Here is a 57671-nt window from a genome sequence, read left to right on the forward strand (position 1 = left end):
GGAAGGAATTTGATGTAATACGATTTATAACTAAAAATTTCGCATATTCATCGTTTCTTTTTCCTTTCTACTTCGTTTAAAAAATAAACCGTAGCTATAGCTATGCTTGATTTTTTTGCCTTGCATAAAGAAAAAATAATTCAATGAATTTATACGAATTTTTTAATCACAAATCGTATAAGTACTAGATTTATAACCTTATTTAATCTTTTTCAAAAAATCATCTTTGTAGGTCTTACCGATTGGAATTGCCTTATCGCTTATAAAAACCTGATTTCCATATATTTTTTTGATTTTGTCAATATTTATGATATACGAACGGTGTACTTGAATAAATCTAAAATTTTGCAATTTTTCATTCCAGTTGCGTAAACTATCCAAAATCAAAATATTCTTTTCTTCAGTGACCACATTAACGTAATCCACTTCAGCTTTTAAAAACAAAACATCATCGGCATTAATCTTGTACAAGGTTTTATCCGAATACAGAAATAGGTTTTTGTCAACTTCTTTATTTTGATGAATAGCATCATTTCGCACTCTTGTAACAGCTTTAAAAAAACGTTCGTAAGAAAAGGGCTTTAACAGATAATCAACGACCGCTTCTTCAAATGCTTCAATAGCATAGTTTGGAAATGCAGTAGTTACGATAACTTTTGGTGGGTTTGATATAGTTTTTAAAAATGAAAGTCCGTTTAATTCGGGCAATTGAATATCCAAAAACAAAACATCGATTTTTTGTAATTCTGCAATGGGTATGTTCAATCCTGTTTCATAAATACCGATACATTCGAGAAATGGTGTTTTTTTGATATAGTTTTTGAGCACTTTTTGTGCCGATTTCTCATCTTCCAAAATTAAACACTTAATCATAATTGTATGGTTAGCGAAACTTTGAATGTTTCGTCTTTTTTATTGATTTCCATTTTATACCTATCCGAGAACAATAATTGGAGCCTTTTTTTGGTATTTTCAAGCCCTATACCGCTTTCTTTCCAATCGGTGTCCAATTCGTTTCCTGAATTCTCCTTAAACGAATTTTCTACATAAAAAGTGAGTTTCCCATCTTTCAATCGTGTTTTCAAAATAATCAAATGCCCTTCGCCCGTTAACATACTACTATACTTAAAGGCATTTTCTACCAATGAAATAAATAGCAAAGGCGGAATTTTTTGTTCATAATCATCAATATCTTCCGACCAATCGACTAAAATTTTGTTGGATAACCGTTCTTCCTGTAAATTAATATAATCCTTTATATGGGTTATTTCCTTTTTTAAAGGGACATTGTTTTTTTGTCCTTCGGTCAGAATGTACCTAAAACTGTCGGAAAGTTTTAAAATTAAATCAGGTGTTTTATTATCCTTTTCCAAAGCACTCGCATAAATCGTATTCAGGGTATTGAACAAAAAGTGCGGATTTATCTGTCCTTTCAATACTCGCAATTCCGCTTCCTGATTTTTTACGGCGGCAATATCCAATTCTTGTTGTTTTTGATATAATTGTTTCAGAGAGTAAACGGCAAAAAATAAAATGGTCAAAGAAGTATAACTGATTACATTGGTTAATATTCCAGCCCAATAATTATGATAATCGCCTGAATGAAAAAAACCATCGAAGTAAAATTCGATATAGGCAAGTGCTATGAAGAATACCACAATAAAAGGTGCAATTTTCTTTTTGTTCTTCAACGAAAAAAACCAAAAATACATTACGTAAACAGGAATCATATTGAAAACCAAACCAACTAATTCGTGAATTAAACCCATTGAATAGCCACCTTCCCTGCCTAAATTTTCAATATAGGGATACAACAAAACAAGACACCAAAAAATTACGTGCATCAATGGTTCAAGTCTTATTATTTTTTGAAATGTCAGTTTCACTATTCTATTCTTTTTTGTTCGTTTTCCAAGCCTTGATTTCTATTTCTTGATTTTAAATTTTGGTTTCCAAAATTATAGGATAAGTTTATGCTTACTCTTCGGCTGTCCCTTCTTCCGTTTCCGAAATAGGTCAGACCGTCAAATTCTGCAACGCCTTCAAAATTGTTTGTATAAAAAATATCTGTTGCAACTAAACGAACGTTCAAATTTTCATTTAAAAATTTCCGTTGTAACCCCACGTCTATACTCCAAATAGGTTTCATTTTAAAATTGCCACCAAAGATATTTGGTCCATTATAATACCCTGAAATTTCGGCATTAAAGCCATTGCCCAATTTAAAGGAATTCTGTGAATAAATTTTATATGAAAAAACCTGTAGGTCGATTATGGCATCATCACCAAAATTTGCCTGATTGTCGATGTATGAAGAACTAAAATTAAAGTATGTTTTCAGCCAACTACTTACCTTTAACGATATGTTGGAATTAAATCCAAAAACCGTTTGGCTACCGAGATTTTCAAAAGTACTGAAAGTTGCTCTTGGGTCGTTTTCGTCTGGACCGACCAAACGCGTTATTTTATCCTTTGTTCTACTATAAAATATCTTGAAATTATAATTTGATGTATGCGAATATCCTATTTCAAAGTTATTCACGATTTCAGGACGCAAGAACGGATTCCCTTTTTCAAAGGACAATTGTGTGATTTGGTCTGTAAACGGATTCAGTAAAAAATAATTCGGTCTATTGATTCTACGACCGTAATTAAAGGAATAGTTGTTGTTTGTACTTGCTTGCCAAGTCAGTCCTACACTTGGAAACCAGTTTAAATAATCAAGTTTAACTGGCGGTTCATCCAATTCGGTAACAAAAGCCTGCAAATTGCCTTTGGCGTTGGTTTTTTCGACCCTTAAGCCTAACGAAAGATTCCATTTTTCAGAAAACGATTTTGAATAATTCAGATAATTGGCGAAGACGTTTTCAGCATAATTAAACAATCGGGAACGGTTGTTATTTCGTTGAAAGAAATCGTCTATTCCATCAAAAAACAGATATTTGTTTTCCGTAATTATTTTACTCGTTTTTGAGCCAATACCCAGAGTTCCTTCCCAAAATTTATACTCAAAATCAACTTTAAATGTAAAAATATCTATTTCAGTAGGTGCATCTATTTGGCTGATTTCTTCCAATAACAATTCATTTTCGCTATCAAAATATTCGTTAGGTTGAAACCGTTCCGATTCATTACGATATTTACCATAATCTAAATCTATATTCAATCGCTTTCCGTTTTTGTTTTCAAATAAATAATTGAGATTGTAGGTCTGACGTGCATTTTTTGCATTTGATGTTCCGTTAACCACCAAAAGGCTATCTATTTGATTTGGAGTATTTTGGTTTGAAATTTGTGTTTTAGACGGTGTGTTTCGGTCGTTTGCTCCTTGGTTTCCATTAATTAATATTCCAAGCGTGTGATTCTGTGCTAAAAAGAAATCCATTCCCAATCGAAAATTAAAGTCCTGAGAATTGCTTTTAAAATTGTTGGTTTCGAGTAAACGTAGTACATTTTGATAATTGTCAAAACTACTCTCGTTGAAACTATTATTTTCAGATATGCCAACCGTTGTAAAAACATTCAATTTCTTGTTGCGACAATTTCCGCTTGCATTGACATTATAATTTGCATATTGACCTTGACCATAAGTAGTTTTTAGCGTACCATTTATACCGAGATTTTTATCTTTTTTCAATCGAATATCAATAATACCTGCATTACCTTCGGCATCGTAACTAACATCAGGATTTGTAATAATTTCAAGTCTGTCAATCTGTTCGGAAGATATATTTTGCAAATAATTACTCAAATTATCGCCTGTCAAGGGCAGTCGTTTACCATCTATATAGACCAAAACCCCTGTACGCCCGAGAACACTAATATTGTTGTTGTTATCAATGGTAGCAACAGGTGCTTTTCGCAATAGCGAAATAACATCAAAACCGACACTATTCACGGTATTTTCAACATTGAATATCATACGATCTGGTTTGACGGAAATTACCGGTCTAGTAGCAGTTAAGGTAACTTCGTCCAATGTTTCCAAAGACGGTTTTAGGGTGTTTGTTCCCAAATCCAGTTTTTGATCCGCTTTTAATTCTATACTACTTGTTTTTAAATTGCCGTAACCGAGCGAAGAAAATTGTAAAAAATAAAAGCCTTTAGGTATTCCGTTTAGTTGATAAAGCCCTATTTCTGTTGTAATTCCAGCCTTTACCAAACTACTGTCCACCATTGAATATAAAATCACATTGGCGAATGGAATTGGGAGTTGTTTCTCATCTTGCAGATAACCGCTGACCATTGCGGACTGTGCCATTGCATATCCACAAAATAGAAATAATAGTAATTGTACTAGGATTCTCATAACAACTTCATTTTGAACTAAGGCAAAGCTGCCAAACAATTTTGCATTAAAAAACTTTAATCTGTTAACGGATTTTGTAGCTCTGCGAAAGAAAAGGGTTTTAAAAACAGCACATCGGACTTCATACTCGGGCGGAATGGATTCAGGACTTGCTTACTCGGATAGGTCGCAACAGAAGATAACATGGTATAAGAAAACATAAGGATTTTGGGATAAATCGTAAGGTCTGTATGTATTTACAAAGTCGCCAAATATAAAATTTACAACTATGGTTTTTATTTTATATTTTGATAGTTGTAGTCCTTCGGCGGGTGTTTACTATTAAAAAAAGAGCTTTTTTAATGAAATAGTTTTATTTTTTTCAGTAGAATTGGGGACTTCTGGTCTCGGTTTTAGTTAAAAAAAATTATAACAATACAGTTGTTAAAATGTTATTGAACTCATCTTGAGTACTGTTTTGACCTACAAAAGCTAAACTTTTCGGTTGAAAACCAATACTCAAGATGGGATCACTAGATACGTCCATTACGTTCTTACTCTAGGAAAGTAACTTTTGCAATTTTACCATTTTCTACTTCGTAGATCGCAACGGCATAATAGTGTTTGCCATTGATGGTTAAAAATTCTTCATCAATTACTTTATTGCCTGTCACAATTCTGTTTTTAATTTTGCAATTAAGATCAGGAGTTTTTTCAAAAAAGGAGGCGTATCCATTTCTCATATTTTCTTTTCCCTGATATTGCAATTGATTAGGGTATTTAAAAACTTTTATTGTATCGGCATAGGTGTCCAAAAAAGCATCAATATTTCGTGCATTATAGGCATCTAATTGTTTTTGTACAATATGCTCTGGCGAAACATCAGATACAAGTGCTAGCAGTGTTCCGGTTTGATTAGTTGCCATTCTGCTAATATTAGCAATTTCTTTATCAAGAAAAGAGTAGAAAAGACTCCACTTTTTATCTGTTTTGGGATTAAATTTAAAGATGTTATTTCCTTTGCCCATAAGAATAGTTCCATCAATTAACCAACACATATCTTCGGATTCTGGAATAGTATTAATAATTTTTTGGATCTCTCCTGTTACCGGATTTAGAGATTTGATCTCCCATTGTTCATTTTCTTTGCTGATATAGCTAATAAGATGAGAATTGGGGATTTTGTGTAGTGATCTTCCTATTGTATTCTGAAAAGTCTTATTAGTGTGTTCTTTTATATTCGAAACCACTAATGATAACCCTTCATTTTCAAGAACAGAGGAAACCAGTATGTCTTTATTAAACCAGGTTTGATATCCTACAACAAGATCTTTGATGAGAACGCTTGATTTTCCGGTTTTATATTCATACTTATAGACTAATTGCTTACCAGATGTATCCAGTCGAATAGCTGATATTGATTTTTGGTCAGGAATTTTAAGGGGAGAGTATTCACTTCCTCCAGGAGTTTGAGATATCCACGTTACTTGAGTATCCTTGATACTGTACCGAGCAATATCAGTTTGTTTATTTCTGGTAGAAGAAAACAAAATAATACTGTCCTTATAAAAAGAAGGTTGACTATCATAGCCTTTATTATTAGAAATATTTTTTTGATTCGTTAATTCCGAAACACCTTCTTTTGTAGAGATATCAAATAGATAAATTTCGGTATCAGACTGAGAAAGAGATATAAAAGAATTGAGTAGAATGAGAAAAGTAACACTTTTTTGCATGTTTTTAGTTCCTAAAATACACTGAAATAGTAAGTAATACCAAATCAATCATAAAAATAAACTAATATACGGGTTCATTTTCTCTTTTTCGTCATTGTAAAAAGCTTCTGTAGCTCAGGCTATGCAGGAATTTTATAGCTATACAAGATAAAAAATAAGCGTTGGATTTTCAACTTTTTTTATAATCAATCGGGTATAATTTCTTAGTTGTTTGTTGGGAGTAGTGGTTTATTGTTTTCTGGAGGCATATAATCCAACAATAGGACCGATGCCTAAAAATATATATAAATAGGTAGGTTCTATTAGTTCTATTAAAAAAGATAATAATTGAATACTCACTATGGTAATTGCAAAACCAATACTATTAATAATAGTGAGTCCTGTGCCCCTTAATTGTGCAGGAGCTGCGGCAGCTGCAAGGGTAGAGAATTGTGGTGAATCTGAAATGACGACCATTCCCCATAAGCATAGAGCTGTTAAAAATAAATCTATTGAAAGTTCAAATAGCAAAGGAGAACAGATACAAAAAATACCAGAGAGAATTAATGAGTATCTTGCTACCTTTCTGCTACCAATTCTCAAGGAAATATACCCACCAAGTATACATGAAATAAAACCGACAGCAATCACAATAAAAGACCAAAATGAAACCGGAATTGTCAGTTGTTTATGGTGGACATAGGTTTTGAGAATCAAAGGAACAAATCCCCAGAAGGTATATAGCTCCCACATATGTCCAAAATATCCCAATGCCGCTTTTCTAAAACTAATAATACTAAATAATTCTGTGATTACTCCTAATTGTAACTTAGATACGGATTTTCTATAGGGACCATTGGGGACAAAAAAATATATTAATAGTCCGCCTATTAATGCAAGAAGCGAAGTAGCCTGTATCACAATATAATAATCGCCATTCCACGATAACGATTTTAGTAAGTGCGGTAAAGCTGTACCAAGAACAAGAGCACCTACAAGGTATCCCAGCGCTTTGCCTAAACCTTCTTTATAATAATCCGATGCAATTTTCATCCCAACAGGGTATATCCCTGCCAGAAAAAAACCAGTTCCAAAACGAGCGGTCAATAAATTAAACACCGTAATATTTGGTATTAATAATACAATATTAGAAAGCGCTCCTAATATGGCACATACCATAAATATCTTAGAAGGGGAGAATCTATCGGATAATGTGAGTAACGCAAAGGTAAGTGTACCAATAATAAATCCAAGCTGAACCGAGGATAGTAAGTATCCTAAAATATTGAATTTTACACTAAACTGAGCTGCCAGATCATCAATAACAGCATTTCCTGCAAACCAGAGAGAGGTACAGAAAAATTGGGCAATAATAATGACAGGAAGAATGTAAAATTTTGGTTTCAAATAGTATTTTATTACAATTTAAGAGAATTCTTTTAATAATTGGTGTACTTGATGGGTATCTTCTACATAATATTTAGCAATCGTTTTTTTAAGTCCTACTTTTACAGTGTAAGATGAAGAAGGTAATTCTTTAAACATAAATTCATCAGTCCAGTCGTCTCCAATTGCAAATATAAAATCATATTCTTTGCCTGTGAGCATTTTACAAGCTGATTTCCCTTTGTCGATACCGCTGACTTTTATCTCTAAAACTTTATCGCCCTCTAATATTTCCAGGTTATGATTGGCAATTAAATGCTGAATTGTAGTTTTAAGCTCCATAGCTCTTAATTTTCCTAAATCCGGATCTACATTTCTAAAATGCCAGGCAAGAGAATAATTTTTTTCTTCGATTAGCGAACCTGGGGTTCTATCCGTAAAAGATTCCAGAACAGGTGCTATAGAACCAAACCAGTCATTATTGACACGTTCTAATAATTCCCACTCTTTATTGCTTTCTTTTAGCCAGGCACCATGCTCTGTGATTAATGTATACTCTTTATGACTAAACCATTTATCAAAAGTAGCTTTATCTCTTCCTGTAATGAGAATGAGCTTCGTATTAGGGGTTGCATGTATTTTATCTAAAATGTCAAATATTTTTTGGGTTGGTTTAGCATCTTCCGGTATTTTTTCAAAAGGCGCTAATGTTCCGTCATAGTCTAAGTATAATATTCTATTGGTAGCTTTAGAAAAACGAGATAGTATTTCTTCTTTAACAGAACTCGTCAATTTCTTTAAAGAATATTTTTTTAAAGTAGTTTTGGTCATTTCTAATGATTCCATAAAATCATTTGCCCATTTTTCTACATCATATCTTTTAAGACGCTTTTGTAAAGCACTATTTCTTTTAATCTGTTCTTCTTCGGGCATTTCTAGAGCAAACTTCAAAGTGTCTGCAATCTCTTCAAAATTATTTGGGTTTATAATTAGTGCCTCACTCATTTCTTTGGATGCCCCGGTCATCTCACTAAGAATTAATACTCCCTTCATATCCACCCTGGAGGCGATGTATTCTTTTGCTACTAAATTCATCCCATCTCTAATGGGTGTTAAGAGTGCTACTTCACTAGAAGTATATAAATCTATTAAATTTTCAAAAGGCATAGATCTATAGAAATACCATATAGGAGTCCAGCTTATTTCAGCAAACTTTCCATTAATCCTGCCAACTAGCTGGTCAATTTCGTTTTTTAATATTTGATATTGAGGCACATCTGATCTGGAGGGTACCGCGAGCATGACTAATCTTGCTTTTCCTTTGAACTGAGGATATTTGTCTAAAAAATATTCAAAAGCTCTAAGGCGATTAGCAATTCCTTTTGTATAGTCCAGTCGATCTATTGATAATATTAGTTTCGTTTGTTTACTATCCTGTAAATGTTTATCAATTTCCTGTTGTATTTCTGTTTTATCACCTTTTTCTTTCTGATCATGAATTTTGGCTGCATTATGAAATTTATCATAATCAATACCCATAGGAAAAGAATCTACTTTTATGATCCGATTATCTAATTGTACATTGTTAAAATTGATTTCATATCCTAGAATTCTCTGAACGGAGCTTAAAAAATGCCTTTCATAATCATAGGTGTGAAAACCAATAAGATTGGCGCCAAGCATCCCTTTTAATAATTCTTGTCTACACGGAATGGTTCTGAAAACCTCATAAGAAGGAAATGGGATATGTAAAAAGAATCCAATAGTTACATTTGGTTTTTGTTTACGAATCATTTCCGGAAGCAATAATAATTGATAATCATGAATCCATATCGTATCACCTTCTTCCAGATTTTCTAAAACAATATTCGCAAATTTTTGATTTACTGATTGATATGTTTCCCAATTTTCTTTATCAAATTCTGTATATTCCATAAAATAATGGAATAATGGCCAGAGGGTATTATTACTAAAACCATAATAAAACCCTTCTATTTCTAACTCTGACAAAGGGACTCCCAGGCATTGGTGCTTTTTTAAAGATTCGCTTACAAGATTTTGATTTTCAGTGTTTAAGGATTCTTCAGTAAGACCACTCCAACCTACCCAAATACTATCGCTTCCAGAGTGTACAGATTTCATGCCCGTTGCTAACCCTCCAACGCTTGGTGTTGCAGTAATAGAATCGTTATTAATTTCTAATTGTAATGGTAATCGATTTGAGATTATGATAGTTTTACTCATAAAGTGTGGTTAAAGTTGTTTGGCTAATGATGAATTGTTAAATTAGAAAAAAAATAAAGATACGTCTATTTAAAAGAATTTTAGAAGTCTATGAATAATTTAGATTATGGGATTATTGGAAACTGTAAAAGCGCAGCGTTAATTTCAAAAAACGGAGCTATTGACTGGTGTTGTTTGCCAAATTTTGATTCCTCTTCGGTCTTTGCAAAGATATTGGATGAAAAAAAAGGAGGAACTTTTGAGATTATAGTTTCTGAAGACTATAAAATTTCTCAGAAATATATTCATAAAACCAATATTCTGGTTACCGAATTTACAAACGGAACCGATAGTTTTGAGAGTATTGATTTTATGCCGAGATATCAAAAGGAAAATGGTTCTTATCATACTCCGGCAGATATTATACGATATATAAAGTTGATTTCGGGGACTCCTGTTTTTAAGGTTAATTATCAACCAAAACTAGAGTATGCTAAAGGAGAAACTCATTCTAAAAAAGCAAACAGATCTATAAAAAGTATTACAAACGATGAAAATTATGATACATTATATCTGTATTCTGATGTAGACTTAGACAAAATATTAAGAACAGAAGAGATTACATTAACAGAACACGCTTATTTTTTAATTAGTTATCATGAGAAAATTGTCGAACAATCATTAGAATTATGTTATTTAAAACTTCAAAGGACCCGCGTGTATTGGTTGAACTGGAGCGAGAAAACGACTTCTTATGCGGTATATAACGATCAAATTCTTAGGAGCGCGCTAGTATTAAAGCTATTGAGCTACGAGAAGTCAGGAGCCGTACTGGCAGCAGCCACCACTTCATTACCAGAAACAATAGGCGAAGTACGTAATTGGGATTATAGATTTTGCTGGATTCGTGATGCATCCATGGTAATTAAGGTAATTTCTGATCTCGGCCATAGGCAAGTTGCACAAAGCTTTCTTCAGTTTATCATTGATATTATACCGGATAAAGATGAGAAGATCCAGATTATGTATGGTATTAATGGTGAGAAAGAACTAACAGAGAAGACATTAGATCATCTTAGTGGATACAAAAATTCAAGTCCCGTAAGAACAGGTAATGCTGCGTATCATCAAAAACAAAACGATATTTATGGGATTCTGATGAATGTCATCTATCAGCAGTTTGTACAATTTGATTGTACAGAGGATGAAAGTGAAAGTTTATGGACAATTAGTAAAAGTATTGTACATATTGTCAATATAAACTGGGAGAAACCGGATAAGGGTATATGGGAGTTTAGAACTGAAGAAAGACATTTTACATTTTCTAAATTACTATGCTGGGTAGCCGTAGATCGTGCTATAAAAATAGGAGAGATCATCGATAAGACTAATAAAAACGAACGATGGATTGAGCTGAGAGATCGTATCTATAATGATATTTATGAAAATGCCTGGAACGAAGAAGTACAAGCATATACTCAATCTTATGGATCTGGTGATTTGGATGCCTCTACATTATTAATGGAATCCTATGGTTTCATTCACGCAAAAGACCCACGATTTATCAGTACGGTTAAGGCTACAGAAAAAGAATTGTGTAATGACGGTTTGATGTACAGATATAAAAATAAAGACGATTTTGGACTACCTTCTTCTTCTTTTACTATTTGTAGTTTTTGGTTCATTAACAGTTTACACAAAATAGGAGAAACTGAAAAAGCAAAATTACTGTTTGATCAGTTACTATCATATAGTAATCATTTAGGATTGTTTAGTGAAGATATTGATTTTAAGACAAAGAGGTTGCTTGGTAATTTTCCGCAGGCATATTCTCACTTGGCGCTTATAGAAACTGCTGTGAATTTTTCTGAAAGTATAAGAGATGAGGAAGAGCTTATAGAGACTGTTTTGTAAGTATTTGTTGAATGATTGATACCATCTTTTATGTGAAATTATGTATTAAGCACGATTTTTTTTTGCTAATCCTTCAAAGTTGATGTTTATTTCTATGACTTGTTTTCTGGACATACTTATTTGGTAAAAAGAGTATATGGTGCTTAAGACATGGGTTCGAAAGAATACTGAAATTATATTATATTCGCACGAGAAATAAAATTCATAGAAAGAAGGGCTATCGATGCTTTTTATTCTGAGGTGTGGGACAAAAAAAGTAATTTTGACAGGTAATTTCATCTAAGAAATGGGATTAATAACCTGAGTTCAATTATTAATATAGAAGATTAAAAACCGTCAATTCGAAACATCCAATAAAAATTTTATCCAGAGTTTAAACTGACGCGTAAAAGAATATGTCAATAGCTGTGCTTTTGAGGAAGGGAAAGCGATCGAAAATAGGTTTTAAGCCTAAAACACTTGTTTTTTGACACAAAAATCAGATCAGAATCTCACTCTACCTGATGCGCGTGGAATTAATAGAAATTCAGGTAATAGTACCTTTTTAGATTGTATATACTAAAGTTTTTTTGAGTTGTTCCTTTAAAAGAATTAATGTATGCTAATTAAAATAGCATATTGCTTTTGGTATTGATTTTATTGTTTTTTGTTAAGAGATATTAATCAATATAGTTTAGTGAGTTACATTAAATTTTTATTTAATGCTAAAAATATTAGCATTAAATAAAATATGTAGTATATTTGCATATAAATAATGTAAAATGTTGTAATGTGCGCATTACAAGCTAATAAATATAGATAAATATGAGTTTGTTTAAAAGGTTATTTACCATAGGAAAGGCAGAGGCAAATGCAGTAGCAGATAAGTTAGAAGATCCTATAAAAATGACGGAGCAAGGTATCAGGGATATGAAAAAGGATCTGGAAGATAGTTTAAAAGCACTAGCAGAAGTTAAGGCTTTAGAAATTAGATCTAAAAATGAAATCACAAAGGAAACTCAAATAGCTTTGGATTATGAAAAAAAGGCAGTGCTATTACTTCAAAAAGCAGCAAATGGGCAAATAGCTTCTGATGAAGCGGATCGTTTAGCAAGCCAGGCATTACAAAAGAAATCAGCATCAGAAGAACAGGTAGAAAGAATATCAAAAGAACAATTACTGTTTAGTCAAAATGTAACTAAGCTAGAGCATACTGTCAAAGAATTGAAGAATAATATTAATTCCTGGGAGAACGAATTAAAAACGTTGAAAGCCAGAGTTAAAGTAGCATCTGCTACTAAAAATTTAAATAAACAAATTTCAGCAATCGATTCTTCTAATACCATTTCTCTATTAGAAAAAATGAAAGAAAAAGTAGCTGAAGAAGAAGCATTGTCTGAGGCTTATGGAACGATCGCCAATACTGGGAAATCTATAGATGATGAGATAAATGATGTGTTAAAAGATGGTACAGAAAGTAAAGTATCGGATAGTTTGGCAGCATTAAAAGCAAAAATAAACACAAATAAAAAAGATACTTAATCAGCTAAAGTTAAACCTGTCTATAACAGATTTATAAGTTATCTTGTGAATCATTACAGTTGCTAATGCTTAAAAAAAATAGCTCACTACATTTAATGAATGGACTAGGATTGCACATACTTATGGAGTTTCACGAATGTTCTATTGATATTCTTGATAAATTAGACACCTTAGAAGAGACAATGAATGAAGCTGCAATGGTTGCGGGAGCAACGATAATAAAATCAATATTTCATCAATTTGCGCCTCAGGGGGTAACAGGTGTTGTGGTTATTGCCGAAAGTCATTTAGCAATACATACTTGGCCAGAACATGGGTATGCTGCAGTAGATTTTTTTACTTGTAATGCTGAAATGAATTATCAAATGTCTTATCAACTCATTGCCGAAGCGTTAAGATCTAACAAACATAGTTATAAAAGTATAGAACGAGGTTTGATAACTAACAGTAGAAAGCAACTAAATGAATTATAATAGATTTAAGAAAAGAACCTATGAAATTCTGGAAAAAGGAGAGATAAATGATACATGGAGCAGGAGAGTAGACCTGTTTATTGTTTATTTAATCTTTATAAATGTTCTTGCAGTTGTTCTGGAGTCTATTCATTCATTAAAAGAAGAATATAAGTTCATTTTTGATTTTATAGAATTATTTTCTATTTGTGTTTTTAGCATAGAATACATTTTTAGAATATGGTCCATTACAGAGAATGAAAAATATTCAAAACCAATACTAGGAAGATTAAAATATTTGTTCTCTTTTTTTAGTGTAATTGATTTATTAGCAGTGCTACCAGCTTATATTCCTTTGTTTGTAGGTGTAGATGCCAGAATAATCAGAGGGGTTAGATTAATTAGGTTGTTTAGAATTTTAAAATTGTCAAGATATAATAGAGCTTTTAGCCATATTCGTTATGTAATCTTGGCTAAAAAAGAAGAATTGGTGATTTCGCTTTTTGCAGTGTTAACATTGCTGGTTATTTCATCAAGTCTCATGTATTTTGTCGAGAATGAAGCACAGCCAGATGCTTTTTCGAGTATACCGGCAACTATGTGGTGGGGAGTAGCGACCCTTACAACAGTAGGATATGGTGATGTATATCCTATTACGGGCTTAGGAAAATTTATGGCAGGGATTATGGCGATTTTAGGAGTGGGCTTATTTGCATTACCAGCGGGTATTTTGGCAAATGGATTTGGAGGCACATTAGAAAAAAGAAATCAAAAAATGACGTGCAAACATTGTGGTAAAGATATAAATTAATTGATATGGGAATATTTGATTTTTTCAAAAAAGACAAAAAAGAGAGTGTAGTTGATTTCACAGTAAACACCCTCAAAAAAGGATACATACTTGATTATTTTTTAAAGACTTGGGAAGTAAAAAGTGTTTATCTTTATGATTGGGGGAATAATTCATTCGCGAGAGAGTATTTTCTGGATTCGGGAGATGAAACCCTTTACCTCTATGTAGAAGAGGATGATGAATCAATATGCTCTATTTGGGAAAAAATTGATATACTGGATATTCAGCCTAACTTGATAGAAGTAATAACATCTACTGATGAAGCCCCAAAAACTATTAACTATAATACGGTTGATTTTATAAGGATTGATGCTAGTATGGGGCATTGTAATGAAGAAGGAGCAGATGATGAATATGAAGAACTTGTAAGCTGGACGTATCAAAATAGAGAAACCAAAGAATTGATTTCTATAAATAGAGTTGGTGAAGAAGAGTTTGAAGTATCTCAAGGTAATTATGTTAAAGAATTTGAATTTTCAAATATTCTTCCAAGATAAAAATAGAGAAATGTGCATATCAAATTTTGTAAAAATAACAGTGATAGGATTTTTTGTTTTTGGCTTTGCTACAAGTTGTGGAACAAAAAAATTTAAAAAAAGCCCATTAGACAATTATATTGTAGAGAATAGCCAGGAAAAACAGTTCTCCGTAATTCTAGAAGATATGGATGTCAGTGGTACTTTTTTTAATACGTACCAACATAAATATAGAGTTATTAAGCATAAAGAAGATGATACGCCCTATGAACAAGTTTCGGATTGGATTGAAGTAGATGAAAAGTTTTTTGCAAGGCACGAAGATAATTTGGGGATGGTAATTTTAGAAAAAAAAGACCAGGGAAAGATTTCTAAAGTTGCAGCACCACCTGGATATGGATATGTGGGTGATAGTAGATATGGTGAATGGAGAACTCATAATGGCAGTACTTTTTGGGGATTCTACGGGCGATATATGTTTATGAGTCAGATGTTTGGTATGATTAATAGACCTGTTTATAGAAATGACTACGATACCTATCGGGGTGGTGGATACTACGGGTCAAGAAATTACTACGGTCCCAAAAAAGGAAGTGGTTCACTTTATGGCACAAATTCACAGCAAACCAGAAAAGAAAAGCCTAATTTCTTTAGACGGAGAGCTGCTAATACAGGTTGGTCGTCATCAAGAAACAGATCGGGGAGTAGATCAAGAAGTACAGGTTTCGGTAAATGATTTTTTATAATACATTATTAATTCTATAAAGATATGCAGTTTAATTTTTTGGAAACTCTAGATAACCTGATTACAGCATTAATCTATTTAGTCATAAGTTTTGCCTTGTTCTTTATTGGTAAAAAAATATACCAACTGTTTCATAGAGATATTAATATGGATCAGGAATTGGTAGAAAAAGATAATTTGGCGTTTTCATTTGCAAATGTTGGCTACTACATTGGATTGGTGATTATAATATCTGCCGTATATTCTGGTGAAGGGATTGGTCATATTGTAGATGACCTAATAGAAGTTGGTATATATGGCTTGCTGTCCATTATTTTGTTGAATGTATCAATTTTGATTTCAGACAAATTAGTATTAAGAAAGTTTTCGATTAAAAAGGAAATTGTAGAGGATCAAAATGTCGGTGTTGGTATTCTGGAAGGAGCTATATGTATTGCAAATAGTTTAGTGATATATGGCGTAATTGTAGAAAATCACGATAATTTTTTGGAAATACTGATACTTTGGGTGATTTCACAGTTTGTTTTGGCATTAGTAAGTGTTGTGTATAATAAGATAACATCATATGATATCCATGAGCATATTAAAAATGATAATGTGGCTGTAGGTATAGGTTTTTCTGGAGCTATAATTGCTGTTGCTAATCTTATACGCTTTGGAGCGCAAATGGAAGCTGATAGTTGGATTATTGTTGGAGAAAACTTACTATTAGAAACGGGGATAGGTTTATTATTACTGCCCTTGGCTAGATTTTTAACCGATAAAATACTGCTTCCCAAAAGAAATCTTACTGACGAAATTATAAATCAAGAAAAACCCAACAATGGAGCTGCAATTATTGAAGCTTTTTCATATATAGGTGGATCAATACTTATCTGTCTGAGTTTTACATAAGATTCCTTCTCTTTTTTAAAACATTATGTTAAAAACAAATAAGAGTTTTTGGCTTAAAATTGCCATTTTTGCGACAGGTATTTCTGGGTTGACCTCAGAATTTATATTGTCTACACTGGCATCTTATTTTATCGGAAACGTAATAGTACAATGGACTATTACATTATCTATAATGCTATTTGCCATGGGTATTGGTAGTCGCATGAGTCGATTGGTAACTAAACGGATACTACTTACATTTCTGCTTATAGAATTTTCATTATCTGTTCTGATTAGCTTTTCTCCATTATTGGTATATGCCATAGCTGCAAAAACAGCATTTATACACATCATTATTTACGGACTGGCATTATTAGTAGGTTTTTGTATTGGATTCGAAATCCCGTTGGCAACAAGACTCAATGAAACTTATGAATCACTACATAAAAATATATCGAATATTATGTCCTGGGATTATATAGGAAGTCTAATAGGCGGTTTGTTATTTGCATTTTGGGGGCTGCCAGAATTAGGAATTACGAATACCGCGTTTATTTTTGGAACCTTGAATTTTGTAGTCGCTATACTCTTATTCTGGCATTATAAAAGTATATTGAGTACAGAAAAAAAATGGGTAACGATAAGTATATTAGCACTTACAGCAATACTTAGTATTGGATTTATTGCATCAGAAGATATAATTTTGTACGGAGAACAATCCAGGTATAAAGATAAGATAGTATATCAGAAACAATCCAAATATCAGCACATTACGGTCACGCAATGGAAAGAGCATTATTGGTTATACATTAACGGAAATCAACAGTTAAGTACTTTTGATGAGTTTTTATACCATGAACCCATGGTACATCCAATTATGGCACTAACTCCAGAACATAAAAATATCCTGATTATAGGTGGGGGAGATGGTTTTAATGTAAAAGAATTGTTGAAGTATAAAGAGGTACGTACGATTACAGTTGTAGATTTAGATCCAGCGATGACACAGCTGGGAAAGGAGTTTGAAGGGATCGTGAAATATAATAAATCATCATTACATGACCCTAAAGTAACCATTATTAATGATGACGGATTTACTTTCTTAGAAAAAAATGACACCTATTATGACGTTATTATAGTAGACTTACCCGATGCTAAAACTATTGAAATTAATAAGCTCTATTCTTTGGAGTTTTATCATTTAGTTCATCGTGCATTGCGACCTAATGGTCATATTATTACACAGGCAGGGAGTCCTTATTATGCAACAAAAGCATTTTATTGTATTGATAAAACCATGAAAACAGCTGGTTTTACAACTTTACAGATGCACAATCAGGTTTTAACCTTAGGAGAGTGGGGATGGATTTTGGGGAGTAAAAAGTATACCAAAGAACGAATGATAGAAAAGTTACAGCAATCCTCTTTTAAAAACCTTAATAACAAGTGGCTTAATAAAGAAGCGATAGATTTAATCACCTCTTTTGGGAAACCTCTTATAGATACTTCTAAGGTTGAAATTAATACAATTAATTCGCCCATGCTTTATAAATACTATCTGGATGGTAATTGGGATATGTATTAAAAACGTTTGGATTTACAAGTTCGAAACCATTCTTGAAGCTTGTATTCCAGAATCCAGTGCATCAAATAAGAGAGGTAAACGCCCAGTGTCTGCTCCGGCAAAAGCCATACCATCCATTAATAAATTTCGAGATTTAGTCAAATAGCCGGGCTTAGGAATTGGCATAGCATGTCCTAATAATTTAATATATACTTCTTTTACAGCAATAGTAATATCCTTTTTGTAGTATGTAGATATTTTTTGTAGCGTTTGCTGAACTATACCGTCATAAGATGTTTCGAGATTTTGGATACTGTAATGATGCATATCCGGAAAACAGTAATATGCAGTAAGAACACGTGGATGCTCTTTACTTTGGATTTTAGAATCAGTAAAACCTAAAAATGTTGTGTCCTTTGATATAAAATCATTTTGCCATTTGCTATTTGGTAATTCAATAGTATCATTAAGGACCACATTAATAATTACCCACGGCGTATAAGAAATATCGTTAAACTGCTCAAATGATGTAGGGTTGGTATACTGTAAAGCATGCTTTTGACCAGAGTAAATTAAGGTATTAGCGATTACTTTTTTTCTTAGCATATTTTTGATATCTACTATATCTACATGCCATTTTTTATTTTCTTTTTTTAGCCCAAAAACCAGATGATTACATTGTATATTACCAGAAGGAATATGGTTCTTCATTTTATCAATAAAATAGTAATTTCCTTCTGTAGGCGAAAACAAGGATATGTTTTTGTTCGTATAATATGGCCTACACATATAATAATGAATACCAGCCAACGCAGAAATTTGTTTGGTAGTACCTCCGTAATCATCCATCATTTGATAGTCGATAGCGTTTATAAATGTACTATCAACAGGTAAATATTTATTGAGATATTCATAAAATGTAGTATGATCGAGATAATAGAGGTCTGAGGGTATTAAAGTGCTTGGTAGAAGAAGCTTACCATTAAAACTGTGAATTAAATCAAAAAAGTTCTTTCGGAGTTCTGAATTTAACAAAACAGAAGATTTCATTTCTCCATGTACATAACAAGATTCTTCCTGATGAGGGGCTACAAGGTGTTGTTGATCTACAAAATCCCATAAATTAGTATGCGTATTGAATTGTATTATATCGAGCCTTTCTAGTAGTTGTAAACCTTCTTGTCCATAATTATGTAAATATGTATGTTCATAATGAGCTCCCTGGGAATAAAGAACATTGTCAATAGATATAGCACTCGATGTGCCTCCTAACTGTGAATTTAATTCACAAACTATAAAATCATTTGACTGTAAAGAGCAAGCAGCGGCCAATCCGGATATTCCTCCTCCCACAACGAGAGTCTCTGTTGTTACTTTAGCCGTTACAGGTAGTTGAATTGCAGACTTAACAAGATGTCCTGTTGTACGATTAGAATCAATATGGATAGGGAAATTAAGTTTGGGAGTAACTTTTTTAGTTGATTTTTCACAAGCAGCTATTGTAATTAGTCCTCCACTAAGGTATAAAAATTGACGTCTATCCATAGTTATATACTATAAAAATTTGGCCCATGTACCATCCAGATAATACTTATAAAGTACAGGATTACGCACCGTATTAACTTCTACACTATCTATTTTAATTAAATCCCTGCCAAAAGAGGTCATCAAATTCATGGATTCATTCGTAATCCATTCTACATCGAGATCATCAAAATTCATATTCAAAAGCCTTTCTTTGAGCTTGTTTTTAGTTTCTTGCTTGGATCCGATCACCCATCCCCATTCTCCAAATGAGTATACGTGATTGCGAATAGGGAGTACATTAAACCCCGAATCACCTATAGTTTTTTCGATAGATCGAAATGCTTTGGTGGTGTAGTAAGGGCTAACGGCCTGTGTTATGATATGCCCAAAAGGACGAAGTCTACGATGGCAAAGTCGATAAAATTCTTTGGTATATACCCTATTCAAATCTATACTTTTGGGGTCTGGAAAATCCAGAATCATTACGTCATAGAATGCAGTAGTGTTTTCTAAAAACTGAAATGCATCTTGATTCACTACCCTTACTTTTGGGTCATAATAAGCACTATCATTCATGGTTGTGAAAATCTCATTTGTTTTTCCGATTTTTGTCATTTCGGGATCAATATCGACCAATGTAATTTGTTCTACATTCTTATATTTTAAAACCTCCCTGATAGCACAACCATCCCCAGCTCCAAGAATTAGTACATTGCGGGGATCTTTTGTTAATTTCATGACAGGATGAACTAAAGGTTCATGGTATAAAAATTCATCAAATGTGCAGAGTTGTTTACTCGAATTTAAGTATAACCAATAATGCTCTTTCCATTGCGTAATCGTAATTTTTTGATAACGTGTTTGTTTAGAAAACACCACTTTGTCATTATATCTTTTTTGTTCGCCATACAACACAATTTCATCTGCATTGTAGCTTAAAAATAGAATAATACATAATATAACCGGAATGGTAATAGTAAAAGGTAATCTATAAGAAATATCAATATAATTTTTGAGACGTATAAAGAGCGCAATAGCTACCAGAAAATTGACACCTCCAAGGATAAAAGGTGTGTGGGTTAAACCCAAAAAAGGTAACCCGATAAATACAAAAAACAAACCACCAATGAGGCTGCCATAATAGTCATTTTCCATAACACCGGCAATATTAGTTCTTAGCTCTTCATTTTCTTCATTGATACGGGTTACTAATGGAATCTCCATACCAATTAATAACCCAATAGAAATACTAAAACTATATATAACGACACCTATATTTTCTGTCATTCCCATTAAAAAATACGTAGCGAGTGCTGCGGTAGAGGTGAGTATGGATAATAAAAACTCTGCGATTAGAAATTTTTCCAAAATTTTGGTAGTAAAGAATGTGCTTAATCTACTTCCTACTCCCATAGAAAATAACATAATAGACAGTATCATCGTCCACTGAAATACAGAATCTCCAAGGAAATAAGTAGCCAAAGTAGATAGAATATACTCTGCTACAATTCCGGAGAGCCCAGTAGCAAATAGTGCTAGTTTAAGAATTCTAGACTTTTTTTGTAACAATGGATATGATATAATTAGGGTTTACAATGAGATGTGTATAATATTTTCAAAATTACATAGAAAAAAATGAAAGAAAGAATATAAAATTTAAAAGATATTCTAGTAGTAACCTTATTAAATGTTTAGTTTTGAGTAAAACCCCGAAGTAGTAATCTCATAACAGTAGGTGTATTAAAAAATTATGACAAATAAAATATTCGGAGCACATTATTTTCATACAAAAAATCAGGATATATTTGAAAGTGATCTAAATCAACTTTATTTTTTTACTTCTTATATAGGAGGTCAGGAAATAGAAGTAGCAAAAGGAGATTGTGTTTATTATTTTGATAATCAATTAAAAGAGGTAAAAGTACAAAAAGGGCCTTGCATAATAAACTCAAAATATCTGGCAACCGTAATTCGGGGGTATATGCATCCCAATGCTAGTTTTTCTCTGGATGGAGTTACCACACTACCTTATGTTAATGGATGTTCTACAAAACAATTATTTCCTCCCATTAGATTAGGCGATCCCACATTACAATACCTTAAGATGCCTCCTTTTAGCAAAGAACAAGAGCATCATATCCATTCAACCTTTCGGGTTGTTCTTATCTTAGCAGGTGTAGGAAAAAGTATTGTAGGGATAGAAAACAGAAATGTAGTAACAGATTTAGAGCCTGGTGCTGTATGTATACTAGAGCCAATGTGTCCTCATCATTTCGAAACAAATACTGAAAACCCATTGATAGCAGTACCTTTACATATTTATTCTTCAGTAGGTGCATTAGAAAAAAACCATCCAATGTTTAATGGAACTGTAATGATATAACTAATGGAAAATGAAAAAATAGATAAAATCATTAATGATTTTTTAAAAGAATTCAATCAGATGTGTACAACAACCAGAAGAGATTTTTTAATACGAGAAAGAATCGTTACCTACGAGCATGGTTCTTCGGTTAAGAGGTATGATATAACACATCAAGTGAGAAGAAGAAATAATGAATGGCTTATAGAGGGGGTGAGCAGTATTTTTTGGATTTTTAAAAAACGATTTCCATTATTAAAAATCAGCAGGAAAAACGATCGTATTAGTTTTAAGGGCTTGTTTACAGCTGCTTTTTCTGATTTTGATGTGTCACTTATAGAGAGTAAACTAAAAGAATACATGGAAATATGTAAAAAACAACCTAAAGATGTCTTTGTCAAATCCTGATAGTCAATTGTATTATTTATCCAAAAAACAATTGTTTAATACGCACTTATGGAAAAAAAAGGCAAATCCCATATATTTAAAAAGTTGTGAGTTTTTTGGGGCACTATTGATAGATCGAACAGAGACTATTGATGCCGGAATTGATTTTAAAATTATTGATCAGATCCCCAATGAAACAAATACGGATTTATCCTTTAGTAAAATATGCGATATTAGAGCAGCTGGGATTACTAGTTCTGCAAAGGGTAAGTTAAAAGTGCTATGGTCTGGAGGGATAGACTCTACGGTTGCATTGATTTCTTTAATCAAGGATTTGACAGCTACCGATGATATCGATCGGCTAAATGTATTATTATCAAAAGAATCGATTATTGAATATCCAGGTTTTTTTAAAGATGTAATAAAAGATAAACTGAATTATGAAATTATTCAAACCTGTATCATAGCTCATATTTCTGCAGATGAAGTCATTATTTCGGGAGAACATGGAGACCAGCTTTTCGGAAGTGATAAGCTTAAATATTCGATTATTACGGGAGATGCTTATAGTCCATATACTGAAATCCTAGATTTTATTATAACCAGAAAACTAGGAACATATAAGTATACAAATAGAATTATTGATTTTATAGAGCCGCAGCTTAAGAAATCTCCAATCGAAATAATAACATTGTTTGATTATTTATGGTGGTTGAATTTTTCATTAAAATGGCAAACTGTTTCTATGAGATTAGTTCATGGGATCAATCGTAATCATTATGATTTAGAGTCAACAGTATTTCATTTTTTCAAAAGTGAAAATTTTCAAAAATGGTCGATGAGTAACCATAAGTATAAAATAAAAAAGGAATGGAATTCATATAAATATGTTGCCAAAGAATATATTTATCAGTTTCATCCAGACGATTTTTATTTAATCAAAAAAGAAAAAGAACAATCACTAAAAGAAGTACTTGTAAATAGTGACACAAAATTGGGATTTATGAAGCGTTTTAATATGGTAAAATCAAGTTTTTCATTTCAAAAATAAAATATATGGATCTGGAGTATCTTATATGCATATCAATTTGTACACTAAATAATTTTTAAAACACTCTTAATACGATTTACGAATAAAAATTTCGCATCTAATGACATTCTTTTTCTACTATATTTTCTTCATAAAATGAAACAATAGCTATGGCTATTCTTTAATTTGATTCATCAATCTAGCGAAAAATCCTTGCCATTATTTTTACGAAATTCTCACCCGTAAATCGTATAACAAATTATTTATGATAATTTTGTTGAAGGTTGTAAGTCAAAGTATTATACGATTTGTGATTAAAAAATTCGTATAAATTCATTGAATTATTTTTTCTTTATGCAAGGCAAAAAAATCAAGCATAGCTATAGCTACGGTTTATTTTTTAAACGAAGTAGAAAGGAAAAAGAAACGATGAATATGCGAAATTTTTAGTTATAAATCGTATTACTCAAGATGAGTTCGTTGTGTAAAATAAAAAAAACAAAGACAGTCTCTTTGTTTTTTTTAGAAAATTATTGATTTTTAGCATAGATTGTTTTAATCGATAATCGAGATTTAAATGCTCCAGGCTTGCCTCGAAATCGAAATGTTTTTTTTCAATAAATGCATCACGGGCTTGTTCCGAGGGAGTTTACTTATTCTGTTAAAACGATTGTCCCAAAAATGTCGGCATTAATCCATCCTTGATTTTTATCGTCTCCCGGTACAAAAACGGATCCCATAAAGTTTTCCCTTTCCTTACTCGTGTCATTATCATTGTATGCTATTGCAAAACCTAATTTTTGATCTCTAGCGAGTATCACGGCGTCATTAGTTTTGCCCTCTTCATAGGTGTCATCATATACAATAAGTTCAAACTCCCAGACAGATACATTTCCGGTTGTAGTGCGTCTTGTTGTTACATGATCATTATAAAGCACAGGTTTTTCCTGAGCATCAAGGTCTATAACATTACCATCTAATGCTACGTGATATGCAAAGGCATTATTATTAAACTGATGAATACCACCAGAATTATCTGCATCAATAAAAATTTCTACACAATCATCATCCCACCATAGTTTAGTTGGGCTTTTATATTGATCTAATAGTATATTATCTTTAATTTCTACTAGAATGTAGATAGCTTCAGGAGTCCAGGCTATTTTATATCTTCCAAAAAAGTCATCCACAGAAGGATATTCTCCAATCCATGCCTGATCCATTGGATACCATTTCCGTTCATCCCATACGGGGTCATCTGTTTTTCCATCAAGGTTAGGAACAATATTGGCTATTTTTACCTCTCTAATTTGGTGATCTTTTTTTTGTCTTATAGGAGCTTTGATTGTTTCTTTTACATTTATAGGTATGTTAGCCAACATAGGTTGTTTTTTGTTTTTACACGAAATAGTGAGTACAACCAAAAGCAGAATGATATTTTTTTTCACAGAGTAAATTTTATATGAATATTTTATGTAGCGACCGAAAGATATTAAAAACAAACTTTTTATTAGTATTAATGAGGGAAAGTTAAGGTTTTGTATAGCAAAAATTGATTTATTAACCTTTTAATGCTAAAAAGAAACGGTCATTACCAAAAGATAAAGACCGTTTTTAATTGAATTTTAGCATAGGTATTGAACTCATATTGAGTAATATTTTCAACCGAAAAGTTTGACTTTTGTACCATAATGAAGTAGTTTTTTTTCAGCATAGCCATACGGCTAAAAAAAAACAAAATTAACGTGCAAAATGTAAATTTTCTAGGTCAAAGCATTACTCAAGATGAGTCCATTAAGGATAATACCTTAAAAGAATGATTATTGTTTAATAACTTTTAACCTATCTAGTTTATCACCGTTTAATTTTATAGTGTAAAAGTATATTCCTCGTTGTTCCATATCAGTGCCGTTTATATCAATAGTATGATTTCCTGCCTGTATATTTTTATGATACACAGTTTTGGTTTGTCCGAGAATATTAGAGATGTACACCTCTAGAATTCCTTTTTCTGCGATATTAATAGACAAAGTACCTTTGGTAGTAATAGGGTTTGGCCAAATAGTAATTTTACTTTTTTCTGTAGATACATTTTCTTTGTCCAAAGCATCTGCAGTCTCCAAGGCTCTAATGGATGGGCATCCTGTTGGACAATTATTAGTCCACGTTCCTGTTCTTTTACTATTTTGATTTCCTGTAACTCTGAACCATCCATTAGTTCCTCTACTAAGATCTATTGTCTGTTGTCCGTTTCCGTTATTAAAAACAACCCCTATATTGTTAGAAGATACTCCACTTGGCATTGTAAAGGCTTTTCTGCACCAGGAAGTTCCGCTAATGGTATTCATTTGCATTCCTGGCCAATCAGGAGTCCCAGAAAGTTTTTGATTTGTAGATTTATTGAATAAGTATATATTTGTCCTGTTACCCCATCCTGCTCCTGGTTTTAGAAAATTAAGTATTACTTCTGATGTAGAAGAACCATTACAGTTACTCGGGCAATTATCAGACCAGGTGTTTCCCCTATACCAACCATTAGTACTTCTGGTTAGATTTCCTGTTTGATTACTACCATCATTAAATATGATTCTGAGATTATCCCCAGAAACTCCCTCTGGTGGTGTAATCGTGTATGAATACCAGTTAGTTCCAGAAATATTAGTCATAGGAGCACCTGGCCATTCGTTGGTGCCAGGTACTGTTGCATTGGTACCGGTATCAAAAACATATGCTTGTATATTAGAGCTCCATCCATCAGGTTTGAAAAAGTTTACAGTATATGGGGGAACTGTTGTTCCGTTTCCAGTTGTTCCACCTTTAGTCCATACTGCATATCCATTACCAGAAGTTCTCAATGTCCACCCATTTCCGTTAGGAGACCAACTGCCATTTCCTATTTTCATGGCTAATGTTCCTGATTTACCATCAATATATGCTGCATAGAGGTCTCCTCTGGCCTCAGCAATATTAATCGTAGAACCGGCATGTACTCTTACACTTTTTCTTATAGAGATCAATGTCTTTATGGCATTGCGAACGCCTGATCCTGTATCAAAAAAATGAGTCCAGAATACCATAGGGTTGCCGGGATGTGTAAGTATGTATGCATATCCTTTTCTAAGATTCGTTTCGCCACCAGGAAATACAAAGTTTGATCCGCAGCATTGTTGAGCAAAACCAGTATCGTGATTATCCAAAAAAGTAACTGATTTTGAAGGGTTGATTCCGATCATTCCTGATGGTCTGCCTTGACCATCTCTTAAGTAAGAAAGATTATTATCTCTAATAGCATTTTGCAAACTCACTTTTGTATTAAAGTCAAAGGCAGAAGAAGATTGTTGTGCCCGGTTTACAAAATTATTTGTTTGAACTCTGCTGCTTTCAAGTAGTTCTCCAACAGCAAAATATGGGTTTGTAGCATCATTATATTCTTTATTATAGATAGGGTCATACCCATGAACAAAATCATATCTCCACCCATCAAAACCAATATCATTTTTTAGAAATTGCATCCATTTGATAATTTCTGCCCTAACTGCTGGATTTTTATGATCTAAATCTCTTGCTGCGGCAAATCCACCATTAGAACCATCAGATTTAAGGTCAAAACCTGGAACAAAATCTCCGTTGATACTAAATTCTACAGGTCCATTTACAAAATTTCTACCTTCATCATCAGCAGTAATATAAAATGTTGGCCAGGAAGGATTCGTGAAAGTGACAGCATCATTGGTTCCTACCCTATGATTAATTACAATATCACTAAGCACCTTCATGCCTAAGGTATGGTATTGATTTATGAGTGTGATCAACTGATTTTGAGTTCCGTATTCACTGGTAAGATTGTTTAATTCTCGAGGTAGATATCCTTGTGGAGCGGCAGAATTGCTTGGTGGCGGCATCCAGATAACATCTATTCCTGCATCATGAATCGTATTTCTTACTTGTGATACTACATTGTACCAGGTTTGCCCGGCAGGTTGGTTTTGTACGTTCCAGTCAAAAGCCTGAAACATGACATCTTCATCTTGTGCATAGAGACTAAAAAGTGGAAGACTAAAAAGTAATGCTACTAAAGTTTGTGTGATTTTTTTTCTTTTCATTTTTATAGTATTTAATACTGTTAAGAATAATTTTGTGATATATGCATTAAGCGAGTTTGTATAATTGATACCTTACTTTTTCTAATTGAAATTTATGATAAGATTGATTTTATGTTTTTCTGATTTGATAGTTAATGTGTTACTAGATCAGAAATAACATTATCGCCTTTGTTGTTTGTGATATGTTTTATTAAAAAGGAGATAGTTTCAGTAGAATAATTACTACCAGGTATATTTTAAAAAAAGTAATTTCCTAAATAATATGCGATTTTCTATGTAAGCAGGAAGTAGTATCTTAATTCAATAAAGACTAATAAAGGAAGCTTATATAGTTTTTGAGTTTTTGTTAGAGGATAGTGTGATTTCATGATTCATAATTTTTTATTAGTAAAATTTTATTTTGTGTTAAATTTCAACTAAGTTATTACGAAATATTCAATAAAAAAGTTTCGTGAAGTCACTATAACGTTTTCGTGTTGATAAATTGTTGTTTTTTTATGTGAAATATTATGAAATATGCAGTTTTAGTGTTTTTTAGTTTGTATGTATTGCTGATTTGCGACTTCTAATACCCATGCTATTTTTAAAATACTCAAATAAAAAGCATCGATAACGTTGCTATCTATTAATTCTCTTTCACGTATGAATTAAAAAATAATTTGATTCAGTTTAAGGTAATTGTATCTAAGAACTGGTATGCTACTATCACGGAAGGAACAGTAGATTATAAAATTAAATACTAACAAAAAAATAAAATGCCAGACTCGTTGTCTGGCATTTTACTAATATTTTATAAAAACTGATATTATTTTCTGGTTATAGCGAATTTCTTAGCATTTCTATTACCAATTTTTACAGCATAAATTCCTGACGGCAGATTATTACCTAACTCGATAATAATATCATCTCCACCTGATTTTACCTGGTGACTTTGAATTGTTCTTCCGGTCATATCTATAATACGTATACTAAAAGTTCCTTTGGATGAATTAGAAATATTAAGATTTCCTTCAGCGTCAGCAAATATAATTTCACCCAACGCATCATCAAATGGAATATCATTTGAGAAAGCTCTACTTCCCGGACTTAAGATATAAAAACGTTGATTCCGATTACCTGAACTACAATCCCACTGCTGGAATTGCACATTATCTCCTGTGTTTCCACCAGAAAGATCAATACATTTACCTGTTTTTAAATTTTGAAAAGAGAATTGACCATTATCTCTGGCTACTCTTTTCCAATGTTGATCTTGATATCCTCGACAGTCCCATTGCACCAGTTTTACTCCATTTGCAGTATTACCACCTGGAACAGCAATACATCTTCCTGATCGTACATTTTTAATTTCAGAATATCCGTTTCCAACATCTACAAATCTCCATTCTCTAGCGTCTCCTGTTCTTACTGGATGATTCACAATTTTGGCTCCGTTCGCAGAACTTCCATTAATCGGAGATACATTTTTTTGTGATTTCGCAGAAATTATATTAAAAGAATCTCCATTTCCGCCGCCGTTTCCACCGCCGCCACCGCCGCCGCCGTTTCCGTCGTTAACTAATTTATAAGTTCGTACATAATCAACTTTCATAGTGTTGATGTTGTTATTAGTCAAATGACTTCTAACAGCGACACCACCAAGAAAATTTTCATCATCTGTCCATAAATCCCATATTAGGTTTAGGTTTCTGGTAAGAGGTCTATTAGTTCTTACACTACCTGCTGGCTCACCATCCAAATAAAACTGAACATTATTGGCGTCCTTCCACCACATACCTACTACATGGTATTCTTCATTCCAGCGCACTCCTCTTTTAGGATTGCCAGGGGATAAGTTTCTGTTGTCAAAATCTCCTTTGTTTCTTTCTGTGTTACCATTAACAACCTGAAAATATTGAGAATTCATCTGCCAGGGAAAGTTAGGCTGACACCCACAACTTGGTCTGGAATTATTTTCGACGATATCAATCTCATCTCTATTATTGATATCACCGTTGTTTAACCAAAATGTATTGTAAGCAGAAAGATGAGCTGTAATCATTCTACTTTCTGTATACATAGGGAATTTGATCTGAGCTTTGGAATATACTCTGGAGCTCTGAAACCATCTTGAAGAATTGTTGTCAAGTGTTGCCTTTATCCATAAGTTTCCGCCGGATACACCAGAGTTTTGTGCTACCATCTTAGTAGGTGTATTTGGGTAATCCCATAATACTTTTTCCCATTTGTTGTTGTCAAATCCTCCGTTAAATTCGTCTGAAAGATTATTTACCTTTTCCCACTTTTTACCAGAAGGGGCTGCCGGTTGTGCGTACATAAAGGAGTACAGCAAAGTCGCACAAAAACTTAAAATAATAAGCTTGTTTTTCATAATGTTAAAGTTTGTGTTAAATAATAGTTAATTAAGTTTTAATAGTCTCACAGTTAATGAGAATACATTCATAAATAAGTTAAATAATTGCGTTAATAATAAAGTTATCAGTTTTATGGTATTTAAATGATAATTTTATTATAAAATTGATATTTGTCTATATTAAGTCTAGTAGAATTAAGTAGGGTATGCTATTTTGAGAGTAGCTCTTAAGTATTTTACGTCTTTTTTAACTAAAGATTTATGTAAAATGTTTGGCTATTTTATATGGTAAAAAGAACGCTTTTGGGAATGAGCATGATTTCTTTTATAAGCTGTAGTTATTTAATTTATAAATTCAGGAGTTGGTTAGTGTCTTCTGATACTATGAGTCCGAAAACTTAAGTACATAAAAAGGGCAAATTCATAATACCTTTTTAGTTTTAAAACTCATTATACTTAGAAATATGAGCACTGTGTAGATGTTAGTTTTTTGATTTGTAATTTAATGAAATACAGTATTTTATATGGAGTGTTTTTGTAAAATGTAGAGTGTTGTCTTAGGTCTTTGTATGAAAAAAAATGTATAAGGTCTTAAGAGAATAGAAATATTGGGAAAAATAATGATTGTATTTGATGACCTAGTTACATAATAAGTGGATATATCAAGTCTGGTTACTGGAAATCGTATTGTTGCCTGAAAATTGGCAAAGAAGTCCTTATATGGGTGTGTATTACAGCCTAAAACTCATTTGTGTTATTCTAGGGTAACCAATGGCAGATACTTCTGTTTACATCTTAGTAAATTTTATTTAAAACAGGATATAAAAGATTAGAGATAAACGTTTTGATTAAGTAATGAGGGTTGTTGCAGGCTTATGATAAATTATTTATATTTTGTAAAAAAAAATCCCAATGTGAAAACATTGGGATTTTTTGAATTAATAAAATGAGTTTGTACTATTCTTTTATAATTTTTAGGTTTCTTACTTCATCTGTACCTATTAATTGGACAAAATAAATTCCTTGAGGTAAACTTCCTATGTCTATAGTGTGGTCTTTGCCTAGTTTTCTATCTATAAATTGAGTCCCCTTAATATCAAATACACGTACATTAGTTTGAGTCTTACCGGCTTTTCCGGATAATCCTTGTATAAAAACTATATCAGAAGCTGGGTTAGGATACAGTGACAACTGCTGCTCATTAGATGAATTGATACCAGAGTCTCTTGTAGAAGACCTTGATAATATAATCTTGTCCAGATTCCATTGCCAGACAGTATTGCTTGATGCTAAAATTCTTAGTGTTTGCGCGCCTGCTGATAAATTAATTCTGTCATTAGCAACTAGTGATGTGAAGTCATCCCAACCTCCATTATTCGGTACATTGGTTGTTAAAGGAGTTGCTCCTGCAGCAATTAATTGTATTTGTGATCCATTAGAAGGAGTAGAAATAAGATATTCAACAGCATAACTACCAGCGGTAGGAACATTTATTCTGTATTCTGCCCAGTCTCCATTATTTACATAATTAATATTGTTAGCTACTCTATTTACACCCAATCCTGGTCCACCAGTACTGGCATCATTAAAAGTGCCCGAAGTGTCTACGAAATCTTCTGCTTCAATTACTAAAGTAGCATTTCCTCCACCTGGTGGCGGTGGGGGTGATGTACTGATTCGTTCCAAAGTAATTTTATCTAGATTCCATTGCCATTGGTTTGAGCCAGAAGCTACTATTCTCACAGTTTTTCTACCTGCACTTAAATTACTAATTGTGCTTGAAGATACTAATGCATTATAATCTTCCCAATCACCATTATTAGGTACATTATCAGTAGCAACTATGGTGTTGTCAATTAATAATTGAATCTGAGCATTATTAGAAGGAGTTGATATCTGATACGTGATTCTGTAATTACCGGCTGTACCAACATTAATTTCATATTCTGCATAATCACCACTATTCACATAGTTAATACGATTACCCCCTGCATTAACGCCGAATCCCGGACCTCCTGTACTGGCATCATTAAATGTACCATCTGTATTGGTAAAGTTTTCTGCTTCGATCACAATAGTATCACCTGATGGGGGAGGTGGGGGTGGAGTATTATCATTTACTGTGATGCGACTCGTTGCTGTTTTGTTGCCGTCTTGTGTGGTAACAGTAATTGTAGCAACACCTTCTGAAACAGCTGTTACTAAACCATTTGAGTTTACTCTAGCAACGGCATTATTATTAGATGACCAGCTTACAGATTTGTTAGAAGCGTTATTTGGACGTACCGTAGCGTCTAGGTCTCTTGTTTCATTTACACTTAATATAACGTTTGAGTCTGATACAGTCACAGACGTAACAGGTATGTTACCGCCGCCGCCATTATCATTGACTAATTTATATGTGTGTACCCAGTCTACTTTCATGGTATTAATGTTGTTATTCGTCAAATGCTCTCTGACTGCAAGGCCACCAAGCCAAGTTTCATCAGCAGTCCATAAATCCCAAATAAGATTTAGATTTCTAGTAAATTCAATTTCTGGGTATGTTATGCCACCTCTATCTTCACCAACTCTAACACTACCAGCTTCTTCTCCATCAAGGTAAAAAGTCATATTTTTAGAGTCTTTCCACCATACTCCTACGGTATGATACTCTTCATTCCAGCGTACTCCTTTTTTGGGATTATTGTTTGGTAAATTTCTGTTGTCAAAATTATCCTCATTTCTTACTGTAAAACCGTTAGTAGCTTGAAAATATTGTGAGTTCATTTTCCATGGAAAATCAGGTTGGCAACCGCAGCTTGGTCTCGAATTATTTTCTATGATATCAATCTCGTCTCTACTATTGATATCCCCATTGTTCATCCAAAATGTGTTGTAAGCAGAAAGGTGTGCAGTAATAATTCTAGACTCGGTATACATTGGGTATTTAATCTGAGCTTTTGAGTATATTCTAGAACTTTGGAACCACCTGGCTGAGTTATTGTCTAACGTGGCTTTAATCCATAAATTTCCTCCAGAAACTCCAGAATTTTCGGCGATCATTTTAGTAGGAGTATTGGGGTAATCCCATAACACTTTTTCCCATTTGTTACCGTCAAATCCTCCATTAAATTCATCAGAAAGATTATTTACTTTTTCCCATTTTTTTCCTGAGGGAGCGGCAGGTTGAGCATATGCAAGAGTGCATATAAAAGTTAGGCACAAGCCTAACAAGAGTTTGTTTTTCATGATTGTAAAATGTTTGCGTTAAAGTCTGTTTGTGTTAATTATATGTCGTATGAAGAACTTTTTAGTTAATAAATTATTAATTTTATAATTTATGGGATTGAAAGTTTAGTTTTTCGAAAAGTAAATTTAAAGATTATTTTTGGTTCAAATAACGCTGAGTATGCTGAAATTCACTAATGTCTATATAAAGTCTAGTGAAATAGGGCTTCAATAAAATTTCTTGTTATTATGGTTTTGAATACTAGGTAATCATGTGTAGACTGTACAGTTATATAGTATTTTCTTATTTTGGATGAAAGTCAAAAAAACCGTCTTTTTTATAAAAAAGACGGTTTAACCTGTCAAAATAAAATAGAATCCTAAGTTTGATTCTTAATAAAATGTAATATTATGAAAAGCAATATCCGTTTTCTGCGGCTACTTTATCTGCAATTTTGGTTCTCAATGCTACAACGTTTGGTTGATTTGTATATTTAGTAAATCGTTTAAGACCCATAAGCATCATTCGTTGTTCGTCTCCTTGTGCAAAAGAGACAACAGCTTCTTTTCCTTTTTTAATGACAATATCAACAGCATTGTATAGGTATAATTGAGACATTGCAATCTGTATTTGTTGCGAATCTTCGCCAAAACGTTTTGCATTTTTCTCTGTACGCAGGATAGTAGATTCAGCCATATAGATTTCGATTAATATATCAGAAGCTGCCATCAGTAGTTGTTGATGTTCTTCTAGTTCCGGACCAAATTTTTGGACAGCAGACCCAGCCACCATTAAGAAAACTTTTTTTAGTTTTGAAAGTATTTCTTTTTCCTCAGCGAATAATTCAGAATAATCTGGGGTGTCAAAGGATGGAATTCCAGTTAATTCATCAGCAACTTTCATTGCCGGTCCTAATAGGTCTACATGCCCTTTCATTGCTTTTTTTACCAGCATACCAACAGCAAGCATACGATTAATTTCATTAGTTCCTTCATAAATTCGAGAGATACGTGCGTCTCTCCAGGCAGACTCCATAGGAGTATCAGCAGAGAATCCCATACCACCAAAAATTTGTATCCCTTCATCCGTACAATTTTGAACATCTTCAGAAACTGCTACTTTTAAGATTGAACACTCAATAGCGTATTCTTCAACACCTTTAAGCTCTGCTTCCTGATGAGTGTTTCCTTCCGCTTGACGGATAGAAATTCTATCTTCTATATTTTTTGCAGCACGGTAACTTGCTGACTCATCGGCATAGGTATTAGTGACCATCTCAGCAATCTTTGATTTGATAGCACCAAAATTCATAATTGGAGTTTTGAACTGAATACGTTCATTTGCATATTTGGTTGCTTCTCCAATTACTCTGCGTTGTGCATCCAGGCAGGCAGCTGCTAATTTGATGCGTCCCACGTTTAAGGCGTTCATAGCAATCTTAAATCCATTTCCTCTTTCGGATAGCATATTTTCTACAGGAACCTTAGTGTCGCTAAAGAATACTTGTCGTGTAGAAGAGGAATGAATCCCTAATTTTTTTTCTTCATCTGCAAGAGAGATGCCATTAGCAGGATCATTTTCTACAATAAAACCAGTAATATTTTTATCATCCTCAATTCTGGCAAAAACAATAAATATACTACAGAAACCCGCATTAGAGATCCACATTTTCTGACCAGAGATTAGGTAGTGTGTTCCATCTTCAGACAAAACAGCTTTTGTTTTACCGGAATTAGCATCAGATCCGGCTCCGGGTTCTGTTAGACAATAGGCACCAAACCATTCTCCAGTAGCTAATTTTGGTACATATTTTTTCTTTTGTTCTTCATTGCCATACAGTGTAATTGGCATGGTCCCGATACCGGTATGTGCTCCAAAGGCAGTGCTGAATGATCCGGTTGCACCAGAAATATAATCACATACCAGCATTGTGGATACAAACCCCATTCCTAATCCATCATATGCTTCTGGTACCGATACACCTAGCAGACCAAGTTCTCCAGCTTTACGCATACATTCTTCTGTATAGGCATAATCCTTATTTTCAAACCGTTCCCAATGTGCCCAAAGCTCACGGTCTACAAATTCTTTGGCACTATCACGCATCATTTTTTGCTCTTCAGAAAAATCTTCTGGAGTAAATACGTCTTCAGCTTTTGTTTCTTTGACAAGGAATTGCCCTCCTCTAAGAATATCTTTGTTCATAGTTTCTGTACTCATATTTTATAAGATTTTGGTGATTAGGTATTGAGCAGTGAGAGAAGGTGCTAAAATATTCTCAATACTCAAATATCTTATCTCTTTTTATTTTATTTCAAAAATTCAAAAATTCCGGCAGCACCTTGGCCAGTACCTACACACATGGTTACCATTCCGTATTTATTTTTCATACTACGCTTACGCATTTCATCAAATAGTTGTACGGATAATTTTCCTCCGGTACAGCCTAAAGGATGTCCTAGTGCGATGGCACCACCATTAACATTTACGATATCCTGATTAATATTCAATTCGCGCATTACTGCCAGAGATTGAGAAGCAAAAGCTTCATTTAATTCAATCAATTCGATATCTTCTAATTTTAGTCCAGCTTGTTTTAATGCTTTCGGAATTGCTTTTACAGGTCCGATTCCCATGATTCTGGGTTCTACACCGGCTGCTGCATAGTTTACTAATCTGGCAATAGGTTCCAAATTTAATTCTTTAACCATATTCTCACTCATAACCATTACAAAAGCTGCACCATCACTCATTTGCGAAGAATTACCGGCGGTTACACTTCCTCCTGCAGCAAAGACAGGTCTTAGTTTACCAAGTACTTCTTTACTAGTTCCAGCACGTGGTCCTTCGTCTTTGTTTACTGTATAGGATTTTGATGCTTTTTTTCCGTTTTCATCTACATAGATTTGTTTCACATTTATAGGTACAATTTGATCCTGAAAACGGTTTTCAGCTTGTGCTTTTAACGCTTTCATATGTGAGTTATAGGCAAATTCATCCTGATCTTCTCGAGATACATTAAATTGATTGGCTACTGCTTCTGCTGTATTTCCCATTCCCCAGTAATAATCTTCGTGTCCGGATTTTGCAAGATCATAATTTAATTCTGTTTTATAGCCTGTCATGGGCACTGAGCTCATGCTTTCTGCTCCGCCAGCAATAATACAATCTGCCATTCCGGCTTGAATTTTGGCGGTCGCTATTCCAATGGTTTCGATTCCTGAAGAACAGAATCTATTTACGGTGACTCCTGGAACATCGATAGAATCCAGTCCCATAAGTGAGATTAAACGTGCCATATTCAATCCTTGCGATCCTTCTGGCATAGCATTACCAACGATCACATCGTCTATACGTGTCTTATCCAATTGAGGTAGCTCACTCATCATATGCTGTATCGTTTCTGCAGCTAACTCGTCTGTTCTTTTAAACCTGAACACTCCGCGTGGTGCTTTTCCTACGGCTGTTCTATATGCTTTTACTATATATGCTGTTTTCATTTCTTTTTTTTTAGTTTCTTAAAGGTTTACCTTTTTTAAGCATGTGTTCTATGCGCTCGAGTGTTTTACGTTCTGTACATAAAGACAAGAAAGCCTCGCGTTCCAGATCTAATAGATATTGTTCTGTTACCAGTGTAGGCTCGGATAAATCTCCTCCTGCCATAACATATCCCAGTTTGTTGGCTATTTTCTGATCGTGCTCCGAAATATATTTACTGGCTTCCATAGAATCGGTACCTACGAGAAACATTCCCAAAGCTTGCTTACCAAGTACTTTTATGTTTTTACGTTTTACAGGTTGTGTGTATCCTTGTTCAGCCATTAATTTGGCATATGCTTTTGCTGTTGCAATCTGCCGATCTTTGTTAACAACAACTATATCTTTTCCTTTCTGTAATAAATTGGTATCAAAAGCTTCATAAGCAGATGTGGATACTTTTGCCATACCAATTGTTAGAAAATGTTCCTGGAGAACATTCAGTTCTACATCATTTTTCTTAAAAAGGTCTGATGCTCTTAGTGCCATTTCTTTGGATCCACCACCGCCAGGGATAACACCAACTCCAAATTCTACTAATCCCATATAGGTTTCTGCTGCTGCTACAACTTTATCTGCATGAAGTGAAATTTCGCATCCACCACCTAAAGCCATGCCATGAGGCGCGACAATGGTAGGAATAGATGAATAACGCATACGCATCATAGAGTCCTGGAAGTATTTGACAGCCATATGTAATTCATCATATTCTTGCTCTACAGCCATCATAAAAATCATGCCTATATTGGCACCTACAGAGAAATTTGCTGCCTGATTACCAACAACCAGTCCCTGAAAGTCTTTTTCTGCTATATCAATTGCTTTATTTAATCCGGCAAGCACGTCTCCTCCAATAGTATTCATTTTACTTTGGAATTCTACATTAAGGATTCCGTCACCAAGATCTTCTACTACAACACCACTATTTTTAAAAACTTCAGATGACTTACGGATATTATCAAGAATAATGAAAGCATCTTGTCCTGGTACTTTTATCTGTTCTTTTTTAGGAATGTCATAATAATAGGTTGCTCCTTCTTTTACGGTATAGAATGAATTAGCTCCCGAAGCAACCATATCCTTAACCCAGGCAGCTGGCTCGTAACCTTCGGCTTTCATGATTTCAATTCCCTTTTCTACACCAACTGCATCCCAGATCTGAAAAGGCCCGTGTTCCCAGCCAAATCCAGCTTTCATAGCATCATCAATCTTATATAGATCATCAGTGATTTCAGGAATACGGTTGGATACATATGCAAAAAGAGCTGATAAGTTCCTGCGATAAAAATCACCCGCTTTATCTTTCCCAGCGACTAATACTTTAAAACGATCTACTACCTTGTCGATAGTTTTTGTCATTTCTAACGTGGGAAAAGAAGCGCTTTTCTTTTCTCTATAGTCCAAAGTGTCTAAATCCAATGAAAGAATTTCTTTTTTTCCTTCTGGAGACACATGTTTTTTGTAGAAACCTTGTTTTGTTTTACTTCCTAGCCATTTGTTCTCCATCATCGTATTGATGAAACCAGGAAGCTTAAATAATTCATGACGTTCGTCATTTGAGCAATTATCTGCAATACCGTTAGCAACGTGTACCAAGGTATCTAAACCTACAACATCTACTGTGCGGAAAGTTGCTGATTTGGGGCGACCTATTACGGGTCCCGTAAGTTTATCTACCTCTTCTATTGTTAATCCCATATCTTTTACCATATGAAATAAACTCATTATACTGAAAATACCAATTCTATTACCAATAAATGCAGGCGTGTCTTTGGCAACTACAGAAGTTTTTCCTAAAAATTGTTCTCCATATCCATTCAGGAAATCTAAAACCTTCTGAGAAGTATCAGGCCCCGGTATTATTTCAAATAATTTAAGATATCTCGCAGGGTTAAAGAAATGTGTACCACAGAAATGCTTCTGAAAATCTTCACTTCTTCCTTCATTCATGAATTTTATAGGAATACCTGAGGTGTTGGAAGTAATTAAGGTACCTGGTGTTCTGTATTTTTCTAAGTTTTCAAAAACTATTTTTTTAATATCTAGTCGCTCTACTACTACTTCTATAATCCAATCTACATCGGCTACTTTTGCTATATCATCTTCTAGATTTCCTGTACTTATTCTATCCGCAAAACGTTGGCTATAGATTGGAGAAGGTTTTGATTTGAGCGCGGTCGTTAGTGAATCATTTACTAATCTGTTACGCACTACTTTGCTTTCTAAAGTAAGACCTTTAGCTTTTTCTTTGTCATTTAATTCTCTGGGAACAATGTCTAATAATAATACTTCGACGCCAATATTAGCGAAATGACAAGCAATGCCGGAACCCATTATTCCTGAACCGACAACTGCAACTTTTTTAATGACTCTTTTCATTTTTTAACTTCTGGTTGTTAAGATGTTATAGACTCTTTTTTTGTGTAAATTTTCTTTGTGGCAATAAGATCATTTATCAATTGAAATACTTCTAAAAATATATCAAGCTTTTCTTTTGGAACTTGCTGCCTTACAGCATTATCAAATGTAAAAACTACTTCTTTCGAAAAATTTCTCATTTCTACGCCGAAAGGGGTTAGATATATTAAAACACCTCGACCATCCTGAGGGTTTTTCTTTCTAAAGATTAATCCTTTTTCTTCCATAGTTTTTAATGTACGGGATAGGCTAGTAGCTTCCATACCCATTTTAGGTCCCAAAGATGTTGATGGGGTTCCGTTTTCCGGGTCAATGCTCAATAGCGCAAATCCAGTAGCCATAGTACTACCTTTTTTTCCTGCTTCTTCATTATACATTTTGGCAACTGCCATCCAGGTTGCACGAAGCGCATAATCAATCGTTTTTTCTCTCATTCAGATATTGGTTATAAAGGTAAAGGTAAGAATAATTTATTATGCGTGCATAATAAAAAATATAAAAAAATGTGAAAAAGTAAAGTAATTTACGTTTTTATGATGAATTAATAAAAAAACTCCTCATAAAATGAGGAGTTGACTGATTTACGAGAGTAAGAGTTTTACGCTATTAATTTGTAATCAGTGAATTGAATTAGCCATAAATTTTACTATATAAATCTTGATATTTTACTTTAATTACTCTTCTTTTCAATTTCATGGTAGGAGTGAGGTGTTCAGCTTCAATACTCCATTCATCTGGTGTAAGTTCGAACCTTTTAATTCGTTCCCATTTACCAAATTTTTCATTATGGATATCTACTTCTTCCTGGAATCTGTCAATAACAACTTGCTGATTTATAATTTCCTGATTTGTGGTTCCAATAGTAATTCCTTTCCGAAGTGCCCAATCTTTTACAAATTCAAAATTTGGTTGAATAAAGGCTGCAGGCATTTTTTCGCCATCTCCAATGACCATAATCTGCTCGATAAAACGCGATTGTTTCATTGTGTTTTCGATAACTTGTGGAGCAACGTATTTTCCTCCAGAGGTTTTAAACATTTCTTTTTTGCGATCTGTAATACGCAAAAAACCTTCGCTATCTATTTCTCCTATATCTCCTGTATGAAAATAACCATTTTTTAATACTTCGTTGCTTTTTTCTTCATCTTTATAATACCCAATCATGACCTGTGGACCCTTTACCAGAATTTCTCCATCTTCTGCAATCTTCACTTCTGTGTTTGGGATTACTTTTCCAACGGTCCCAATTTTAAAACCTTTATTTCTAATATCATTAACCGAAACTACGGGTGATGTTTCTGTAAGACCATAGCCTTCCATAACACGTATATCTGCGGCATTAAAGACTCTTGCTAATCTTGATTGAAGGGCAGCACTTCCTGATGCAATAACTTTTAGATTACCACCCAATGCTTCCTGCCATTTACTAAAGATTAGTTTTTTTGCTATCCCTAATTTTTTTTCATACCACCATCCATTTGCTTCATAGGGTTCATATTGTAATCCCAGATCAACGGCCCAAAAGAATAACTTTTTCTTGATACCGGTAAGATCTGTTCCTTTTGCAATAATCTTATCATAAACCTTTTCTAATAACCGTGGTACGGCAGTCATAATATCAGGTTTTATTTCCTTTAGATTATCACTAATCGTTTCCAGAGATTCGGCAAAATAGATACCAATACCTCTATATTGGTAGAGGTACATCAGCATTCTTTCATAGATATGGCACACGGGTAAAAAACTCAATGCTTTTATTTCTCCTTCAAGTTCTGGAAACCTTGTAGCACTATTTATAGCATTAGAAACTATATTTTTATGACTGAGCATCACGCCTTTAGGTCTTCCTGTAGTTCCAGAGGTGTATATTAGCGTGGCTAAATCATCTTCTTTTACAGAAGCCATAAGTCTTTCTACTTCTTCCTGAGTACTGTCGTCCTTGCCAAGGTCCAGTACTGTATTCCAACTATTGCAGCCTTCAATATCATTAAAAGAGTATACTTCTTTTAATGATGGTACATTGTCTTTTATATTTTTTACTTTTTGTAAAACATCATTGTCAGAAACAAAACAGTATACGGATTCAGAATGATTTAGAACATATTCATAATCTTCTTGAGAAATGGTTGGATATATAGGGACGTTCTGTGCTGCAATCTGTAAAACACCAATATCCACAATATTCCACTCCGTTCTGTTATTCGTAGATATTATGGCAATCTTGTCATTTGGTTTTACTCCTAATTTTAATAAACCACGACTAATCTGATTTGCCTTTTCTATATACTCTTTAGTTGAAGTGGCAACCCATTTTCCGTCATATTTGGTAATTAAAGCTTTGCTTAAATTGTACTTTTCCAGCTGATAATATGGAAAGTCAAATAATCTAGTAATTGTATTCATATGTTGTTTTCAGATGTTTTCGCAGTTTTTTAACCCTTCATTTTTTAAGATATATGCCAGTATCTCAATACTATGTAATGTCTAATGTACGTACAAAAAGTATATTTCCATCAAACTATTATGCATGCATAGTTTTTGCAAAATATAAAAAATATTATAATAAACTACCCTAATATATGAAAAAAGGAGCTATCTTTTGATAACTCCTTAATATTTATAGGTTATAATTAAAGTTTTATTGTTTTAATACTTTATAAACTTTCCTGTTCTTATTTATTTCAATAATTATAAAATATAAACCAGGATTGATTTCTGAAACATTAAATTCTTGATATCCAGTATTTTGTTCTTTTTTAAAAATTTCCTGACCTAAGATATTCCTTATTTTCAATGTATAGTTTTCTAAGGATGGGGGTTGTACTTTTATAACATTATTCGTTGGATTAGGAAAAATTTTGAACAAAGATGCTAGATTATCACTAACATTAAGTACTGATTGATCTAAAGAATTTACGACTAAATCATCAAAATAAAATCCATCATTATTTACCTGATCATCAGAGGCAAATTGAAAACGAATTTTGATACGTTGTCCTAAATAATCACTTAAATCAATTTCTTCAAGAATCCAGTCATTTTGATTACCATCATATAGAGGTTCTCCTTCGGGCTGAAAACCATTGACGCTTCCGGGATTTGTATATTTTCCACATTGAGAGATCCAACTTGTACCTCCATCAGTTGATACCTCAAATTGTGCGTAATCCCAATTATTTTCAATATTCCACTTTGCATAATATTGAACATTTGCGGCTTGGGCAGAAGAAAGGTCAATGATCTGATTATATTCTATTGTTTTGTTTTGATTAGAATCATAATTGCCATTTGGAGATTCAGTAATAGATCCTGTAGCGGATACAAACGTAGTTGTAGAAATTCCCCAGCCCTGATTTGTGTATTCATTAAGTGAATTAGCATTATTATCAACAACGACAGATAAATTTCCAAAGGTTTTAGTAACGCTGATGGTTTCTGTAATATCTCCACTATCAATTTTTACGTCGTACATAATCTGATCCCCATTTTGTATGGTGTTATCCAGATTGATTGATATAAAATCTTCTTGTGTCTGTCCGATTGTAAACCCATTATAGCTTTTAGGGGTTCCTACACTGGTTATATTATTACTGGTAGGAATAATACTTACCATAAAGTTTTCTCCAGAATCCATTAACCCCAACCTTTTTACAGTATATGTAGCATTAAAAGTGTTTTGGTGAATAAAACCTGGAAGGTTATCTTCTACAATACCATAATTATGGATTAGTTTAGCGGCTTTGAGATTGAGAAACATCATTTCTTTACAGATCCCATCGATTAGATTAGATGTTGGCCAAAATGAATCTCCGATTTCAGTACCAAAGCCAAAAATTCTTTTATGAGGTCTTGTAGTTCCTCCATATATATAATCTACACTCCCTCCAGCGGCAACTGTTAATTCAGTAATTAATATATTGTTGTAATTATTTTGGGAAACCATTTCTTCTGAAATCACCTGATAGATATCACCTTCGGGAGTTGGGTTGTTATCTTCAAATCCATAAGGCATTAACAGCAAATCACCTGAAGTATGATTGTCTATAGAAATAGTAAAGTCGTGTTGATCGATAAACCATTTCATAGCCTGAGTTTCCACTTCAGAAAAAGCACTGGTTCCTGCGTAGATTTCTGAAGAAGTGTTATTAGAAGTCCCTACTGTATTCCACACGGCAGTTGCCGGAGTCCCATCTTTATAGTGATCATAATTACGGTTGATATCTACCCCGTGCGTGTTAAACCTATTTTTTCTCCATAATCCACCACCATTAGGATTCGTCACCTGATTGTATAAGTATCCATCAGGGTTGACTACCGGGATAAAATATAGTTCTGTAGCATCCACAATTTCTTTAACTTCCGGGTCAGTTTCATAGTTTTCTAATAAATACCACATATAGTAGATTAATTGTGATAAGCTGGCTGGTTCTCTGGCATGGTGAATAGAATTATACAATATTTCTGGTTCTGTAGTTTCATCTGTATTGGGATTATCAGAAATACGAACCCACTGCAAAGCATTGCCGCCAATAGATGGAGAAACAGAGCTATCCGGAGTTCCGTTAGTCAAAAAATTACCAACATTTGCTCTAGCAGTGATAAGGTTTGGATATTTGGAGTGCATGGCGTCAAGATTATCCAGCATTTCCTGGTATGTCAAATACCCTCCCATGGATCCTAATGCGAAATTGGTAGGTGTCGGATAGTCAATGGTGGCGTCTCCACCCGTTGTTGAGCAGGATGGGTTTTGCACTATATCTTGATTTTTAGCCATTTCATTTCGTTTTAAAAAATCTGCTCCAACGTCTTCAATAAGTATGTCTACCTGCAGCCCTAAACTTTTTGCTGCTTCAATTTCTTTTTCAGAAAAATCTGAAATAATAAAAACCCCTTGTTTATGTATTCCATGATCTAGTGGAATACCGAGTTTTGACAATGCTTTAAAATTTGAGATAGTATTATATCTAATTTTGGCTTTTTTATAAATCGGTGTTTTTTGAGATATCCCTGATATAGAGATAAGTAAAACAAGTAAGAATAATTTTTTCATTTTATTTATATGGTTAAAGAGTTAATCTTATTGATTATTGTCTAAAACGTATATTTTTTTATTTTAGTAGGATTTATAAAATTTTTAGATTTAAAAATTATGTAGATATGTGATTGTAATTTTATGAGTATAAAAATCTTAGAGCTATATATTCTACAAAAAAAGGAGATATCTTTTGATATCTCCTTTTTTTGTAAAATGTCATTAGCGTTTTATTCTTTTAATACTTTAAAAGTTTTTTTGCTTTCGTTTATTTCGATAGTTACAAAATACAATCCGGGATTAAAACCTGAAATATCAATTTCTTGATAATCACTATTATTTTCTTTTCTTAGGATTTTCTGACCTAGAAGGTTTCTTATTTCTAAATTATAATTTTCTGGTGATGACTGTTGAATTTTTATGACATTTTTTGCAGGATTAGGAAAGATTTTGAAAGCTGAAAGTAAATTATCCTCAACATTTAATATTGGTTGATTCAAAGAGTTTACTACAATATCATCAAAAAAGAAACCATCAGCTTCGGTGAAGCCATCAGATACAAACTGAAAACGCACTGCAATAGTTTCGCCTATATAGTCACTAAGATTAATTTCTTCTAAAACCCAATCCGATTGTGTTCCATCAAATAAAGGCTCTCCGGTGGGTTGTCCGGGATTTGCACTTCCCGGGTTTGTGAATTTTCCACATTGTGGGACCCATGACGCTCCATCATCTGTAGATACCTGGAATTGCGCATAGTCCCAATTATTTTCAATATCCCACTTAGCATAAAAGTGTATATTGGCAAATGTAGAATTCGTAAGATCAATAGTTTCATTAAGCACTATCGTCTTATTCTCATTAGGTTCATAATTACCATTTGGGGATTCAGTAAGTGATGCTGGAGAAGAGACAAAGGTCGCAGTAGTCGTAGACCACCCAGATTGCGTATAATCACTTATGTTATTTGCATTATTAGTAACAATACTTTGCGGAGTTCCATACTTTTTTGTTACATTGATCGCTTCAGTTGTAATACCTCCATCAATCTGTATGGTATAAGAGATATCGTCACCAATATTAATTGAATTATCTAAATTAATGGTTATATTATCTTCCTGAAAGACTCCAGTAACTGTATTTGTATAACTTATAGGAGATTCTACACTAGTGATATTACTACTTATTGGAAGTATGCTTACTGTAAAATTACCATTACCGGTGAGTCCAAGTCTTTTTAATCTATAGTCAGCATCAAAAGATAAGTTTTCTCCTGTAAATACAGAGCCTATACTCTCTATTTGGGCATAATTATTGGTCATTTTAGCAGCGGTCAGATTCAGATACATCATATCTTTACAAATGCCATCAATTTCATTTGAGGGAGGCCAAAAATTGTTTCCGATTTCTGGAGTAAAGGCAAAAATTTTATCGTGTGTACCCACTGTTCCATACATAAAATCATCGCTATCGCCAGAAAATGGCGAATCTCTTAATGCACTATAACCATTTTGAGAGGTAAGCTCAGCTCCTATCGCGATATATGCATCTTCATCTGGTGTTGGAACGTCAGCGTATCCGTGAGGAAAATAGAGAAGTTCACCAAATGTATGATTATTCATTGCTATAACAAATTCGTGCTGTTCTACAAACCATTTCATAGCTTGATTTTCTACCTCTGAAAAAGGGGAGGCTCCGTGATAGGTTTCATTTCCCGTATTGCTAGATGATCCGGGACCTCCCCAAGAACCATTGCTAGCATCTCCTCCGATAAAAAAATTATAATTACGGTTATTATCTACTCCATGCGTATTAAACCTATTCTTTCTCCAAAGCCCTCCTCCATCAGGATTCGTTACCTGATTATACAGGTATCCATCCGGATTTACGACAGGTATGAAATATAATTCAGTATTATCAACAATTTGTTTTACGTCGGGGTCAGAATCATAATTTTCTAACAAGTACCACATATAATAGATAAGCTGAGATAAACTCGCTGGCTCTCTGGCGTGATGAATGGCATCGTACAAAATTTCAGATTCATCTTCATCAACATCAGGGTTGTCTGATATTCTTACCCATTGTAAAGCATTTCCGCCAATAGAAGGGGAAACAGAGTTGTCCGGTGTTCCATTAGTCAAAAAACTACCAATATCGGCTCTGGCTGTGATTAGGTTTGGGTATTTAGAACGCATTGCATCCAGGTTATCCAACATTTCCTGGTATGTCAAATACCCTCCCATAGAGCCTAGCTCAAAATTTGCAGGAGTAGGATAGGTGTTTACCGTATTACTATCAGAAGGGCAGACGAGGTTTTTAACTGCTTTTTGAGTTTTTGCTATTTCATTTTTTCTAAGAAATTCTGCTACGGTATCTTCAATCAGAATATCTACTTGTATTCCCAGACTTTTTATAGTTTCTATTTCTGTATCAGAAAATTCTGAAATTAGAAACATTCCTTTTTTGTGTTGCCCATGATCCATAGGGATTCCGGCTTGGAGCAGCTTTTCAAAATTTTGAGGCGTACCATATGTGATTTTTGCCCGACTATATATTGGCTTGGTTTGTGAAATAGCCAGAGCAGACATGAGAAGAGTTAAACATAAGAATAGTTTTTTCATAGTTTTAGAGTTTTAATTTGTTTTTAAAACACAACATGTATAAATCAAAGATTCATGGTGTTTCAAAAACAATTGAGTGTGAAATATTAGACTAATAATAAATAATTAACTATTGATTTACCCTAACTTTATTTTGTTAAGAATAGAAAAAAAACATTATTGATTATGAATCCATAATCTAGCATTAACAAAAGCTTCTGCCCAGGGGGAGATTTTATCTTTTCTGTTTTCGGGGTAGTTAGCCCAGTTCCATTGAAAAATTGAGCGCTCAATATGTGGCATCATAACAAGGTGTCTACCTGTTGCATCACATAGCATTGCAGTATTATAATCAGAACCATTAGGATTAGAAGGATAGTTGTCATATCCATATTTTGCAACAATATTATATTGATCTTCTGAAAGTGGTAAATGAAACTTACCTTCTCCATGAGAAATCCATACTCCTAATGTACTACCCGCTAGTGATGATAGCATTACAGAATTATTTTCTTGAATTTTAACAGAAGTAAAACTACTTTCATGTTTATGAGAGTCATTATGAAGCATTTTTCCATGTTCATTATGTTCAGGATTGATCATCTCTAATTCCATAAATAACTGACATCCATTACAGATCCCTACTGATAGTGTATCTGTTCTCTTAAAGAATTTTTTTAAGACAGTATTTGCTTTTTCATTATATAAAAATGCTCCAGCCCATCCTTTTGCAGAACCAAGAACATCACTATTAGAAAAACCGCCAACAGCACCGATAAATTGAATGTCTTCCAGTGTTTCTCTACCAGAAATAAGATCCGTCATATGCACATCTTTTACATCAAAACCTGCCAGGTACATTGCATGTGCCATTTCTCGCTCAGAGTTACTTCCTTTTTCTCGGATTATGGCAGCTTTTGGTCTGGGTTTTGTATTATCAATTACAGGTTTTTTTCCTGTAAATTGTTTTGGGAATGTATATTGTAAAGGTTGTTTTGCCAGATTGTCAAACCGTTGTTTTGCCAGATTATTGGCTGTTTGCCTTTTGTCTAAAAGATAGGATGTTCTAAACCAGATTTTTCTCGATGATTCTATCTCGAAACTAAAAGAATCAGCCGCATTTTTTATCTGTAGTGTATTATTTTTTGAAACGTTCCCTATATTAAAATATTCTATGTTATTTTCTGTCAGTATATTTTCAATATCAGAATTAGCTGCACTTTGGAAAACAATTCCTGAATTTTCTGAAAACAATAATTTTATAGAATCACTTTCTTTGACTGAAGAAAAGTCTAGTTGAGCTCCTAAGCTAATATCGGCAAAACACAATTCGAGTAGGGTTGTAATTAATCCACCAGATGCTACGTCATGACCAGCAACAATTTTATCTTCACGTATGAGCTGCTGAATTGTATTAAATACTGTTTTAAAGTTTTTTGAATTTTTAATTGTCGGGGCCTCTGTCCCAATTTTGTTAAGCACCTGAGAGAATGACGATCCTCCTAATTTATGTGTATCCTGAGATAAATTTATATAATAGATATCCCCACCATTTTTTTGTAAAACGGGTTCTATAACTTTAGTAATATCATTACAATTACCAGCAGCGGATATAATAACTGTTCCCGGTGAAATAACATCTTCATTAGGATATCTCTGCTTCATCGATAGGGAATCTTTACCCGTTGGGACATTAATTCCTAAATCAATAGCAAAATCAGAAATGGCTTTTACAGCTTTGTACAATCTACTATCTTCTCCTTCATTCTTACATGGCCACATCCAGTTTGCAGAAAGAGAGACTGATTGTAAACTATCTTTTAGTGGTGCCCAGATAATATTGGTCAATGCTTCTGCAATAGAATTTTTACTGCCTGCTTCCGGATTAATAAGCCCAGAAATAGGCGAATGCCCTATAGAAGTTGCAATCCCCTCTTTAGAATTATAATCCAGTGCCATAACTCCACAATTATTCAGAGGTAATTGTAATGAACCAGCGCATTGCTGTTTGGCAACTTTACCACCTACACATCTGTCTACCTTATTTGTAAGCCAATCTTTACAGGCAACCGCTTCTAATTGTAGTACTTGTTCTAAGTAATGATGAATATTTTCTTTTTTGTAAACAATAGCTTGATACTTGCGATCTACCGTGATGTCGTTCATAATCGTTTTAGGAGAACTACCAAACATATCCTCTAAGGCTAGATCCATCGGGGTATCACCTTTAGTTTTGGACTCAAAAGTAAATCGATCATCTCCAGTTACATCTCCCACCTGATACATAGGAGAGCGTTCTCGTGCAGCAATTCTTTCTAAAGTGTCAATATCTTTTTTGCCAATAACTAATCCCATACGTTCCTGAGATTCATTACCAATAATTTCTTTTGCAGAAAGTGTTGGATCTCCAACAGGTAATGCATCCAGATCAATTTTTCCTCCAGTTTCTTCTACTAATTCAGATAAGCAATTGAGATGTCCTCCAGCTCCGTGATCATGAATCGATACAATAGTGTTAGTATCACTTTCTACCATAGCACGAATGGCATTGGCAGCGCGTTTTTGCATCTCGGGATTAGAGCGTTGTATGGCATTTAATTCAATACCACTGCTAAACTCTCCTGTGTCGGCAGAGGAAACGGCAGCACCACCCATCCCGATTCTATAATTCTCTCCTCCCAGAATTACTATTTTATCACCGGTTGCGGGAGTATCTTTTATGGCTTGTTCTGCCTTGCCATATCCAATGCCTCCTGCTTGCATAATTACCTTATCAAATCCTAGTTTACGCGCATTTTCTTCGTGTTCAAAAGTTAATACAGAACCAGTAATTAGAGGTTGTCCGAACTTATTACCAAAATCTGAAGCCCCATTAGAAGCTTTGATCAGAATATCCATAGGAGTTTGATACAACCATTTTCTTTCCTCTACAGCTTTTTCCCAGGGGCGGTTTTCTTCTAATCTGGAATATGATGTCATATAAACCGCTGTTCCAGCAAGTGGTAAAGAACCTTTTCCACCAGCAAGGCGGTCTCTGATTTCTCCACCAGAACCCGTAGCAGCCCCATTAAAAGGTTCTACAGTGGTAGGAAAATTATGGGTTTCTGCTTTTAGAGAAATAACACTATCAAATGTTTTTTCTTCATAAAAGTCAGGTTTGTCAGCACTTTTTGGAGCAAACTGAGTCACTTTTGGTCCTTTTATAAAGGCTACATTATCTTTATAAGCAGAAACGATATTATTAGGGTTTTCTTCTGAAGTTTTCTTGATTAACTTAAAAAGAGAAGTAGGCTGTTCTTCTCCATCAATAATAAAAGTACCGTTAAATATTTTATGTCTGCAATGTTCTGAATTTACTTGTGAAAAACCGAAGACTTCAGAATCTGTAAGTTTTCGTCCTATTTTTTTAGAAACATTTTCCAGGTATTCAATTTCTTCAGCACTAAGGGCAAGACCTTCCTTTTTGTTGTATGTAGCTATGTCATCAATTTTTAGAATTACTTCGGGTTCAATATCAATGGTATAGATATCTTGATGTAAACTAGAATATTTTTGAGAAAGCATGGGGTCAAAACCCATAAAATCATCTGGTATTGCCTCGAATTCCTCGATTCTTATAATTTCGGATATGCCCATATTCTGAGTAATCTCTACAGCGTTAGTACTCCAGGGAGTAATCATAGCAGCACGTGGACCAACAAAAAAGGCGTCAATAGACACCGATGGGATTTTAGGTTGGTTACCAAATAACCAGTTTAGTTTTTTAATATTTTCAGTTGAGATTTCTTTAGCGGTTTGTAATGCAAATACTTTCTCTTTTGGGTTTCCGAAGAAGTGGATCATACTCCGAGGCTTTGTGTTATTTTTAATAAGCTGCAAATTTACCACTTTTCTATATAAATTAATTTAGAATCATCAATTTATAATCCCTCATTCAGATTTCGTTGATTCAATATATTTTGAATGAATAGGATACAATCCAAAAAGACGCCATGTTGATTAACTTAATAATAGTTTCACTTGTTTTTGAATTTAGAAATAATTATGTTTAAAAAGCATCGATTACAGTGTTTTGCCTACATGAAATGAAGACAAAATGTATCGAGAGCAGCTTTTTTGGATTTAAATTCTGTTCTCGATACACTTCTCCTAAGGTCAAAGCACTCGAACTAACAAATCTTATCCCAAAAATGACTAAATGCACAATGGATTAGTTTGGTCAATTGGTCTGTATTTTTAAAGCAGAATTGATATAAATTATGGTTAGATAAATATTGAAATATCTGATTAGTCAACCACTATTTTTTGTATAAAATTTTGTCCAGAAGGAGCAATGATCTCTAATAACAATATTCCTTTAGGAAGATTTTCTAAAGTAATCTGGTTAGAAGCGTTATTTATTTCCTTTTTTAGTAAACTTCCTTTTAAGTCATATAGTAAAAGTTCTTTCCAATTACTTTCTGTGTTTATGAATATTCGACCATGAGATGGATTCGGAAATATGAAGAATGTGTTTGCATATTGTTCATCTATAGTAAGTATATTCTCGCCAATAATCTGAAAATTATCGACGGTCCATCGTGTAGCATTACCGCCATCCGTATCATACTTAAAAGCAATATAGGCTGTTCCGGTAATAGATGAAATATCAACATCAGCAAAAGTATTTATATCAGAAGAACCATTGCCCGACGGGTGCGAGGGTATTACAATATTGGGTACTGGTGTCCATATAAAATCAGAAGGATTTCCATTGCCATCATATTCTGAGGAAAATAATAATTGTAATGCTGTATTGCCAAATTCGGATCTGGTATAAAAATTCAAAGACTCATTTTCTGTAGCATCAAAATTGATAGGATTTGTAGTAATTAGCCAGTCAATACTAGGTACTGTACTACCACTACTGAAAGCATTCATCTGATATCCGCCAGAACTATCCTGACCAGCATCAGTATCACATCTCCAATCCAACGTACTTGATTCACTAATCGTAGTAAAATTATTAGTTACTGTTGCACAATCATTGAAATTCTCATTTATTAAAAAATTAGGGACACTAATTGTCGCTACATTAAGAGAATTACTGGCTAATGAAATGTTTTCTGAAAGATCAATAGCAAAAACTTCAATGTTATAGGAGGTTTCTGGTGCCAACGAAATTATATCGGTAGTTGTATTTGGTGTACTGGTAACATAGTTTCCATCAACAAAAATATCATATCTAATAACCTCAATATTATCGGTAGAAGAAGTCCAGGAAATAGTAATCTTATCATATCCAATCACATCGGCTACCAGGTTTGAAGGAGAAGTAGGTATTTCTACATCCGAGGTAGTGGTGTTCCATAAATCTTCGGCTATAGCCCCCCCCCATATTTTTGTAGCTAAGTTAGGGTTATCAATAAAAGGGTTTCTGTTTCCCTGAGCATACGTTTCTGTGGAATTATGATAATTGTTACGATTTTTTTCTATTCTCGAAACAGGGTCTTCTGCGTTCCACTCTAATAAAAGGTCAATCATATTAGCATCAATAGTATTGGTAGTTCCAATGGTTATATTAGAAGGAAGTGCACGATCACCATAACGTAAATACATATATAACATCATCCGGGCAATATCTCCTTTCCATTCATCTCCTGGATACCAGTTTCCTTGTGCCGTTATTGCGGAGTTTCCGCTGCCATCAGCAAATTTCCTATTACTTCTATTACTGTTTCTCTCCACATCTGATGGTCTGAGATGGTGCGCATCAGCTCCCGGTCCTTCTAGTCCTAAATTAGGAGTTCCTAAAGATCTTGCATATGTATGTTCTCGATTCCATTCTCCATTATCCCCTCCATTATTATTTTTATTTCTGCTAATGTCATTGGTTACATCAGCATCTGTACCGTTTTCATACCCATAGATCAGTATCACATTGTCTTTATTACCAGGATCTTCATCTGTTATCCTGCTAGCTTCCCATATTCCAGGTGTATAGGATAAAAACCTGGTATGGGTCGTTTCAATTTTTAAAGCGAGTTCATCTCTGAGTTCAATGCCAGTTTTTGTAAGATCAACATCATTATAGTATGCTTGTTGACCATACCCCATAAATACTCCTACTAAGAGTATAAAAAATAATTTAGTTTTCATTTTGTACGTAAATTGAGTTATTTTTTTTCTAGTAAAGCCATATAAAACCCATCAAAACCTGAAGAAGAACAAAGTATTTTTTTGTCTTTGACAAATATAAATTCTTTACCCATTTCTGATGTTAAAAAAAGTTTAACTTGATCTTGATTCTCTGAAGGTAAAATGGAACAAGTTGCATACACGAGTTTTCCTCCAGATTTTACCATTTTAGAATAACTTTCTAAGATTTGCAATTGAGTTTTTTTGATTTGATTTAGAAATTCAGGTTTTAGCTTCCATTTAGCATCAGGGTTTCTGCTTAGGACTCCAAGTCCGCTACACGGTGCATCTATCAATACACGATCTGCTTTTTCATATAACTTTTTGATATCCTTTGTACTTTCAATGACTCTTGGGTCTATATTATGTGCGCCAGCACGGCGAGCTCTTCTTTTTAGTTCTTTAAGCTTATTTTCATAAATATCCATCGCTATAATCTGACCTTTATTTTCCATAAGAGCTGCGAGATGTAGTGTTTTTCCTCCAGCTCCGGCACAGGTATCAACAACTCTTTGTCCAGCTTTTACATCTAAAAATTCTGCTACTAATTGTGATGATGCATCCTGAACTTCGAAGAGTCCTTTTTTGAAAGCTTCTGTAGAAAAAACATTGGCTCTTTCGGTAAGTTGTAAAGCATATGGATACCCTTTTACAAACCCTGTGTCTATATTTTCATCCTCAAGAATACTTCTTAGGGCATCTTTTGTAGTTTTGAGAGCATTAGTTCTCAAAACCACAGGAGCTTGTTGATTCAAAGCACTGATTTCTTTGTCCCATTTAGCGCCTAATTCTTTTTCTCCGAGGGTATCCATCCAATCAGGAATAGACTCTCTGAATTTTCTTATTTTACCAAGTTCGTCAAAACGACCTTTTATTCGTCTTGTGGGCGTAGGAGCAATCTGTTTCCAGTCTGGTAAGGTAATTCCTCTTAGCGTTGCCCAAACTGCAAAAATCCTCCAAAGATTTTCTCTGGAAAAAGGTTCTTTTACTTCAGCAATTTCGGCATATAGACGTTTCCAACGTACAATATCATAAACGGTTTCTGCAACAAAACTCCGGTCGCGAGATCCCCACCTCTTATCACGTTTTAATAACTTTTGAACAATTTTATCGGCATAAGCTTCTTCATTAAAAATTTCACTGAGTCCATCAATTACGGCAAAAACAAGATTTCTATGTAAACGCATTCTTAATTTTTTTAAGGTCAGCAAAGGTAATTCTTTGCATCATAATAGTATTATATTTGATTAAAAATATTGAGTATGAGATTTTTACTATTTATACCGATTTCTATTTCACTTTTTTTCTGGATTTCAGCTCATAAAAAAACTATTAGACAAGATTTTACAGAGGTTGAAATCGAAATTATTTATGAAGACACCATAAGTATAAGAGCTATTGCATTAGACGAAGATTTATTAATGTATGCTGGTAGTCATGGGAAATACGGATATTTTAGAAAGAGTAAAAATCAAAAGTTTGTTCCTGTAAAAAATGCTACTATTGATTATAATGGAACGAAACCTCATTTTAGGGCAATTGATAGCAACGCTAGTAATTTTTTTATATTGAGTATTGAGTCACCTGCACTATTATATAAGATTAATAAAAAAACGGGAGCAATAAAATTGCAGTATGTAGAGGAAGGCGCACATATTTTTTATGATTCAATTTCTTTTTGGAATGATAATGAAGGAGTTGCCATGGGAGACCCAATAGATGGATGTTTATCAATTATCGTTACAAGAGATGGTGGAGAAACGTGGAAAAAGGTTTCTTGTGAGAAACTACCACCTATGGTTGATGGAGAAGCTGCGTTTGCAGCGAGTAATGGAAATATAGCTATTGTTGGTGATCAAACCTGGATTATTTCCGGTGGTTTTAAATCTAGAGTTTTTTATTCACCAGATAAAGGGAAGAACTGGATGGTTTATGAAACTCCAATTATTCAGGGTTCTACCACAACAGGAGGATATTCTGTGGATTTTTATGATGATAGAAATGGAGTTATTTTTGGTGGTGACTATACAAATCCCGAAAATAATGATAAAAATAAGGCAATTACAAAAGATGGGGGAAAGACTTGGAATCTAGTTGCGAATGGGGTAGGAGCGGGATATAAAAGTTGTATTCGATATATTCCTAACAGTGAGGCCAAAGGAATGGTAGGAGTAGGTTTTACCGGGATTTCTGTTTCGAATGATTCTGGAGTTACCTGGAATACTATTAGTAATGAGAGTTTTTATACAATTCGGTTTATGAATGATAGTACAGCAATTGCAGCTGGAAAGAATAGAATAGCCAAGGTAACTTTTAAAACCTCCAAAAAGTAAATACACTACAACAAACTCATTATTTTTTTGTAGTCTACATAACCACCTTTATTGTTTGATCCATCAATGATTTTTTTCAGTCTCTTCACTTGCAAACTAGTCTTTAGAGGTATAAGTTCTTTTTTAACGTATTCTCAGAAACCTATGGTTCTTATACGATTTGTGGTTAAAAAATTCGTATAAATTCATTGAATTATTTTTTCTTTATGCAAGGCAAAAAAATCAAGCATAGCTATAGCTACGGTTTATTTTTTAAACGAAGTAGAAAGGAAAAAGAAACGATGAATATGCGAAATTTTTAGTTATAAATCGTATTAGTATACACCTGGATACTAGAAAATATCTCTCGTTTTCTCTTAGCTTCTTTATTTTTGCATATCAGAAAACGAGAACTCATACAAAAACTATACAGGATTTAGTTTACCAAACGTTTGCTTTGAAAAGAAAGCATTTCTGAGGATCGTAACAATTCGATGGGCAGTATTAGGAGGTAAGTTTGATGTTTTGCGTATATGATCACATCATTTTTCCTTCTTTTATATATTCTTTTTTGATACCATTAATGATATCTTCAGAGCTGATCTCTTTTTTGTTTTTGGCAATCGTTTGGATTGAAGCATATTGTATAGCGTTTATGATATTAGCTCCTGTAATATTATATTGAGTGGCGATTTCTTCTAAATTGATAGTATTAGCTAAGGTTGCTATTTGTGGAATATTGTGCTTCCATAATAAAAGTCTTTCTTTTTTAGTTGGATTTTTAAACGCTATAATGGATTGAAACCTTCTTGTAAAAGCGATATCAATATTCTTTTTAAAGTTAGATGCCAGTATAACCAAGCCATTATAGTTTTCTATCCGTTGTAACAAATAAGAGACTTCCTGATTGGCATATTTGTCATGTGCATCTCTAACCTCTGTACGTTTTCCGAAAATGGCATCTGCTTCGTCAAAGAATAGTATCCAGTTTTTATTTTCTGCTTTGTTGAATAAGTTTGCAAGGTTTTTTTCGGTTTCTCCGATAAACTTAGATACTACCATAGATAGATCTATTCTGTAGACATCTTTCTGAGTATATTTGCCAAGAAGAGTAGCTGTTAATGTTTTTCCGGTTCCGGGAGGACCAGAAAACAATACCCTATATCCTGGTTTTATTCGTTTACCCATATTCCAATCAGTTCTAAACGTTTTTTCGTGAGCTAACCAGGTTTCTATTTCGCGAACCTGTTGCATGGTTTCCTGATCAAGAATAAGATCATTCCAAATTAATTCTGTGGTAATCCGTTGCGCAGGAAATTTTTCACTTAATTCCGGATGTACTATTTTTTCTTTAGTAATCCACGATAAATATTCTTCATCAATTAATAAACGCCCGCTCATTTCTGGTTCTCCTTTATCAGGAATGTCCAGAGATATAATATTATTCCTTTTAAAGATATGTTGAGAATCAAAAATCTCAGATATTTCGATTCTTTTTTGGATATCGTTTCCGGCAAGAATATATAAAACAGTATTCCCTGTTGGAAAAATACCTCGAAATTGTGAGCCTTTTATACCTCCAAATTCTGGAAATTCTCCTCCATCAGGAAAATAATTTTCTAATATACTGTTTAAAAATCCAGGAGATACATGAGGAACCAGCGCAAGCAGTAAAATAGTTGCTTCGATAAATGGGAGTTCGGTTTTTTTGATGAATTTAGAAATAGACGAATTATCAAAATTCTCTGGAATATATTCTGGAATATTTTGTGTTTCTCCGGAGCGTTCAGATTTTAAACGATGTTTAATTACCGAAGCCAAAAAATCAAAGGGGGAGTTTGTAGTAGTATCTGTATCCATTATAAGTTTTTATATTTATCGTACGCTTTTTTTAGTTTTGTATGATATTTATATTTTTTATATCCAGAACCATTATATCCTTTGGCAAAAGCTTCCCAGTTTTTACTTTTAAGATGCCTCACAAGATTATTGGCTTCCAGAAATTTGCCAAAAGCTTCCAGGTGTTTACCTTCATCTTCATACATTCTGGAAACAAAAGCGTCTATAGACGAATACCCTAAGTTTTTATAGTGATAGCCCATAATCTGAAATGCTCCCCAGGAAGCAGAAGCGTATGCAGCATTGTGTATTGCAGGTAAATCACTCATTCCGGCAGCTTTTTCTAGTCGGTCATATTCTCTGGATCCTCCTACATAATTGTCCCTGTTTGGAGAAGGGTGCAAGACATTTTTGGTAAATTCAGTTTGATAGTCTTCTGGATTTAAGTTGGCTTTTTTGAGTTGTTTCCAAAAGACATGACCCTCAAACAAAATTTTCGGTCTCCCATCAATTAAAAACCCTTTTCCATTACTCTCGATTTCATTGACTGCCTTTACCGAAGCTAATTCCAGATCATATTGTACTGAAAAATCTATCAAATCCTGTTCTGATAGTAATTTATCCTGATATTCCAGAGATGATTGTTCTGCAGAAATAAGCTTAGTCCAGGTTTTGAGACCTACAATTCCGTCAATTACGAGATTATTTTTTTGCTGAAAGTCCCTGATCGACGTATCAGTATCTTTTCCAAAATAATTGGAAACAAAAAC

General features: G+C 33.7%; 36 protein-coding genes (1 of these 36 running past the window's edge). 12 read left to right on the top strand and 24 right to left on the bottom strand.

The window, feature by feature from the left end; all coding sequences use genetic code 11:
• Window positions 1–198: 198 nt before the first annotated feature.
• The 6 genes from F0000_RS00005 to F0000_RS00030 all read right to left on the bottom strand — a co-directional run bounded on the left by F0000_RS00005 (window position 199) and on the right by F0000_RS00030 (window position 9633).
• Entirely contained in the window at window positions 199–873 is a 675-nt protein-coding gene (locus tag F0000_RS00005) for a LytTR family DNA-binding domain-containing protein (RefSeq protein WP_149622635.1), read from the bottom strand.
• Window positions 870–1886 carry a sensor histidine kinase gene (locus F0000_RS00010; RefSeq protein ID WP_149622636.1) on the bottom strand — a complete coding sequence of 339 codons (1017 nt, stop codon included), beginning with the start codon at window positions 1884–1886 and terminating at the stop codon, window positions 870–872. The genes F0000_RS00005 and F0000_RS00010 overlap by 4 nt, the downstream gene beginning before the upstream one ends.
• Window positions 1886–4309 carry an outer membrane beta-barrel family protein gene (locus tag F0000_RS00015; RefSeq protein WP_149622637.1) on the bottom strand — a complete coding sequence of 808 codons (2424 nt, stop codon included), beginning with the start codon at window positions 4307–4309 and terminating at the stop codon, window positions 1886–1888. Before F0000_RS00015 ends, F0000_RS00010 begins: the two co-directional genes overlap by 1 nt.
• A gap of 533 nt (window positions 4310–4842) precedes the next feature.
• The gene (locus tag F0000_RS28060; protein ID WP_223148861.1) at window positions 4843–6024 is read right to left on the bottom strand and encodes a nuclear transport factor 2 family protein; all 1182 of its coding nucleotides are present in this window, start codon (window positions 6022–6024) and stop codon (window positions 4843–4845) included.
• Window positions 6025–6252: 228 nt separating this feature from the next.
• Entirely contained in the window at window positions 6253–7410 is a 1158-nt protein-coding gene (locus F0000_RS00025; protein WP_149622638.1) for an MFS transporter, read from the bottom strand.
• A gap of 18 nt (window positions 7411–7428) precedes the next feature.
• Complete coding sequence (locus F0000_RS00030) at window positions 7429–9633, bottom strand: bifunctional alpha,alpha-trehalose-phosphate synthase (UDP-forming)/trehalose-phosphatase (RefSeq protein WP_149622639.1); 2205 nt, start codon at window positions 9631–9633, stop codon at window positions 7429–7431.
• A 90-nt stretch (window positions 9634–9723) separates the two neighbouring features.
• Between F0000_RS00030 and F0000_RS00035 the strand changes: the two genes are divergently transcribed.
• From F0000_RS00035 to F0000_RS00070, 8 genes are all read left to right on the top strand, one after another.
• The gene (locus F0000_RS00035; RefSeq protein WP_149622640.1) at window positions 9724–11526 is read left to right on the top strand and encodes a glycoside hydrolase family 15 protein; all 1803 of its coding nucleotides are present in this window, start codon (window positions 9724–9726) and stop codon (window positions 11524–11526) included.
• 804 nt (window positions 11527–12330) lie between these two features.
• Window positions 12331–13047, top strand: coding sequence for a PspA/IM30 family protein (locus tag F0000_RS00040; protein WP_149622641.1), 717 nt, complete (start codon window positions 12331–12333; stop codon window positions 13045–13047).
• A gap of 95 nt (window positions 13048–13142) precedes the next feature.
• Window positions 13143–13520 (top strand): adenosylmethionine decarboxylase, encoded by a 378-nt coding sequence (gene speD / locus F0000_RS00045; RefSeq protein WP_149622642.1) that lies wholly within the window; start codon window positions 13143–13145, stop codon window positions 13518–13520.
• Window positions 13510–14310 (top strand): ion transporter, encoded by an 801-nt coding sequence (locus F0000_RS00050; RefSeq protein ID WP_149622643.1) that lies wholly within the window; start codon window positions 13510–13512, stop codon window positions 14308–14310. The genes speD and F0000_RS00050 overlap by 11 nt, the downstream gene beginning before the upstream one ends.
• A 5-nt stretch (window positions 14311–14315) precedes the next feature.
• The gene (locus F0000_RS00055) at window positions 14316–14849 is read left to right on the top strand and encodes a DUF4178 domain-containing protein (protein ID WP_149622644.1); all 534 of its coding nucleotides are present in this window, start codon (window positions 14316–14318) and stop codon (window positions 14847–14849) included.
• Between the two features lie 10 nt (window positions 14850–14859).
• Window positions 14860–15564, top strand: a complete 705-nt coding sequence (locus F0000_RS00060; RefSeq protein ID WP_149622645.1) for a hypothetical protein — start codon at window positions 14860–14862, stop codon at window positions 15562–15564.
• A gap of 33 nt (window positions 15565–15597) precedes the next feature.
• On the top strand, window positions 15598–16467 hold the full coding sequence (locus F0000_RS00065) for a DUF350 domain-containing protein (protein ID WP_149622646.1): 870 nt from the start codon (window positions 15598–15600) through the stop codon (window positions 16465–16467).
• A 25-nt stretch (window positions 16468–16492) separates the two neighbouring features.
• Complete coding sequence (locus F0000_RS00070; RefSeq protein WP_149622647.1) at window positions 16493–18031, top strand: polyamine aminopropyltransferase; 1539 nt, start codon at window positions 16493–16495, stop codon at window positions 18029–18031.
• A 12-nt stretch (window positions 18032–18043) separates the two neighbouring features.
• On the opposite strand, the gene F0000_RS00075 is transcribed toward F0000_RS00070, so the two are convergent.
• Together F0000_RS00075 and F0000_RS00080 are read right to left on the bottom strand one after the other, a co-directional pair.
• Window positions 18044–19555 (bottom strand): NAD(P)/FAD-dependent oxidoreductase, encoded by a 1512-nt coding sequence (locus tag F0000_RS00075; RefSeq protein ID WP_149622648.1) that lies wholly within the window; start codon window positions 19553–19555, stop codon window positions 18044–18046.
• Window positions 19556–19564: 9 nt separating this feature from the next.
• The gene (locus F0000_RS00080) at window positions 19565–21106 is read right to left on the bottom strand and encodes a polyamine aminopropyltransferase (RefSeq protein ID WP_149622649.1); all 1542 of its coding nucleotides are present in this window, start codon (window positions 21104–21106) and stop codon (window positions 19565–19567) included.
• A gap of 181 nt (window positions 21107–21287) precedes the next feature.
• Between F0000_RS00080 and F0000_RS00085 the strand changes: the two genes are divergently transcribed.
• From F0000_RS00085 to F0000_RS00095, 3 genes are read left to right on the top strand one after another with little or no spacing between them, the layout of a single operon-like run.
• Window positions 21288–21920: a hypothetical protein gene (locus tag F0000_RS00085; RefSeq protein ID WP_149622650.1), complete on the top strand. Its 633-nt coding sequence runs from the start codon at window positions 21288–21290 to the stop codon at window positions 21918–21920.
• Between the two features lie 3 nt (window positions 21921–21923).
• A complete protein-coding gene (locus F0000_RS00090) occupies window positions 21924–22307 on the top strand; it encodes a hypothetical protein (RefSeq protein ID WP_149622651.1) in 384 nt (127 codons plus the stop codon).
• Complete coding sequence (locus tag F0000_RS00095; protein WP_149622652.1) at window positions 22288–23337, top strand: hypothetical protein; 1050 nt, start codon at window positions 22288–22290, stop codon at window positions 23335–23337. Before F0000_RS00090 ends, F0000_RS00095 begins: the two co-directional genes overlap by 20 nt.
• 632 nt (window positions 23338–23969) lie before the next feature.
• Here F0000_RS00095 and F0000_RS00100 read toward each other — a convergent pair.
• The 14 genes from F0000_RS00100 to F0000_RS00165 form a co-directional block, all read right to left on the bottom strand.
• A complete protein-coding gene (locus tag F0000_RS00100; protein ID WP_255452579.1) occupies window positions 23970–24764 on the bottom strand; it encodes a CBM9 family sugar-binding protein in 795 nt (264 codons plus the stop codon).
• Window positions 24765–25136: 372 nt separating this feature from the next.
• Complete coding sequence (locus F0000_RS00105) at window positions 25137–27419, bottom strand: starch-binding protein (RefSeq protein ID WP_149622653.1); 2283 nt, start codon at window positions 27417–27419, stop codon at window positions 25137–25139.
• Window positions 27420–28224: 805 nt separating this feature from the next.
• Window positions 28225–29790 carry an RICIN domain-containing protein gene (locus F0000_RS00110; RefSeq protein WP_149622654.1) on the bottom strand — a complete coding sequence of 522 codons (1566 nt, stop codon included), beginning with the start codon at window positions 29788–29790 and terminating at the stop codon, window positions 28225–28227.
• A gap of 939 nt (window positions 29791–30729) precedes the next feature.
• Window positions 30730–33003 carry a carbohydrate-binding protein gene (locus F0000_RS00115; protein WP_149622655.1) on the bottom strand — a complete coding sequence of 758 codons (2274 nt, stop codon included), beginning with the start codon at window positions 33001–33003 and terminating at the stop codon, window positions 30730–30732.
• A 388-nt stretch (window positions 33004–33391) separates the two neighbouring features.
• Window positions 33392–35203, bottom strand: coding sequence for an acyl-CoA dehydrogenase family protein (locus F0000_RS00120; protein WP_149622656.1), 1812 nt, complete (start codon window positions 35201–35203; stop codon window positions 33392–33394).
• Between the two features lie 89 nt (window positions 35204–35292).
• Entirely contained in the window at window positions 35293–36483 is a 1191-nt protein-coding gene (locus F0000_RS00125; protein ID WP_149622657.1) for an acetyl-CoA C-acyltransferase, read from the bottom strand.
• Window positions 36484–36493: 10 nt separating this feature from the next.
• Window positions 36494–38899, bottom strand: a complete 2406-nt coding sequence (locus F0000_RS00130) for a 3-hydroxyacyl-CoA dehydrogenase/enoyl-CoA hydratase family protein (protein ID WP_149622658.1) — start codon at window positions 38897–38899, stop codon at window positions 36494–36496.
• Window positions 38900–38916: 17 nt separating this feature from the next.
• Complete coding sequence (locus F0000_RS00135; protein ID WP_149622659.1) at window positions 38917–39372, bottom strand: MarR family winged helix-turn-helix transcriptional regulator; 456 nt, start codon at window positions 39370–39372, stop codon at window positions 38917–38919.
• Between the two features lie 196 nt (window positions 39373–39568).
• Window positions 39569–41341, bottom strand: a complete 1773-nt coding sequence (locus F0000_RS00140) for a long-chain fatty acid--CoA ligase (protein ID WP_149622660.1) — start codon at window positions 41339–41341, stop codon at window positions 39569–39571.
• Between the two features lie 235 nt (window positions 41342–41576).
• On the bottom strand, window positions 41577–43988 hold the full coding sequence (locus F0000_RS00145; protein WP_149622661.1) for a M14 family zinc carboxypeptidase: 2412 nt from the start codon (window positions 43986–43988) through the stop codon (window positions 41577–41579).
• Window positions 43989–44200: 212 nt separating this feature from the next.
• On the bottom strand, window positions 44201–46594 hold the full coding sequence (locus tag F0000_RS00150; RefSeq protein WP_149622662.1) for a M14 family zinc carboxypeptidase: 2394 nt from the start codon (window positions 46592–46594) through the stop codon (window positions 44201–44203).
• Between the two features lie 156 nt (window positions 46595–46750).
• Window positions 46751–50416, bottom strand: coding sequence for a phosphoribosylformylglycinamidine synthase (gene purL, locus F0000_RS00155; protein WP_149622663.1), 3666 nt, complete (start codon window positions 50414–50416; stop codon window positions 46751–46753).
• 444 nt (window positions 50417–50860) lie between these two features.
• Window positions 50861–52711, bottom strand: a complete 1851-nt coding sequence (locus F0000_RS00160; protein WP_149622664.1) for an endonuclease — start codon at window positions 52709–52711, stop codon at window positions 50861–50863.
• 17 nt (window positions 52712–52728) lie between these two features.
• Window positions 52729–53937, bottom strand: coding sequence for an RsmB/NOP family class I SAM-dependent RNA methyltransferase (locus F0000_RS00165; RefSeq protein WP_149622665.1), 1209 nt, complete (start codon window positions 53935–53937; stop codon window positions 52729–52731).
• A gap of 75 nt (window positions 53938–54012) precedes the next feature.
• On the opposite strand from F0000_RS00165, the gene F0000_RS00170 reads away from it, so the two are divergent.
• The gene (locus F0000_RS00170) at window positions 54013–55083 is read left to right on the top strand and encodes an oxidoreductase (protein ID WP_149622666.1); all 1071 of its coding nucleotides are present in this window, start codon (window positions 54013–54015) and stop codon (window positions 55081–55083) included.
• Window positions 55084–55599: 516 nt separating this feature from the next.
• On the opposite strand, the gene F0000_RS00175 is transcribed toward F0000_RS00170, so the two are convergent.
• Window positions 55600–56922, bottom strand: coding sequence for an ATP-binding protein (locus F0000_RS00175; protein ID WP_149622667.1), 1323 nt, complete (start codon window positions 56920–56922; stop codon window positions 55600–55602).
• A protein-coding gene (locus F0000_RS00180) for an N-acetylmuramidase family protein (protein ID WP_149622668.1) crosses the window boundary here: on the bottom strand, window positions 56922–57671 show its 3' portion. 78 nt of this gene lie beyond the right edge of the window; the window shows 750 of its 828 coding nt (coding positions 79–828); its start codon lies off the right edge, out of view; its stop codon occupies window positions 56922–56924. Before F0000_RS00180 ends, F0000_RS00175 begins: the two co-directional genes overlap by 1 nt.

Origin of the sequence: Aquimarina sp. RZ0 (genome assembly GCF_008370685.1) — a bacterium.
In the GTDB taxonomy this organism is placed as follows: Bacteria; Bacteroidota; Bacteroidia; order Flavobacteriales; family Flavobacteriaceae; genus Aquimarina.

What these genes read in the sequence shown, in the direction of transcription:
- F0000_RS00060 (WP_149622645.1), top strand. Translation starts at nt 14,860, where the DNA reads ATGTGCATATCAAATTTTGTAAAAATAACAGTGATAGGATTTTTTGTT.
- F0000_RS00085 (WP_149622650.1), top strand. Translation starts at nt 21,288, where the DNA reads ATGACAAATAAAATATTCGGAGCACATTATTTTCATACAAAAAATCAG.
- purL (WP_149622663.1), bottom strand. Translation starts at nt 50,416, where the DNA reads ATGATCCACTTCTTCGGAAACCCAAAAGAGAAAGTATTTGCATTACAA.
- F0000_RS00095 (WP_149622652.1), top strand. Translation starts at nt 22,288, where the DNA reads ATGTCTTTGTCAAATCCTGATAGTCAATTGTATTATTTATCCAAAAAA.
- F0000_RS00160 (WP_149622664.1), bottom strand. Translation starts at nt 52,711, where the DNA reads ATGAAAACTAAATTATTTTTTATACTCTTAGTAGGAGTATTTATGGGG.
- speD (WP_149622642.1), top strand. Translation starts at nt 13,143, where the DNA reads ATGAATGGACTAGGATTGCACATACTTATGGAGTTTCACGAATGTTCT.
- F0000_RS00130 (WP_149622658.1), bottom strand. Translation starts at nt 38,899, where the DNA reads ATGAAAAGAGTCATTAAAAAAGTTGCAGTTGTCGGTTCAGGAATAATG.
- F0000_RS00135 (WP_149622659.1), bottom strand. Translation starts at nt 39,372, where the DNA reads ATGAGAGAAAAAACGATTGATTATGCGCTTCGTGCAACCTGGATGGCA.
- F0000_RS00090 (WP_149622651.1), top strand. Translation starts at nt 21,924, where the DNA reads ATGGAAAATGAAAAAATAGATAAAATCATTAATGATTTTTTAAAAGAA.
- F0000_RS00120 (WP_149622656.1), bottom strand. Translation starts at nt 35,203, where the DNA reads ATGAGTACAGAAACTATGAACAAAGATATTCTTAGAGGAGGGCAATTC.
- F0000_RS00040 (WP_149622641.1), top strand. Translation starts at nt 12,331, where the DNA reads ATGAGTTTGTTTAAAAGGTTATTTACCATAGGAAAGGCAGAGGCAAAT.
- F0000_RS00110 (WP_149622654.1), bottom strand. Translation starts at nt 29,790, where the DNA reads ATGAAAAACAAGCTTATTATTTTAAGTTTTTGTGCGACTTTGCTGTAC.
- F0000_RS00115 (WP_149622655.1), bottom strand. Translation starts at nt 33,003, where the DNA reads ATGAAAAACAAACTCTTGTTAGGCTTGTGCCTAACTTTTATATGCACT.
- F0000_RS00015 (WP_149622637.1), bottom strand. Translation starts at nt 4,309, where the DNA reads ATGAGAATCCTAGTACAATTACTATTATTTCTATTTTGTGGATATGCA.
- F0000_RS00005 (WP_149622635.1), bottom strand. Translation starts at nt 873, where the DNA reads ATGATTAAGTGTTTAATTTTGGAAGATGAGAAATCGGCACAAAAAGTG.
- F0000_RS28060 (WP_223148861.1), bottom strand. Translation starts at nt 6,024, where the DNA reads ATGCAAAAAAGTGTTACTTTTCTCATTCTACTCAATTCTTTTATATCT.
- F0000_RS00140 (WP_149622660.1), bottom strand. Translation starts at nt 41,341, where the DNA reads ATGAATACAATTACTAGATTATTTGACTTTCCATATTATCAGCTGGAA.
- F0000_RS00055 (WP_149622644.1), top strand. Translation starts at nt 14,316, where the DNA reads ATGGGAATATTTGATTTTTTCAAAAAAGACAAAAAAGAGAGTGTAGTT.
- F0000_RS00065 (WP_149622646.1), top strand. Translation starts at nt 15,598, where the DNA reads ATGCAGTTTAATTTTTTGGAAACTCTAGATAACCTGATTACAGCATTA.
- F0000_RS00150 (WP_149622662.1), bottom strand. Translation starts at nt 46,594, where the DNA reads ATGAAAAAACTATTCTTATGTTTAACTCTTCTCATGTCTGCTCTGGCT.
- F0000_RS00105 (WP_149622653.1), bottom strand. Translation starts at nt 27,419, where the DNA reads ATGAAAAGAAAAAAAATCACACAAACTTTAGTAGCATTACTTTTTAGT.
- F0000_RS00050 (WP_149622643.1), top strand. Translation starts at nt 13,510, where the DNA reads ATGAATTATAATAGATTTAAGAAAAGAACCTATGAAATTCTGGAAAAA.
- F0000_RS00170 (WP_149622666.1), top strand. Translation starts at nt 54,013, where the DNA reads ATGAGATTTTTACTATTTATACCGATTTCTATTTCACTTTTTTTCTGG.
- F0000_RS00145 (WP_149622661.1), bottom strand. Translation starts at nt 43,988, where the DNA reads ATGAAAAAATTATTCTTACTTGTTTTACTTATCTCTATATCAGGGATA.
- F0000_RS00125 (WP_149622657.1), bottom strand. Translation starts at nt 36,483, where the DNA reads ATGAAAACAGCATATATAGTAAAAGCATATAGAACAGCCGTAGGAAAA.
- F0000_RS00035 (WP_149622640.1), top strand. Translation starts at nt 9,724, where the DNA reads ATGAATAATTTAGATTATGGGATTATTGGAAACTGTAAAAGCGCAGCG.
- F0000_RS00165 (WP_149622665.1), bottom strand. Translation starts at nt 53,937, where the DNA reads ATGCGTTTACATAGAAATCTTGTTTTTGCCGTAATTGATGGACTCAGT.
- F0000_RS00030 (WP_149622639.1), bottom strand. Translation starts at nt 9,633, where the DNA reads ATGAGTAAAACTATCATAATCTCAAATCGATTACCATTACAATTAGAA.
- F0000_RS00175 (WP_149622667.1), bottom strand. Translation starts at nt 56,922, where the DNA reads ATGGATACAGATACTACTACAAACTCCCCCTTTGATTTTTTGGCTTCG.
- F0000_RS00075 (WP_149622648.1), bottom strand. Translation starts at nt 19,555, where the DNA reads ATGGATAGACGTCAATTTTTATACCTTAGTGGAGGACTAATTACAATA.
- F0000_RS00070 (WP_149622647.1), top strand. Translation starts at nt 16,493, where the DNA reads ATGTTAAAAACAAATAAGAGTTTTTGGCTTAAAATTGCCATTTTTGCG.